Below are 56,525 nucleotides of genomic sequence, written 5' to 3' on the forward strand. Positions count from 1 at the left end.
TGCCCAGGCAGCTTACCGGGGATGGGAAAAGCCAGGCCTGGTATCACTTACGGCTCACCGGGCACGCGCTCAACATGCCCCTAATAGGGTAGTTAGCAAGAAGACTACCATTTACCCGCGCTAACGCGCTGGCTAAATGGTAGTTGGATATCAACAGCGTTGATATTGCTTAACCCAAGCCAGTAACATCTTGATATAGAATAAGTAAGAGTTAAAACCCGCCCTATGCCGGATCAGAAACAGAAAATAGGCCCTCAGCCCACTAATGCTTCAGCTGTCAAGCACCTCACGGTTAGCGGACCGGCGCACCGGCTGGTGGGCGCGGAGGCCGCCCGGCTGGGGCTGACCCGCACGGAGTACGCCGACGCGGCCATCCGCTACTTCGCCGAGCGGAGCCTGAACCCGGTGGAAGCCCAGGCCCGGGAAGGCCAGCTTATCATGACTGAGGTGAAGCGTTTGGGCGACCGGGTGTTTTCATACCTGCAGGAGCAGGAGCGGGGCGTACTGCTAGAAATGCTGCGCTTTCAGCTTCAGCAGCAGGCCGTGCAGCAGCAGACGCTACGGGTGGTAGAGAATTTATTAGCTCCAGAAGGGGGGGAGGTACTGCACAAAATTCAGCAGAAAAATCAGGAGCGTATTGCCGAAGCGACGGCGGCCGGGCTGGCAGCTCTTGATATAAAGGCGCTGAATAAACCGCACAAAAACGGTAACTGACGCGATGCACGCCAAGCTGATTAACCCAAATGTGCACGGCAAAAAGGCCTATAATAACCAGGGCAGCGCCGCGCAGACCCTGAATTACCTGACCCAAGAGGCCCGAAAGAATGGCCTGGAGGCTCGCTTTTTTGACGGGCAGCTAGACGCGCTGGACCGGGATTCCGTGCTGGCAGCCCTGGACAACAACGTGAAAGGGCTGCGGGCCAATGAGGCCAAGTTCTACTCCCTGGTGCTGAGCCCCAGTCCGGAGGAGCTGGCCCACGTCGGGGGCGGCGAGGAAGAGAAGCTGCGCACGTTTACCCGGGAGGTAATGGCCGCCTATGCAGCGGGGTTTCGCCTCAAAGACGGAGGGGCTGTGGGGAAGGATGAGCTGGTGTGGGGCGCCATCATTCACCAGGAGCGCACCCACCGGGGCACCGACGCGGCCGTGAAAGAAGGGGAGGCCCAGGCCGGGCAGCCTCGGCCCGGCTTGCAGGCCCACATCCACGTGGTCGTATCGGCCCGGGACCGAAGCCAGCGCGTCACGCTCAACCCCGGCGGGCGCGTGAGCCGGTTCAGTTTGCGCGACTGGCAGGAGGAGGCCCGGCTCGTATTTGAGCGGCAGTTTCAGTACCAGGGCCCTGCGCCTAAACGAAAGGACGCCCCCGCCATAGCAGCACCGAACCCCAAGCGCAACGCGCGGATTGCCGAACGGGTCGGGCAGCTGAACCGGCAGGCCGCGCCCAGCCAGCGCCTGGATGCCGAGCGGGTGCAGCGCATTGCGCAGGGGCGGGGCTATGACCGCATTTTCTACGACCGGCTGCGACGGGTGGAAGACCGTGCCCGGCAGGGGCGGCCCCTCGACAATGCCTATCACTTGCTGGCCACGGGCCGCGAGGAACCCGCCCGACCCAATACCGGGCACCGGGTACGCCAGGCCCTGCACAGCCTGCAGCAGACCCTGCGAGCTACCAGCGGGCCGGAGCACGTCGCCACCCAGGACATTGGGGAGCAGCGCCGGCGCGGGCAGTGGGAGGCCGAATTGTAATTCCAAGTACTGCACGCTTAAAACAACCCGACTATGAGCATGATGAGTGCCCCCCGGCAGCCGAGCAGCCACCGCCTGACTGGCCTGTACATCGCCCTGGGATTCCTGCTGGCGTTGCTGGCCGGCGGTGAGTATTACCTACTTTCTCACCCCTCCTTCCTGGCCGGGACCGGAACCCCTGCTGCCCCGAATGCAGGCTTGGGGGCTTCCGTTACCACCCGCCTGCTGCTGGGCACGGCCACGTTTTACCAGCGCTTTGGCTTACTCATTCGCGCGGGGATTCTGGTAGCAGGGGGCCTGCTGGCCGTGCTGCTCAAAGCCCCACCCGCGCGGCCCGGGCAGCGGCGCTGGCAGCCCACGCAGCTGCAGCTGCGGCGCGTTCAGCTGGGCGCCGCCGGGGTGGGCCTACTCACCGGGGCGCTGCTGCTGGCCATGGCCACGTTTTCAGCCGGTATGGTAGCCTGGCTATACCCCACCGCGGCCCTGCTGGCGTTGGGCGCGGGCCTGGCAGCCGGCATTGCGCGGGCCCTGCACAAGACCGAGCGGTTCGGGCTGCGCACCGAGCGCCGGCAGCAGCTCACCGAGTACGGGTTTAGTCTGGCCACGACGGACGGGGGCTGGATTAACATTCCCAACCCGTTTCGGGGCACGCTGGTGCTGGGCGGGGCGGGAGCGGGCAAGTCGTATTCGATTGGCGAGCCCCTGATTGAGCAGTTCACTGAGAAGGGGTTTGCGGGCCTTATCTATGACTTTAAGTTTCCGGTGCTGGCCGAAGCCGCGCAGAAGGCCTTTGTGCTGGCTGATGCCAAAGCCCGGGCGGCGGGGGAGGAGCCAGCTCATGTGCAGCTGCACATCATCAACTTTAAAGACCTGGAACGCAGCGAGCGGGTGAACCCGCTGCGGGCCGACAAGATGCCGGTAGTAGCCTACGCCAACGAGTACGCCCGCGCCATCATGGCCAACCTGAACCCGGAGAGCATTAAAAAGATGGACTTCTTCGACACCAGCGCCAACGCCTTTCTGACGGCCATCATCTGGTTTTACAAGAAGAACTTCCCCACGTTTTGCACCCTGCCCCACGTGGTAAACACGGCCTTGCACCCGGACTTCACCCACGTGCTGAGCATGCTCGACACCGACCCCGAGTGCGGCGACATGGTGCGAAGTATCACGACGGCTGTGAAGCAGCGGGCCGAGAAGCAGGTGGCTGGCGTCATCGCCTCGCTGCAGATTGTGCTCACGCGCATCAACTCGCCGGAAATCGCCTGGGTGCTGACGCCCGACGAGGCGAGAGGGGAGGGGTTCAGCCTGGATTTGAATGATAAGCAAGCGCCCAAGGTCTTAGTAGTGGGCAACGACCCCACGCTGAAGGAAACCTTCTCACCGGTTATCAGCTGCATCGTGGCCGTGGCCTTGAAGCTGATGAACCAGCAGCACAAGCACCCGAGCTACGTGTTTCTCGACGAGGCCGCCACCATCTACGTGCCCAACCTGGAGGTGATACCGGCCACGGCCCGCAGCAACAAGGTGGCCATGATTTACATGACCCAGGATTTGAGCCAGATGATTGACGCCTACGGCCGGGAGAAAATGCAGGTGATGGTGAGCAACCTCAACAACCAGTTTTTCGGCAAGGTCAACTCCCTGGAAACGGCCAAGTTCGTCTCGGAGCTGGTGGGCAAAGAGGACCGGGAGATGGTGTCGGCCAGTTTGGGCCGCAGCCAGAGCGGCGGCAGCCGCGGCGCCGGCAGCAGCATCAACCAGAGCGTGAGCTGGCAGGAGCGCAACCTGGTGCGCCTGCAGGATACCATTACCCTCGAAACCGGCGAGTTCATCGGCCAGACCGTAGAAACCGAGCAGCCCTTTTTCCAGGGCAAGGTGGAGCGCCAGGCGGCGCCCGGCACGTACCCGCTGCACCCGCTGGCCACCTTTGAGGGTGGGCCGGCCCCAAAGCTGGCCGAGGCACCGGCAGGGGAGGGGCAGGACCCGGATTGGCTGAGCCAGCGACGGGCAGCCCGGCAGGCGGGGAGTCAGTCCCCCGCGGAGCCGGTCAGTGCGCTACAGGCGGTTATTCAAGCCAACTTTGAGCTGATTCGGGAGGATGTGGCCAGCATTGTCGGGCAGTACGCCAACACCCTCAAGCCCGGCCAGATGCCGGACAATGAACCCATGCTATAAAGGGTGTTTGGGGCACCTTAGCCGCTGGAATGGTGTTTTATAAATGCCCGTCGTTTATCCCTTTTACGTAGTTTGCATGATGGAAACGCCTGCTTATCCTACCCCCCAGTTTGGCCCCCGCGAGCAAACCCGCGAGCAGCGGCAGTTCATCATCAGTCAGTCAGTGGGCATCACCCGCAGCCAGGGCCCGTACGAAGTGCCGGACTGGCAGGCCAAGCTGCACGAACAGTACGTGGAGGGCCTGGTCGACCTGGATTACGTGGGGGCCCGCCACGACGAGTACCGCGCCCAGCTCATTGCCAGCCAGCAGACAGCTGCGGCGGGAGCCAAGTAGTTCGCTTTCGTGACACCCCAGCCTGGCTACCCGCGCCGCGCTGTTTTGCTCCCGCGTTTTTTGGTTACGAACCGCCGGGTACGCTAGGCCCATGACCGACCGCTTCACCAACCCCGAAACCGGCGTTTTCTACAACCAGCTCGGCCTTACCGATGCCGAGGAGCTGGACCGGGAAACCAAGCGCCTGTCCCTGCGCCGGCTCACGGAACTGGCGGCGGGCCGCGGCCCGCAGTGTGAGCGCTTCGACGCCGCGCGGCTGCGGGCTACCCACCGGTACCTGTTTCAGGACGCATTTGAGTGGGCCGGCCAGACCCGCCGCGAAGGCAGTTTCCAGGGCGTCAAAGCCGCTGACCTGCCCGGTATCGAGCGGCCCATGCACTTCGCGCCTTACGAGCGCATTGACGAGCGCCTGAACGCGCTGGGCGAGCAGCTCAAGCTTGAGAATAACCTCAAGGGCCTGCCTACGCCCGAAGCCTTTGCCGAGCGGGCGGCCTACTACTTCGACCACTACAACCACGTGCACGCTTTCCGGGAAGGCAACGGTCGCACCCTGCAGGCCGCGTTCAGCGAGCTGGCCCAGCAGGCCGGTTACCGGATGGACTTTGGACGGGAGCACGAAAAGCTAAATCCCGCCCGCGACCAGGGCATCGTGAGCCTGCACGGCGCGCCGCACAAAAAGCGGGACCTGCAGGCCCTGCGGGACTTATTTGCCCGCAACACCACGGCCCTGCCCGGAGCAGCAGCCGAAGCAGCCCGGCACCCCAGCCAGGCGCGTCCCCTGACGGATGGACCCACGCCCACCGTGCGGCAGATAGAGCAGCTACGAGACCTGGTTGCGGCAGCCCCGGCCATGCAGCAATTGGTAGCCGGTGTGGACTACCGGCGCACGCAACGAGCGGACGCGCTGCTTGCGCAAGTACTCGACATCGACCGCAACCCTCAGCAGGGCCTGCCAAAGCATGGTGCGGGCCTCAGACAGCTGGTGCAGGAGGTGGTGCAGGACAAACGCTTCCAGGACCCTGTTTCTCAGCAAGAGGCCGCCCGGTTTGGGGCCGCACTGGCCGTTTTGCAACCACCCGCACAAGCACGAGCCGTGGATGTAGTGCCGGCAGTAACGCCTCCCCAGTCCCACCCTTCCGCAACAACTGCGTTTGTGCAGGCGGCTAAGCAGCTGGTCGAAGGTTTAAAGGAGCAGGGCTACCCGGGCCCGGCGGATTCCTTATCGCGGGCAGCAAAAGCCGTGGAGAAATCTGCTTACCTGGGCGGCGCCAACCTGCAGGCAGTCACGGAGGCCTTGTCCAGGGCTGAGAAGATACCGGCATTGGCCGACGATGCCGCCGCCCTGCGGGGGGCTGGGCGCAGCTTGCAGGAAGCGCAGCGCAACCTCGCGCCATCGAAGCCGGCCCAGGAGAAGGAAGGCGTAGAACGGTAAGCACCCGGCATCTGCGCACGTAACTTTAAACCAGACCCATGAATTTATACATAGAAGCCGAGTACGAAGCGGCCAGCTGGGAGCTGGAGCAATTGCTGGACCAGTGGCCCCGGAACGCGGAGCGTACGCTCACGCTGCTGGCAGCAATCGAAGAATTCTTTCGTCAGGGCGCTTGCCACTGGCCCGCGCCAGTGCCCCTGCGCCTGCCCGAAGGGCCAATTGAGGAAGCGCGTCGGGCCAGGGCCTGGGCCCACCGCGAAAATCCCGCGCTGGCCCGGCAGTACCTTTTCAACGTAACCCAGGCCAAAGCGGCCTTAGCCGCCCGGGAAAACCAGGTGAAGAATGAGTGAGGCTTCAACTGACTACTGCTAATTGCTACCTTGCCACCGATGAAGGACGATGAATTAGAGTTCCTGCAGGAACAGCTGGAGGCGACGGAGTTGCTGCCCTGTGCCACCTGCCGGCAGGAAACGCTACACGCCCACGAGGAGGTGCTGGAGCGCTATGCGCACGCCACGGAGCTGTTGATGGCGTGCACTGCCTGTGGTACTCGCCGTACCTGGATGCTACTTGAAACGCCTAATTAGCAGTCCCACTACACCCTTAACACCCTTGCTTTTTCGGATGGTAATCGGGTAGTGTTAATCCCATCTCCAGCAGAGTCCCGGTACATGGTGGGTTATTGTCCCGGTTCCTATTTGGTCAATATTTCAATGACCTGAACCGGTCAATACAGGGACAGGCAAGTACTCATTGAGGGCCTGGTGGTGGAAGTGTATTTTAGCGTTTGCTTAAATAAGAAAACATTACCTTTGAAAAAATTTAAGGTATGTCTTCTTCCTCTTGCATCCGGGTTTTCGCTGATACGGCCCACATTGAACAGAGCAGGCACCGCTTGGCCGCCGCCGAGCCGGAGCTGCAGTCACTGGCGGCCGTGTTGGCACTGGCTGGCAACGAGGTGCGCCTGAAAATGCTGTTTCTGCTACTGGACAAGCAGCAGCTGTGCGTGTGCGACCTGGCCGATGTGCTGCAGATGAACGTGTCGGCCATCTCCCAGCACCTGCGCAAGCTCAAGGACGGCGGGGTAATACAGGCCCGCAAAGTCGGACAAACGGTATTTTACTCGCTGTCGGCGGCGCATTTGTCCGTACTGCAGCCGCTGCTGACCCCGGCATCCACCTCTGCTTTCCTCACGCCCGCCCGATGAATACCACGCCCGCTACCCCAACCAAGTCCCTGGCCGGCACGGGCCTGCTGGCCGCCCTGGCCGCTTCCCTGTGCTGCATCACCCCCTTGCTGGCCATTGTCGGCGGGCTGGGGGGCGTGGCCAGCACGTTTGCCTGGCTGGAACCGTTGCGTCCCTATCTGGTAGCCCTGACCGTGGGCGTGCTGGGGTTCGCCTGGTATCAGCAACTGCGACCCGCGCCCGCGGCAGCCGACGACTGCGGCTGCCCCGTGCCGGCCAAGCCCTCGCTGATGCAGTCGCGGGGCTTTCTGGCCACGGTCACCGTGCTGGCCGCGCTGCTGCTGGCCTTTCCCTACTACGGAGCGCGGTTCTACCCGTCGGCGGCTCCCCAGCCCGTGGTAGCCACCAGCGCGGCCCCGGTGCTGCAAACCAGCTCCTACCGCATCGGCGGCATGACCTGCGAGGCCTGCGCCCGCCACGTCGAGCACGACGTGCAGCAGCTGCCGGGGGTGCAAAGCGTGCAGGTGTCCTACGAGCAGGGCACGGCCCAGGTCCGTTTCAATGCCGCCGTCACGCCCGTGGCCCAGGTAGAGGCCGCCATCAACGGCACCGGCTACTCGGTGCTGAACCCTTCTGCTACCCGCTAATTGCCCTGCTATGATTTCCCTCACACCAGATACCCCCACCCCGCCAGTAACGCTGACCTCGGTGCTTACCTGCCCAGTCTGCCAGCACGCGCAGGCCGAGCAGATGCCGACCGATGCCTGCCAGTGGTTTTACGAGTGCACCAGCTGCCACACGGTGCTCAAGCCCCTGGCCGGCGACTGCTGCGTGTACTGCTCGTACGGCACCGTACCCTGCCCGCCTATTCAGGAGCAGGGCAAGGGCGCCTGCGGCTGCTGCTAGTTACTTCTCGTTGACTTTTCCCCTTTTATCTCCCTTATTCATGTAAAGCTATTGCTTTGCTGCTTGCTAATAGAGCTTGCTACTTTTGTCCAACTTTACCCAACATGGCTGACTTAATTGTATACGGTACCTCAAGAGGCGCACCTAAGCACTACACAGAACTTCCACGCACCAAAATGCGCTATCTGGCGATAAGAACTGTGCCTAACAGTTCCAAGCTTCAGGTAATTGTAGGCGCTGAAGACTTAAACAATGTGGCCCGTATCGGATACCAGCAAATTGAGAAAACAGGTGAGGTATTGGTATACGAGAACGTGGTTGAGTTCTTGGAAGACTGGACCAACATTTTTTCAGACCAGTTGTAACTGAGGTGGTCTAGGCAAGACGGACAGAAGAAGGACGTATATTTCTTCTGTGATGACAGCCAAAAAGAACGGGGCGTCGCCCGACAAACGGCGTAAATACGACGAGGCGTTTAAGACCGAGGCCCTGCGCCTGGCCAGCGAGAGCCGCAGCACCCAAGCGGCGGCGCGGCAGTTGGGCATCAGCCCCAAGCTGCTCTACCGCTGGCAGCAGGCGCAGCTCGTGGCCGAAGTGGGCAGTGAGGAAGTGGCGCGCGACCCGGAAGTGCGCGCCCTGCGGGCCCGACTGAAACGGGCCGAGCAGGAGCTCGACATTTTAAAAAAAGCCTTGGTCATCTTCGGCCAGCCGACCCGGTGAGCACCTACCAGCACATCGCCCAACGCCGGGCCCACGTACCCGTGCGCCAGCTTTGCCAGGTGCTGCGCGTGGCCCCGGCCGCCTACTATGCGTGGCAGCGCCGCCGGCAGCAGCCGGTGGTCGAGCCGGCCTGGCAACTGGCCGTGCGCGAGGTATTTGCGCACCACAACCAACGCTACGGCACCCGCCGGCTGCGGGCGGAGGTACAGGCGCAAGGCCACGCGGTGGGCCGCTGGCGCATCCGCCGCGTGCTAAAGGCGCACGGCTTGTGGGCCCAGCAGCCGCGCTCGTTTGTGCCCCGCACCACCGACTCGGACCCGGCCGTGCGCGCGGCGCCTAACCGCTTGCTCGGCCAGCCGGCCCCCACCGCCCCGAACCGGGTCTGGGTGGGCGACATCACCTACCTGCCCCGCCAGGGCGGCGGCTGGCTCTACCTGGCCGTCTGGCTCGACCGCTGCTCGCGCAAAATCGTGGGCTGGGACGTACGCGACACCATGCCGGAGGACCTAGTCAGCGAGGCGCTCCGTCGCGCCCTGGTCGTGCGCCGCCCCCCGGCCGGGCTGGTCGTGCACTCCGACCAGGGCAGCCAGTACACGGCCACCCGCTTCAAGGACTTACTGGCCCGCCACGGGGCCGTGCAAAGCATGAGCCGGCGCGGCAATTGCTACGATAACGCCCACGCCGAGTCCTTTTGGAGCCGCTTCAAAGCCGAACTGCTCGACGGCGGCAGTTTCCCCGGCCTGGCCGAAGCCAAGCTCGAAATCAGCCACCACATCGCCTACTACAACGCCGAACGACGCCATTCCGCCCTCGGCTACCAAGCTCCCAACCATTTCGAACTCCACCTTCAAACAACGTCCCAACTCTGTCCAGCTTAGCTAGACCACCTCAGTCTGGCCTTCCTGCTGCAGCTCGACGGCCGTGGCCAGGCCCAGCGACAGCACCTCGATGGTAAGGGCAATGGCCAGCAGCATCCCTTCCTCGGCACCCGCCGCGAAGCCGATGCCCAGCAGCAGTCCGTCGATGAGAATGTCAATGGCCACGCCCGTGAGCAGGCCCATGGGCAGGGGAGCCCGGCGCTGGTCGGCAGCTTTCTCGGATTCCGACGTCCACATAACGTCCGGGGCGAAGTAGGGAATCGGGTTGGCCTTCTCCTTGTCCGCGGCCTTGCGGGTCAGCGAGCGCAGGGCCAGCATGACCCCTACGCCGAAGGCAAAGCCCAGTCCTACTTCCAGGGGCCGGTGCCGGGCCACGATATCGGGCAGCAGCTCGACGGCCACCACGGAAAACACCACGCCGGCCGCGAAGTGCAGAATGGCGCTGCGAATGGCGGCGCCCGGCGGGCGTAGCACGGCTATTACGGCTCCCACCACCATGATGGCAGCGGGCACCAGGGAATACAGCAGCACTTGCGTCCAAGAGGGGGTTACGTCCGGCGTAACGGCTAGTAATAGGGCTGGTAGCATACTCATTACATGTTCAGCGCCCCGATGCCGGCCGCGTTCAGGCAAGCTTCCTTGAAGGCTTCGGCGTAGGTAGGGTGGGCGTGCGACATCAGGCCCACGTCTTCGGCCGCACCGCGGAAGTGCATGATGCCCACGGCTTCGGCGATGATGTCGGCAATGCGCGCGCCAATCATGTGCACGCCCAGAATCTCGTCGGTTTGCGCGTCGGTGAGCACCTTTACCAGCCCTTCGGTGTCGGCGCCGGCCAGGGCCCGGCCGGAGGCGGAGTAGGGAAAGGAGCCCACCTTGTAGGCCTTGCCCTGCTCTTTGAGTTGCTCTTCGGTGTAGCCCACGCCCGCTACTTCGGGCCAGGTGTATACCACATTGGGAATGAGCAGGTAATTGACTTCCGGGTGCTTGCCGGCAATGAGCTCGGCCACGTACACGCCCTCGTCGGAGGCCTTGTGGGCCAGCATGGCCCCGCGCACCACGTCGCCCAGGGCCCAGATGCCCGGCGCGGTGGTTTGCAGGTCCTCGTTCACCTTCACCCGCCCCTTTTCGTCGAGCTCCACGCCGGCCGCGGCCAGGTTCAGCCCATCGGTATAGGGCCGGCGGCCCACCGACACCAGGCAGTAGTCGCCCTCCAGCTGCAGCTCGGCCGACGGCCCGCCCTGGGCAGTGAGCTTGACCGCGTCGCCGGTGCGCTCCACGGCCGTCACTTTGTGGGAGAGGTAGAACTCCAGGCCCTGCTTCTTGAGCGAGCGCAGCAGCTCCTTGCCCAGGGTACGGTCCATGGTCGGGATGATGGCGTCGGTGTATTCCACCACCGACACCTTGCTGCCCAGACGGGCGTACACCGAGCCCAGCTCCAGGCCGATGACGCCGCCGCCCACAATAATGAGGTGCTTGGGCCGCTCGCGGAGGGCCAGCGCCTCGGTGCTGGTGATGACGCGCTCCTTGTCCAGGGTGATGAAGGGCAGGGTGCTGGGCTTGGAGCCGGTGGCGATGATGATGTTTTTGGCCGTCAGCTGCTGCTCTTCCCCACTGCCCCCGTCGCCGGGCTGCACCCGCACGGTGGTGGCATCCACGAAAGAAGCCACGCCGTGGAGAACGTCCACCTTGTTTTTCTTCATCAGGAACACCACCCCGTCGCACACCTTTTTCACCACCTGGTCTTTGCGGTCCATCATGCGGGGCAGGTCGGCGCGCAGGTTGTCGGCCGCGATGCCGTGCTCGGCAAACTGGTGGGTGGCTTTTTGGTAGAGCTCGGTGGATTCAAGTACGGCCTTGCTGGGGATGCAGCCCACGTTGAGGCAGGTGCCGCCCAGGGTGGGGTACTTTTCGATGATGGCCGTTTTCAGGCCCAGCTGCCCGCAGCGCACGGCGGCGATGTAGCCGCCGGGGCCGGAGCCGATAATGATAACATCGTATTTATTCATGAAAGACGGAGAAGAAAATGAAAGGGTGAGGTGAGGCAGGATAGTAAAAGGCCAGGCTATGCGAGGTTGGGCTCGACGTGCACCAGCACGTTGTACACCGCCGGCCGGGCGCGCTTGATGGCCGCTTTCACGGCGCCGGCAATGGCATGGCCCTCGCGCACGCTAATGCCTCCATCGACCAGCACGTGCAGGTCGACAAAAAATTCCAGGCCCATCTTGCGCACAAAGCATTTCTCGGTGGCTACCACGCCGGGCACGGCTTCGGCCAGGGCGCGCACATCCGCTACCCAGGTGCCCGCCGGGGCCTCGTCCATGATTTCGCCGAAGGCCGGCCGGAAAATGTGGTACGCGTTGTACACGATAAAGGCGCAGGCCACGAGCGCTGCCCAGTCGTCGGCACTTTCGTAGCCGGGGCCCCCCAGCAGGGCAATGCCGATGCCCACAAACGCCGTAGCCGAAGTAATGGCGTCGGCGCGGTGGTGCCAGGCATCGGCTTTCACCGCCGCGCTTTCCACTTCCTGGCCCACGCGCAGCACCCGGCGGTAGAGCGTTTCCTTGATGGCAATAATGACAGCCAGCACCGCCAGCGTGAAACGGGCGGGCAGCTGGTGGGGCGTCTGGATACGCAGGATGCTCTCGTAGGCGATGTAGGCCGCAGCCGCCAGCAGCGCCCCCGCCACCAGCATGGCCGCCAGCGGTTCGGCCTTGCCGTGGCCGTATGGGTGATTATCGTCCGGTTCCCGGGCGGCGGTGCGCAGCCCCAGCCACACAATGCCAGAACTGACGATGTCGGTGGCCGACTCAATGGCATCGGCAATCAGGGCGTAGGAGTTGCCCAGCACCCCGGCCGTGCCCTTGCCCAGCACCAAGGCCACGTTGGCCCCGATGCCCCACAGGGTAGAGGCCTGGCCACGCTCGGCCCGCTGGCGATTCGTAGGGGAGTTAACTGACTCCATGAACGATGGTAAGAGTATCAAGCCTTAGCAATTTGCGGGGGTTGCGTGTCGTGCGCTTACAGGTGCGTTTCGTGCTGGGCGAAGTCGCCGCGTTCCACCTGGATGGTGGCGTGCTGAATGGGGTGCTTGGTCGTGAGGTAGTCGTGGGTGCGGGTGAGCACGTCCTCGTGGCGGGCTTCGTCGGTCAGCACCACGTGGAGGCTCAGCGCGTTGACGCCCGAGGTGAGCACCCAGGCGTGCAGGTCGTGCACGGCCGCCACGCCGGGCACCTGCAGCAGCCCCTGGCGCATGGCTTCCAGGTTCACGTCGGCTGGGGTGCCCTCCAGCAGCACGTTCACCGACTCCTTGAGCAGGGCCCAGGTGCGGGGCAGGATGAACAGCCCAATGCCGGCCGAGAGCAGCGGGTCGGCGTAGTACCACTTCGTGGTGAGCATGATAGCCCCGGCAATGAGCACGCCCACCGATGTGAGAAGGTCAGACAAGACCTCGAAATAGGCGCCCTTCATGTTCAGGCTCTCGCCCGAGCTTTTGCGCAGCAGGTACACGCCGTAGAGGTTGACGAGCATGCCCACGCCGGCCACCCACATCATGGTGTTGCTCTCCACCTTGGGCGGGTTCAGGAAGCGAAAATAGGCCTCGTAAAGGATGTAAATCGAAATCAGAATCAACACCACCGCGTTGGTGAGGGCGGCCAGAATCTCAAACCGGTAGTAGCCGTAGGTGCGCGCGGGCGTGGCCGGCTTCTCGCCGAAGCGGATGGCCAGCAGGGCCAGGCCCACCCCGGCCACGTCGGTGAGCATGTGGCCCGCGTCGGCCAGCAGGGCCAGGCTGCCGGTCCACCAGCCGCCCACCACTTCGGCCACTAGGTAGGCCAGCGTCGTGAAGAAGACGATGGTCAGGGCGCGCTTGTTGCGCGAGGCGGCGCTGCCGCTCATGCCGTGAGCGCCACTCATGCTGATTGAACGTTGTGGTGGTGGGGGCCTTCGCGCAACTCGCGGGGCATGGACTCAACAACCGATAAAGGCGCTTTGGTCGGTGGTACATTGGGGACGGCTGGCGGCGTGCTGCCCGTGCCGGGCGTGGAATAGTCCATGCGCTGGATGCGCACCGCGTTGAGGATGGCGAGCAGGGCGACTCCCACGTCAGCAAACACGGCCTCCCACATGGTGGCCAGGCCCCCGGCGCCCAGGGCCAGCACGATGCCCTTCACGATAAAGGCCAGCCAGATGTTCTGCCATACCACCCGGTGGGTGGCGCGGGCAATGCGGCGGGCGGTGGCAATCTTGCTGGGGTGGTCGGTTTGAATAACAACGTCGGCGGTTTCGATGGTGGCGTCCGAGCCCAGGCCGCCCATGGCAATGCCTACGTCGGCCAGGGCTACTACCGGGGCATCGTTTACCCCATCGCCCACGAAGGCCAGCTTGCGGCCCGCATCCTTGTACTGCTGCACGTGGCGCACCTTGTCCTCGGGCAGCAGCCCACCATAGGCCTCGTCGAGGCCCAGCTCCTTGGCCACGCGCTGAGTGATGCTGTCCTTGTCGCCCGAAAGCATCACGATTTTGGTGATGCCGTCGGCGCGCAGCTCCTGCACGGTGCGGGCCGCGTCCTCCTTGGGCGAGTCGGCCACGGTCAGGTAACCGGCGTACTTTCCGTCCACTGCCGCCACCACAATGCTGTCGAACACCTGGTCAACTTCGGCGGGGTAGGCCACGTTGAACTTGGTGAGCAGCTTGGTGTTGCCGGCCAGCACGTCACGGCCGTCTACTTTGCCGCGCAGGCCGTGGCCGCTGATTTCTTCCACATTATCCACCGAAACGCCCTGCGCGGCTGCGTCTGCGTGCAGCACGACGGCCTTGGCAATGGGGTGGGTAGATTTGGTTTCCAGCGCGCCGACCAGGCGCAGCAGCTGCGGGGCATCGAAACCCGCGGCGGGCTGCACCTGCTGCACGGCGAAGATGCCCTGGGTGAGCGTGCCAGTCTTGTCCATGACCACCGTGTCGAGCTCGCGCATCAAATCCAGGAAATTGGAGCCCTTGAACAGGATGCCGGCCTTGGAGGCCGCGCCAATACCGCCGAAGTAGCCCAGCGGGATGCTGATGACCAGCGCGCAGGGGCAGGAAATGACCAGGAACACCAGCGCCCGGTAGAGCCAGGTGCGAAACACGTAGTCGTCCACCACCACGTAGGGCACCGCCACCAGCAGCACGGCCAGCGCCACCACGATAGGAGTATAGACCTTGGCAAACTTGGTGATGAACTGCTGGGTTTTGGCCTTTCGCCCCACCGCGTCCTGCACCATGGCCAGAATTTTGGCCAGCTTGGTGTCCTGGTAGGTGGCTGTCACCGCCACCTGGATCAGGTTTTCCAGGTTGACCATGCCGGCCAGCACCGGCTCGCCGGTTTGCTTGGTCTGGGGCACCGATTCGCCCGTCAGCGCCGCCGTGTTGAAGGAGGCCGGGCCCTGGGCCAACGTGCCGTCCAGCGCCACCTTCTCGCCCGGTTTTACCTCGATGGTGTCACCCACTACGACTGCTTTGGGGTCGAGCACTACGGTTTGCCCGTTGCGCACCACGGTGACCTCAGTGGCCTGAATTTCGAGCAGGGCCCGGATGCTGCGCTTGGCCCGGTTCACGGCCGCATCTTGGAACAGCTCGCCCACGGTGTAGAACAGCATCACGGCCACGCCTTCCGGGTACTCGCCGATGGCAAAGGCGCCGATGGTGGCGATGCTCATGAGCAGGAACTCGTTGAAGATATTGCCGGAAGGAATGCTGAGCACGGCCGAACGGATGACTTTCCAGCCCACCAGCAGGTAGGAAACGCCGAACCACAGCAGGCGCACGTAGCCGCGGAAGAAACCCACGTCGAAATAGTCCAGGGCAATGCCCGAGAGCAGCAGCACCAAGCTCACGCCGGGCCACAGGTAAGGATTGGCTACCGCCGGGCCGTGGTCGTGGTCCCCGTCGCCGTGGTCGTGGTCGTGGCCGGCGTGCGCGTCGCGCGTCGTATCGGCCGCCGGGGCGTGGTCGTGCCCGGGGACGTCGTGGCCTTGGGGGTTGGCGGCCGCCGCCGGGGTAAGCTGGTCGCGGTTGAGCGCGCCCACGTTGTCGAGGTCCACCTGCTTGGCGGTGTTCAGCTCCTCGTTGGTGTTCTGGGATGAGGGGTCGGGCATGAAAAGGCAGAGTTACGGATGAGGGAAAGCACGGGCGCCTGCGCTACCAGTGCACGAAAAAACCGGCCAGGCCCACCAGCACGAGCACCGCGCCGGTAACGCGGCGCTCGTGGCGGGCCAACCCGCTGAGGTTCAGGCGGCGGATGCCGCTGTACGCGGCGGCCACCAAGGCGGTCATGGCCCCCACCGACACGAGCAGGTACGTGGCCATGACCAGGGCCAGCGCCGGGGTGCCGTGCGACCCGGCGGCCAGAAAAAAGGTTTGGATTTCCAGGCACGGGGCCAAAAACATGGTGGCCGCCAGGCCCAGGACCGCCCGGCGACGGGACCGGATGGCCACCGGTGCCGGGTCGGGATGGGTATGCCCCGGTCCGGAGAAGGCGTAGAGCACGCCGAGGCCGATGAGCAGCAGCGGGGCTACCCAGCCAGCAAACTGCTCGAAGCGAACCGACAGCTTCCACCCCAGCAGCCCCAGGGCCACGCCCAGCAGCAACGTGCTGAGCACGTGCGCCAGCCCGGCCGCTACCGTTACCCCCACCGCCCGGCGCAGCGTCCACCGCTCGGCCCGCGCCACGGCCAGCACCGGGGCCCAGTGGTTGGGAATGGCGGCGTGCAGCAGGCTGAGCAGAAAGCATCCGGTGAGCAGGTTGAACATGAGCAGCGGTACGCAACGGGGGGAGATTCGGGAAGGAATTTTCTATTCTTCTTCTTCCGCGTTCTTGAGTTTGGCCAGCAGCGAGTACGCCCCGTCCGTGACGAAAGTGGTGGTGGCGGGCACGGCCTCGGGCAGGACGACTTCGGTGTAGCCGTCCTCGCTGCGGCCTAGGGTGACGGGCACCATGCGGTAGCGGCCGGCCGCTTCCACGGCAAAGGCATAGTACTGGCCTTCAAAGCGCACCAAGGCCGCGTCGGGCAGGGCCGTGGCGTCGCTGCGGCCGGTTTCGATGGTGGCGCGCACGTAGAGGCCCGGCAGCAGGGCCGGGTCGTTTTCCTCGTCGAGGTGGCCGTGCACGCGCACGGTGCGGTCCTCGCCGATGGCCTTGCCCACGAGGTACACGCGAGCGGTCCGCTCGCGGCGGGAGCCGGTGGAGTCGCTGGCCAGGGTGAAGCGGATCAGCTGACCGTTCTGCACCCGGGCCACGTCCTTCTCGAACACGGTCAGCTCCACGTGCAGGTGTTCGGGGTCCACGATTTCAAACAGCGGCTCGGTGGCCGTCACGCTCTGCCCCACCGTCACGTTGACGGCGCGCACAAAGCCCGCCCGCGGGGCGCGCAGCGTGGCCGTGGGGGTGATGGCCCCGCCCACGGGCAGCCCGGCGATGCGCAGCTGCGCGGCCTGGGCATTGGTCTGTACCTGCAGCGCTTCGGCTTCGGCCTGGGCCCGCTGGTAGTTTTTCAGGGGCGCCACTTCCTGCTGGTAGAGCTCCCGCTGCCGGGCCAGTTCGGCGTTGGCGAACTTGAGGCGGCTGCGCGTTTCCAGGTACGTTTGCTGCAGGGTCACGAACTCGGGGTTGCGCAACACGGCCAGCACCTGGCCCTTGCGCACCCGCGTGCCCTGCAGCAGCTCGGTGTGCTGCACGTAGCCGCCCAGCGGGGCGGTGATGGACACCGAGCTTTCCGGCGGCACGTCCAACGTGCCGTTCACGGCCAGGCCCGCACCCATGGCCTGGGTCGAGAGCCGGCCGGTTTTCAGGCCCCCGGCCTGCTGTTCGGCCGCCGACAGGGTGACCAGATCGGTTGCTTCGTCGGCCTCGCCGCCAGCTTCGGCCGCTTCGGGGTTCGCGCCGGCTTCGGCCGCTTCTTTGGGTTCGGCCGCTTTTTGCTTGTCTGCGCCGCAGCCCGCCGCGGTCAGGGCCAGCAGCAGCGTCAGGAATGCAATGTTCTTCATAATGAGAATGTCGAGAGGAGGAAGTTATTGGGCTGCGGCGCCGAGCAGGTAGTCCAGGTCGATGACGGTCTGGTTGTGCTGCAGCACGGCGTCGAGGTAGGCCGTGCGCACACCCAGGGCGCGCTCCAGGTTGAGCAGCAGTTCGGAGTAGGTGGTTTCGCCGGCTTTGTAGGCCAGTTGGCTCAGGCGCACGATGACGGCCGCCTGGGGCAGGGCGGTTTGCTCGTAGAACTGCACCCGCCGCTGCTGTTCCTGCAGGCGCACGCGCAGCTCGTCGAGCTGGGCGGCGGCTTCGGCCCGGTAGCGCTGGTAAGTGGCCGCGGCCGCCTGCTCCTGCAGCTTGGCGGCCTGTACCCGGGCTTTCTGCGGCCCGCGCAGCAGCGGAATGGCCACGCCGGCCTGCACGCTCTGGAACCGGTCGCCCGTCCCGTAAGTCTGCTGACGACCATCAACTTCGTAGGTGCCCCGCAGGGATTGGTTGGTGTAGCCCAGCGTTACCTGGGGCAGGCCTTGGGCCTGCTCCACCCGGGTTTCCGCCCGCCGCTCGGCAATTTGTTGTTGCAATGCGCGCGCCTGCGGCGTGGTGGCCAGCCGGGCGGTATCAGTCAGCGATGCCGGCGTCGCCAGAGGGCGCAGGCTGCTATCGGCCACGGCGACCGGCTGCGGGGCCTGCAACAGGGCCTGCAATTGCCGCTCGGCAACTACCAGATCGGCCTGGGCCTGGGCCAGCAGGTTCTGCGTTTCGCCCTGTTGGATGATGGCGTTGGCCGGCTCCAGGCGGTTGACTTCCCCGGTCTTGAAGCGCAGCTGGGCCGCGCGCAGGAACTCAGAGTAGATGCTGTCCTGCCCGCGCAGCGTACGCTGCCGGTTGCGGGCGTGCACGGCCTGCTCGTAGCTGCGGCGCACTTGCCGGCGCAACTCGGCCTGCACCTGCGAGAGCTGCTGCTCGCGGGTGGCAATCTGGGATTGGCTCAGGCCGGCTTGCGCTTTGTAGTAGCCCGGCAAGGCCAGCGACTGGCCGATGCTCAGCACGTTGTCGGACAAGGGCGAGTTCACCTGCCCGTACGTACCCAGGATGGTCGTGCGGCCCACGTCAAAAGCGGTGCGGCGCAGCGCCTGCTGGGCTTCCAAGGCGCGTTGCGCCGCCTGCACCGTGCCGTTGGCCTGCAAGGCCTGGCTGACTGCTTGGGCGGAGGTGATGGGCCCCTGCGCGCGCGCCGCCGGGACACCGAGCCAACTGCACAGTCCCAGCACCAGCAGCACGAGCAGGGCCGTGGGCACCGCCGTGCGAGCGGGTTGTTCCGGGTGTTCGTCGGTGTGGGGCTTGGCGTTGCGCTCCGACAGGGCGTAGAGCACCGGCAGCACCAGCAGGGTGAGCAGCGTGGCCGTCACCAAGCCGCCGATGACGACCGTGGCCAGGGGGCGCTGCACTTCCGCGCCGGCCGACTGCGAGAGGGCCATGGGCAGGAAGCCCAGCGAGGCCACCGTCGCCGTCATCAGCACGGGCCGCAGACGCACCTGGGTGCCTTCCAGAATGCGCTGGTAGAGGTCCGTGCGCCCCTCGGTCTTGAGCTGGTTGAAGTAGCCAACGAGCACGATGCCGTTGAGCACCGCCACGCCGAAGAGGGCAATGAAGCCCACGCCGGCCGAGATGCTGAAGGGCATGCCCCGCAGCCAGAGGGCCAATACCCCGCCGATGGCCGAGAGCGGAATGGCCGTGAAAATCATGACCGACTGCTTCAAGGATTTGAACGTGAAGAACAACAGCACGAAAATCAGTGTCAGGGCCACGGGCACGGCGATGCTTAGCCGCTGGGTGGCCTCGCGCAGGTTTTCGAACTGCCCGCCGTAGGTGGTGTAGTAGCCCGGGGCGAACTTGAGTTGTTGCTCCACCTTGCCCTGCAGCTCCTGCACCACGCTCTCCACGTCGCGGCCGCGCACGTTGAAGGCCACCGTGATGCGGCGCTGCGCGTCGTCGCGCTGGATCTGGTTGGGCCCTTCCTGCAGGCTGACCGTGGCCACCTGCTCCAGCGGCACCTGCTCGCCGCTGGGCGTAGCGATGAGCAACTGCCGCACTTGCGTGATGTTCTGGCGCAGCTCGGGCGCCAGGCGCAGCACCACGTCGAAGCGGCGCTCCTGTTCGAAGAGTTGCCCGGCGCTCTGCCCGGCGAAAGCCGTTTGCACCGTGCGGTTCACGTCCTCGGCGTTCAGCCCGAAGCGGGCCAGGCGGTTGCGGTCGAGCTTGACCACGATTTGGGGCAAGCCGGTGACCTGCTCCACGTACACGTCTTCGGCCCCTTCTACTTGCCGTACCAGGCGGGCAGCCTGCTCGGCGTAACGGGCCAGCTGCTGCAGGTCCTCGCCGTAGATTTTGAGCACCACGTCCTGCTTGGCGCCGCTGATGAGCTCGTTGAAGCGCATCTGGATGGGCTGCTGAAAGCCGAAGGTCACCCCAGGAATGACGCTCAAGGCCTCGGCCATTTTCTCGGCCAGCTCTTCCCGGTTACTGGCCGAGGTCCATTTGCTCTGGTCTTTTTCCAGAATCACCATCACGTCGGCCGCTTCCACCGGCATGGGGTCGGTGGGAATTTCGGCGGCCCCGATTTTGGCGACCACCTCTTTCACTTCAGGGAATTGCTTTTTGAGGATGCCGCCGGCCTGCTGGCTTTTGTCCACGGTGTAGCTCAGCGACGAGCCGGTGAGCGTGCGCATCTCAATGGCAAAGTCGCCTTCCGAGAGCTGCGGAATAAATTCCCCGCCCAACGTGCGAAACAGCAGCAGAGACCCGGCAAACAGCGCCACGGCCGTGCCGAGCACCAGCGCTTTGCGGCGCAGGGCCCACTCCAGTACGGGGCGGTAGCGCGCTTCCAGCCAGCTCATCATGCGGTCGGAGATGTTGCGCTTGTGCTTGGTGTTGCGGCTCAGGGCCAGCGCCGACATCATCGGCACGTACGTCAAGCTCAGGATGAAGGCGCCGATGATGGCAAAGGCCACGGTCTGGGCCATGGGCTTGAACATCTTGCCCTCGATGCCGGCCAGCGCCAGCAAGGGCAGGTACACGATGAGGATGATAATTTCGCCAAAGGCGGCCGAAGAGCGAATCTGCGAAGCTGCCTGGTAGGTTTCCTCGTTCATTTCATCTTGGGTCAGCTTGCCGTTCGCGGCGTGGCCCGGCGCGTGCCCGGCGTGCAGGCGGTGCACGATGGCTTCCACGATGATGACGGCCCCGTCCACGACCAGCCCGAAGTCGATGGCCCCGAGCGAGAGCAGGTTGCCTGAGACGCCAAACACCCGCATCAGGCTGATGGCAAAGAGCATGGCCAGCGGAATGACCGAGGCCACGACCAGACCGGCGCGCAGGTTGCCCAAAAACAGCACCAGCACGAAAATGACGATGAGTGCCCCTTCGATGAGGTTCGTCGTGACCGTGTTGATGGCGCGGCCCACCAGGTCGGAGCGCTCCAGGTACACGTCGATGGCCACGCCTTCCGGCAGCGACTTCTCCACCGTGGCCATGCGCGCCTTGACGGCTTTGATGACCTCGTTGGCGTTGGCGCCCTTGAGCATGAGCACGATGCCGCCGGTGACTTCGCCCTCGTCGTTGCGGGTCATGGCCCCGTAGCGCACCGCCGAGCCCAGCCGGACGTCGGCCACGTCGCGCACCAGCACGGGCAGGCCGCCCTGGGTGTTGCGCACCACGATGTTGCCCAGGTCGGCGGCGTTTTCGGCCAAGCCTTCGGTGCGGATGAAGTAAGCCGTGGGCTTCTGGTCGAGGTAAGCCCCGCCGGCGTTCTGGTTGTTGCGTGAAACAGCTTGGTAAACCTGATCCACCGTTACGTTTAGCGAACGCAGGCGCGTGGGGTCGAGGGCAATTTCGTATTGCTTGAGCAGCCCGCCGAAAGAGGTCACGTCGGCCACGCCGGGCGTGCCCAGCAACTGCCGCCGCACAATCCAGTCCTGAATCGTGCGCAGCTCCCGGGCGTCGTACTTTTTCTCGTAGCCGGGCTTGGGGCGTACCAGGTACTGGTAAATCTCGCCCAGGCCGGTGCTCACGGGCGCCAGTTCCGGCTGGCCGATGCCGGCGGGTATTTGGCTCTCCGCCTCGCGCAGGCGCTCGGCTATCTGCTGGCGGGCCCAGTAAATATCGACGTCATCCTCGAAGACGATGGTCACGACCGAGAGGCCAAAGCGGGAAAAGGAGCGCACTTCCTTCCGCTCGGGAATGGTGGCTACGCTCTGTTCGATAGGAAAGGAAACCAGCCGCTCGATGTCGCCGGCGGCCAGCGAAGGGGCCACCGTGTACACCACGACCTGGTTGTTGGTGATGTCGGGCACCGCGTCAATCGGCAGCCGGCTCAACGAGTAGCCGCCCCAGGCAATCAAGGCCAGGGTCAGGATCCCGATGATGAGTTTGTTGTGAATGGAAAAATGAATGAGCCGGTCAAACATGCTGGCTGGGGTAAGACTAGAAATCCTGGAAAGGGGCGCCGGAGACGGGCTCAACGGGGCCGCGGCGGGGACGCGCACGGACGTCACACGTTAGCCGGGCGCGGACACAGCAGCGTGCCCGCGCCCGGCTAACGAGAGCCGGATGGAACAGGAAACTAGGCTTGGGGGGGTTGCCAGATGCTACCCGCCCGCTGCTGCGGGGCCGGGGGCAAAAGCCGGGCAAAGCACTGCGCCGCCGCAACGGGTACGGCCGGCAGCGGCAGGGCCGTTCCCGTGGCCGAGGGCAGGGACGTGCCCGAGCAGCAGTGGCACTGGCACAGGGGCGAGCACCAATCCAATTGCTCGTGGGCCGCCGGTTTGTGCTCCCCGGCGCTGACAAAGCTCCGCGCGCCATCCACCGGCACCGGCGCCGCGTCGGCACAGGGCAGGCAAGCCAGAATGGCTAGGTACAGCGCAAAAAAGACGGAGAAAAAGCGCATCGCTTATGGGCGGGGTGGTGCAAACATACGCAGGCGACGGCGAAAGGATATGCGCAGAACACAATTCTTTGCTGGACCGGTCGGGGTATGGGATGTGGAAGCACCAGTCAGGCGGCGGGCCACGCGGATGCAGGCACGGTACTGGAAAAACAGCTGTGGGCAGGTATTAAGTTTCCCCACTGTTGCAACGGCCCGATACCTAAGGGGGCTCTATTGGATAGGAAACAGCACCCTGCTTCAGAAGCTGGGCTCGCTCGCGAACCGGGGCCGCCCACAGAAAACCGCCGTTCCTGCCCTTTTATTTGGGCCGGGGCTCGGCTTAGAAGTACGAGGAAAATCCCAGCTGCACCGCGGCCGTGCGGGCCGGCGGGTTGCCCAAAAAATCCCGGTCCCACTGCCGGCGGTAGTTGAGGCGGATGACGGTCTGGGCCGTCGGGCGCCAGCTCACGGCGGGCACCACGCACAGCGCTTCCTCGCCGATGCGCCCCCCGGTTTCGGCGAACCGGTCGCGGTTCCAGTCCACGTATTCCAGGCGCAGGGCGGCGTTGAGCACCGCCTTCGCAAAGCCCAGCTGCGTGCCGCGCAATACCGGCTGCACCACATCCACAAAGCCGCCGGCCTGGTGCCGGCCGTACTGGGGCGAGTACGCTTCGGGAATGTTAACCCGCACCCAGGCCCATTCGCCCGTCACCGCGGTGCGGCTCCCGGGCACGGTGGTTGCCAGATCCAGCGCCCATACCTGCACGCCGCGGCGGCTATCCAACCGTAGGCCGTCGTCCTCGAATTTGTTGTAGATCCCGCCCATGTACGAGAGCCCTACTTCGCCCACGCGCCGGTGCCGCAGCGCCGCTTTGGTGGTCAGCAGGGGCACCCCGTTGAAGCTTTCCTCGAAGCGGTCGGGGTTGCGCTTGCTGGCTGGTAAGAAGGTACGGTTTTCCGCGTTGGAGATGATCTGGTCGTCGAAGCCGTTGGTCAGGTACGCCTCGTAGGCGACCACCCAGGTCTCGCCGAACTTCTTGCCGTAGAGGCCCGCGCCCACGTTGCTCCAGGTAGCCGGCAGCAGCTGCGTAGCCGCTACCGGCCGGTCCACGAATTCCCACTTCGGCCCGTCGTGGTTTTGGTTGAAGGCGCCGATGGGGTTCATCACCACCCCGCCGCGCACGTTGAGCAAGGGGCTGAACTCGAAATCGACGGAGGCAAATTCGAGGCTGATTTCCTTGGTGCCGTCTTCGAACTCGATTTCGGTCAGGAACTTGATGCGCTGGGCGATGCTGCTGGAGATGAAGAGCGTGAGCCGCCGCATCTGGAACTGGTGGCCCTCGCTTACCCCGTCCGTGGCGGCGTACTGGTAGTTGGCCTCCACGTAGCCGCCCAGGGCCACGGGCAGGCGCCCGGGCTGCGCGAAGGGGCGGTTGTAGACCGCGTCCATGTTCAGCTGCAGCCGGCTCGTGTCGCGCGGCACGCGGCGCAGCAGCACAGGGTCGATCTGCGCCGCGGCGGGCAGGGCCCCGGCCAGCAGCAAAAGGGCGAAAAGGTGCTTCATGAGGTGGCGCGCAGGTCGATGAAGAGGCGGTGGGCCGCGACCTGCACCGGGAAGCGCCGCAGGTTTTGGTCGGCCGGGCCGTTGGTGACTACCCCGCGGTTGTCGTATTCGCTGCCGTGGGCCGGGCACTGCAGCGCCTGCCCGCTGACCTGCAGCTCGGCCCCGAGGTGGGCGCACTGCATCCACAGGGCCGCGTAGTCCGCGTCGCTGAAGCGGAACACGCAGATGGGGAAGTGCAGCGCTTCGTGGCGCACTACCACGTAGGGGCGCAGCGTGCCGTCCGGGGCCAGAAACTCGCTGGCGTCGAGCAACAGCCCGTCCCGGTGGAGCGTGCCGGTGGCGTAGCGGGTCGCGGCGCAGCCCTGCAACAGCGGGGCGAGCAGGGTGACGCCCGCGCAGGCGGCGCAGCCGCGGCGCACGAATTCACGTCGGTCCATGGGGTAGGGGTTACAGGCTCTGGAGAAAACGCACCAGCTGCCGCTGCTGCTCGGCGGACAGCCCCTCAAACTGCTGGCGGCTGGCTTGTCCTTCCCCGCCGTGCTGGCGAATGGCTTCTTCGAAGCTGCGGGCGCGCCCGTCGTGGAGCAGAAAGTAGCTGCCGCCCTGCGAATTGGGCGACAGCCCCAGGCCCCACAGCGCCGGGGTGCGCCACTCGGCCGGGGCGGCGGTGCCTTCGGTGTAGCCGTCGTTGAGGCCCGGGCCCATGTCGTGCAGCAGCAGGTCCGTGTAGGGGCGCACCGTTTGGTGGGCCAAGGCCGCAACGGGCGACGCGCCTGTGGTTAGCTCCGGGGTGTGGCACTTGCCGCAGCCGATGCGCAGAAACAGCTGCTGGCCGGCCAGCACGTCCGGGTGGCGCGGTTCGCGCTGCACGGGCGTTTTGAGCAGTTTCAGGTAGGCCACCACGTCCAGCACGGTTTGGTTGCTGACTTCGGGATCCGCCAGCTGGCCGCTGTGGGCGTCCCGGGCTTCGTAGCTGGAGACGATGCCCATGTCCTGGTTGTAGGCCGTGGCCGTTTGGTGCAGCAAGTCGTAGGCAGCCGCTTTTTTGCCGAAGCGCCCGAGGTGCCGCCCGCCCCGGGTGCGGGTGACGGGGCGCTCGGTGACGTAGCCCGGGGCCTGAATCCAGTTGGGCCGGCCGCTGATGCCGTCGCCGTCCGCGTCCTGCGGGTCGGCCAGGGCCAGCAGGGTTTGGTCTGGCACCGCGTCCAGAAAGCCCAGGCCCGTGTTGGCCGGGGGGGTAAAGCGGCTGTGCGCCACCCCGGCCGGCAGCTGCTCAGGCTGAAAGCCCGGCAAGGCCCGGTGCTGCAGCTGCGGGCCGCCGCGGGCCAGAAACAAGTTGCCGGTGCTGTCCACCTGTCCGAAACGCGTGAGCGTGGTTGACGGGTGGCCCTTGCCGTCGCCGGCGTGGCAGCTGCCGCAGCTCGCGGCTACGAAGACCGGCCCCAGGCCCGTGCGGGAGGTGAATACCTCGTCGTTGAAGGCTACGTCTCCGCGCAGAAACTGCGCGTGCTGCTCGGGCGTAAGGCCTGCTACGGGGCCGTCCAGCACGGCGTCGTCGGCTGGGGCAGCGGGAAAAATCAGCTCGCACGAGGCTAGCATGAACCCCAGCGCCGCTGCGGCCACCGCGCTGCGGCGCAGTCCCGGTCCTGTTACGTACGTGTGCAGCCGCATAGGAGCAAGGATAAGTTTAGGCAAAAGAACGAAATTTAGACCAATCTAAAAATATTTTTAGTACGCCTTAATACTGATTAGCCTTAAGAGTGTTCACTCAGGCTTTCGGAACTCGTTGGGCCGGTCTTTGGAGGAGCAACAAGACCGGTAGCGTAGGCTCCTTGCTTGGCCAGACGCTAGCAATTCCTCCGTAGAGGGCTTGGCGAGCATATCCGCAAGGGGAAGAATCGGCTGCTACTCCAACAGCATTTGGCAAACCAGCAACATGCAGGGGCCCTTCGTTTCCGCAGCCGATAAGCCGCAGGCACGAAGGGGCCCTTTCCCCACTTAAGTAATATATAGGTTAGCGCAGCCCCTGCATTTTCAAAAACAGGCCGCCCGGGTTCTTGGTGGCCTTGATTTTATCGGTTTTCAGCTTGTAGATGAAGGCAAACAGCGCATCCACGTGCTTGGACGACTGCAGAATGTCCTGCACCAGCTTGGGCTCGGCGATGCCTAAGGTTTCAAGGTGCTTGCGGGCCAGCTGCACCTTGGCGTCGTCGGCTTCCAGCTCGAAGGGGATGGGCAGCTGCTGGGGTACCTGGGTGTTGACGTAGAACTTGATGCTCTGGTAGGAGCGGCCCTTTTTCAGGAGCTCGTACTTGATGCGCAGGTCGGTGTGCTCGTTGATTTGATTCGTGGCCACGTCGAGCACGTACTTCTGCAGGGCCGAAATCTGGGAGTACTGCTCGGGCTCCTTGCCGGCCGGGTCCTTGAGCTTGAGCATGCCCTTGAACTCGTCCAGCGAGTAGGTCTTGGTTTCCCCGATGTCCTTCCACTGCGAGGCCAGCTGGTAGATGCGCTTGGCGTACTTGCTGCTCAAGCTGAAGGCGGCCTGCAAGCGGTAGGACGTGAAGTTGCTTTTCAGGTCAATCAGGAAAGGCCGCATGCGCTCGGATATCTCCAGCTCAATGGTGCCCTCGCCCTTGCGGTACAGCGCCGAGGCCAGCAGACTCACCTGCAACAGGGTCTTGCCGTTCTCGATGTGGTAGACGCGGCTGTTGAGGTTCTCGGTGGATTCGAGCAGCTGCTTGTAGTTCCAGGTGCGGCCGGTCATCTCCATGAGCTCCTGCACCCGGATTTCGTAGATGGTGCCGGCCTTATCCTGCTTGGTGAGCTTGGAGAGCAGCGAAAAGACAATGTCCATCTCGCAGGCGCTCATCTCGTAGCGGGCCGTCGTCAGCGCGTTGTGCTGCCGGATTTCAATCGGAACGGTGGATTCGGGCGCGGCCATACGCAGCTACTGGGGTGATACAAAGCAAACATACGGCTTAAATCGGAAACTAATAGAGCCAAATCCTGAATCTATGAGCAAGGAACTGGCGCAGGGCCAAGGCGGCTTATAAAAGCTATTAGTTAGACTTATGAAAGCTATTAGTTAGCCGGGCGCGAGCTTTCCGCGAGACTTATAAAAGCTATTAGTTCGGCTTATAAAACCTATTAGTTCAGGGCCGTCAGCTTCGGGCTGCTCCTGGGGCCGCACCCGAAGTGACTTATAAAATCTATTAGTTGGGCCCAGACAGCGAATTAATAGCTTATGCAAGGACGCTCTATTAATCAGCTTATGAAAGCTATTAGCTGGACTTATAAAACCTATTAGTCCGCTTATGAGACCTATTACTTGGCTTATAAAACCTATTAGCTCGCTTATAAAACCTATTACTGAAGCGGCTTAAGTTGCTGTGATACAAAAAGTTGTGGCCCCTGCAAATACCTTAAATACTTAAAATACTCACAAGCTTGTTGAAGCTGGGGTACAAAAGCATTTAAAGTGGTGGTTTAGGGCGATACCCGAACGAAAACAACAAAAAAAGGAGTCTAAATAAGCACAAAACGCGATTGCACTTTTTAAAGATTTTTTTACCTTTTTCTACTATTTAGAACACTCTTACCAACCCCAAAGGTACTTAAAAACTACGCTGAAAGCTCACGAAGGGCTCATTAATAGATTTTATAAGTCTCACAGGTTTCCTTCGCCAGCATCTTCAGCGGCAACTGTAGCAGGCCAGCAGGGAGCCCCTAACCAGGAAAATGGTGCCCACAAGGACCCCAAGGCTTATAAAATCTATTTTTTAGCTGGCCCACCAGCCTACAGTCGAGCTATGCATTTTCGTGAACTAATAGGTTTTATAAGCCGGAAAGCGAGGTAGTAGCACCTGGCAGGCGGTTATTCAACGCGATACTAAGGCCTTACTGAGGAGTTAACCCGGCTGACCTAACCATACCAGGTGTAGCGGCAAGTGCTAAAAAAGGGCTCCTACGTACCCGGAAAGGGCATTGAGCCGTAGGTAGCATCGATTTGACCTGTTTCCTTTGCCTTAGAATAGCCCATCTGTCCCTGAGGTGGTCTAGGCAAGACGGACAGAAGAAGGACGTATATTTCTTCTGTGATGACAGCCAAAAAGAACGGGGCGTCGCCCGACAAACGGCGTAAATACGACGAGGCGTTTAAGACCGAGGCCCTGCGCCTGGCCAGCGAGAGCCGCAGCACCCAAGCGGCGGCGCGGCAGTTGGGCATCAGCCCCAAGCTGCTCTACCGCTGGCAGCAGGCGCAGCTCGTGGCCGAAGTGGGCAGTGAGGAAGTGGCGCGCGACCCGGAAGTGCGCGCCCTGCGGGCCCGACTGAAACGGGCCGAGCAGGAGCTCGACATTTTAAAAAAAGCCTTGGTCATCTTCGGCCAGCCGACCCGGTGAGCACCTACCAGCACATCGCCCAACGCCGGGCCCACGTACCCGTGCGCCAGCTTTGCCAGGTGCTGCGCGTGGCCCCGGCCGCCTACTATGCGTGGCAGCGCCGCCGGCAGCAGCCGGTGGTCGAGCCGGCCTGGCAACTGGCCGTGCGCGAGGTATTTGCGCACCACAACCAACGCTACGGCACCCGCCGGCTGCGGGCGGAGGTACAGGCGCAAGGCCACGCGGTGGGCCGCTGGCGCATCCGCCGCGTGCTAAAGGCGCACGGCTTGTGGGCCCAGCAGCCGCGCTCGTTTGTGCCCCGCACCACCGACTCGGACCCGGCCGTGCGCGCGGCGCCTAACCGCTTGCTCGGCCAGCCGGCCCCACCGCCCCGAACCGGGTCTGGGTGGGCGACATCACCTACCTGCCCCGCCAGGGCGGCGGCTGGCTCTACCTGGCCGTCTGGCTCGACCGCTGCTCGCGCAAAATCGTGGGCTGGGACGTACGCGACACCATGCCGGAGGACCTAGTCAGCGAGGCGCTCCGTCGCGCCCTGGTCGTGCGCCGCCCCCCGGCCGGGCTGGTCGTGCACTCCGACCAGGGCAGCCAGTACACGGCCACCCGCTTCAAGGACTTACTGGCCCGCCACGGGGCCGTGCAAAGCATGAGCCGGCGCGGCAATTGCTACGATAACGCCCACGCCGAGTCCTTTTGGAGCCGCTTCAAAGCCGAACTGCTCGACGGCGGCAGTTTCCCCGGCCTGGCCGAAGCCAAGCTCGAAATCAGCCACCACATCGCCTACTAGGGGTCGCACTAGAGTAGGAACGGAAAACAACGCTAAGGAAATTCGACCAGCCGTTCTTCCCAGTTGGCGGGGTTGCGCAACGGGCGCATTTCGCCGGCGGCAATGTCTTCGGGCAGGCTGAAATCGTAGCGGCCCAGCATGTTAACGTGCTCGTGCAGCAAGGGCGAGAGGCGCGCCACGTCGTCCGGGTTCAGCACGCCTTCCGTCTGCTGCCACCGTTCCAGGGCGTGCTGCAGATAGCGGGTGTTCCACAGCACCAGGGCGTTGACCACGAGTCCAAGGGCGCCCAACTGGTCTTCCATGCCCTCGCGGTAGCGCTGGCGCAGCTCCCCTTTCTTGCCGTGAAAGACGGCCCGGGCCACGGCGTGCCGCCCCTCGCCCCGGTTGAGCTGCACCAGGATGCGCCGGCGGTAGGCCTCGTCCTGCACGTAGGCTAATAAATACAATGTTTTTTCGACGCGGCCCAATTCGGCGACCGCCCGCCCCAGCCCCGAGAGCGAGCCCGCTCGCTGCAGGGTGCGCATGACGGCCGTGGCCTTGACTTTGCCGAGTTTCAGAGAGCCGGCCAGGCGCAGCATGTCGTCCCAGTGGGCGTGAATCAGGCGGGCGTTGACCACGTGGCGGCCCAACTCGTTGAGCGGACCGTAGTCGTCCTCTTTTTCCAGCCGCCAGAAGCGCTGGTCCGCCAAGTCGGCCAGGCGGGGGCTGAAGCGGTAGCCCAGCAGCGAAAACAGGCCAAATACCACGTCGCTGTAGCCGTGGGTATCGGCCATGATTTCGCGCGGGTCCAGGCGGGTTTGTTGTTCCAGCAACCCGGCCAGGATGAACAAAGAGTCGCGCAGCGTACCGGGAATGACGATGCCGTGAAAGCCCGTGAACTGGTCGCTGGTGAAGTTATAGTACGTCACCCCGCGCTGGGAGCCGAAGTATTTGCGGTTCCAGCCCGCGTGCAGCGTGCGCACGGGCACCACGAAGCGCATGCCGTCGGCCGAGGCCACCTCCCCGCCGCCCCAGGCCTGGGCCAATGGCAGCCCCGCCTGGGCATCCACCAGGCGGGCATTGGCGGCGGTGAGCGTTTCGGCGCGCAGGTAGTTTTGCTGCACCCACGCCAGGCGCGCCAGCGTCAGGGCCGGCACGTCGGCCCGGGCCACGGTTTTTAGCCCCAGGTTGCACGCCTGGGCCAACAGCACGGCACAGATACTGAGCGGCAGGTCGGCGGCGGCGGGCTGCCCGTCGGCCACGTGGGTAAAGGCGAGGGAAAAGCCGGTAAACGCGTCCACCTCCCGCAACAGGGCCGCTACTTCGACCTGGGGCAGGGCCGCCGCCAGCTGCTCGCGCACGTGCACCAGGTGCTCGGACTCTTCTTGCGCCGGTAAGGCGCTGAGGGTGACGACCGGCTGACCGTCTTGCTCGACCACCTGCAGGGTGGTGTGCTGCGCCAGGTTCTCCCCAACGTCCGCATACGCCGTGCGCAGCAGTTGCCCCAGACGGGCCAGTTCCACTGCCGGGTCCAGGGAGCGGTCCAGGGCCCGGGCCACCGAATCCCGGGCGGCTTCCCAGGCGTCCCCGCGCAACAGTTCGGCCCGTGGGTCGGCGTGGCGCTCGCTGGTCGGCACGAACACGTCGCGGCGGCGCACGGCGTGCTGCAGCCGTTCCAGTACGCAGAGGGTGTACGCCTGGGGATTCACTTCCCCTTTGGCGGGAAACACCCGCCGGGCCCACCCCTTCGGGACGACCGTGCGGGGCGCGGCCGACCACTTCGGGCGGCCCCGACCGCCGGCTTCCTGCTGCTGCAAAAAGGCCCAGGCCTCCAGCAGCGGTTTGGCGGTGGGCGTCCCCTCGAAGGCGACGCCGGCCAGCAAGGCGGGCAGGAACCGGCGCACCGTGGCGTAGCTGCCGCTCAAGGCTTCGGCCAGCGGGTCCTCCGGCGGACTGGCTAGTTCCTGCACGGTGGCCGCCGCAGCGCGCAAGGGCGCCTGGCCCAGGCGGTCGAACACCTGCTGGCGTACCTGCCCGGCCGGTACGGCCTCGTCGAGCAGCAGTTCCACGGCCTGTTGGAGCAGCAACGCGGCCTGGTCCAGGTCCTTGAGCGAGCGCAGGCGTTCGCGCCGGCGCTTGGTTTCGCCCCGCAGGGCCAGCGACGTGAGCAGGCTGTCGAAGAGGTCGAGCACGTCGTCCGTAGCGGTGCGCTCCAGGGTCTGGGCGAAGACCAGCAGCGTGGCCAGCCGGCGTTCCTCGCCCATGCGCACCAGCGTCTGTGCCCAAGCCAGCTGGGCATGGCGGGCCAGGCGCGCCAACCGGGCTTCGGGTAAGTCGGCCACGGGCACGGCGCTCACGCCCAGGGCGCGGATTTCGCCCACCCGGCGCAAAGCGGCCGCCAGCGCCGGGGCGGACACGCGGGTGGGCGGGGTGCGCAGGCGCTCCAGGTGGGTGAGCCGCTCGCCGGCCGGCACGGTCAACAGGGTTTCCAGCGCCGCTTGCTGGGACGGGTTCAGGCGGGTGCGCAGCTGGCGGTAGAGGTGGCGGCCGGTGCGCTCGCGGACCCGCGCAATCAGGCGGGCGAGTAACGAAACGCCGGGCAAGACGACCCGCTGGGCGACCAGGTGGGCCGTGGTCAAATCAAACAGCACGCTGGGCCGGACGGTGCTCGTCAGCACCTGCGCGTAGAGCCAGCGGGTGAGCCGGAACGTCTGCCGCCCGTCAAACGGGGTGTACCCGAGGTGGGCCACAATCCGGGCCTGGTGGTCGTACCACGTGTTCGGCCGGGTCCGGTACGCGGCCAAGGCGTCCGCAGGCAGGTGCAGCTGCTCGGCCAGCGTCTGCACCACCACGGCCGGTACCCGCAGCGGGTCGGTCAGAAAGGTGCCCAAAAAGCGCAGGGTGCAGAGCTGCGGCACACCCGAGTTTGTTGGCGGGGCGTCGGCGCGCGGCCAGGAGGTGGCCATCGGCTGCGCTCAGGTAAAAGAACCGGGCCAGCTGTTCGGGGCTGGGCTCGTCGGCGTAGCAGCCGAAGCGGGCGGCCTGCTCGTCACTGAGGAATTCTACGGGCATGGGCCAGGGAGGCGCGAAAGAATAAGCCAAATGGCGCACGGTGCCGCTATCAAACCCGAACAACCGGCCGGGAAGCGCCGCGCCGCCACGGGGTTAGAAATTCTGGCCGATGCCGAAGTAGAACAGCCGGTCTTCCTTGGACACCCCGTAGTCCGCGTAGAGCATGGTGGACAGGTTCCAGGCAATGCGCGCCCCGGCTCCGTACGAAAACCGGACGTCGCGAAAGCCTAGGTCCTGCCACCGGTCGCGCACCGTGCCGGCGTCCGCGAACGGGGCCACGCCCAGCCCGAAGTTCTGCTTGCCCAGCTTGACATCGGCCAGCCGGATGCGCAGCTCGGCGTTGGCAAAGGCCAGCGAGCGGGCCAGGAAGCGGTTGGCCCGGTAGCCCCGCAGCGACTGCCGCCCGCCCAGGGCGTTGATGCTGCCGTCGGGGCTCCACTGGTCCTGAAACTCAAAAAACGGCGCTTCTTTCCCGAAAATGGTGCCCGCGCCGACCCGCCCGGCCAGCACCGTGCGCGGACCCACGGGCAGCTTGCGGTAGGCCCGGCCCTGGAAAAACAGCTTGTTGAAACTGAACTGCGAACCGATGGCGGGGCTGGAAAACTCGTTGGCGGCTTCAAAGTATACCCCGCGGGTCGGGTCGGGCTCAAAGTCGCGCGTGTCGTGAATCAGCGCCGTCTGGATAATGGACACCCACCCCCCGTCCAGGCCAAAGATGCGCCCCTGCTGGGCATCGCGCTGCAGTAGCGACGTGCCGTTAGGCGCCGTGGTTTCTTCGCCGTTACGGGTGGCCTCGGCCTTGGTGCCCTGGAACGTGTCGTAGGAGAGGTGCTGAATCTCGTAGCCGCCCATCACGCGCCAGCGACCTTTGCCCAGGGCGTAGTCAGCTTTGAGGTTGAGCATGAACTCGGTTTCCCGGAACCGGTTGGACAGCGCATCGGTGACCTCGGCGGCTTCGCCGGCCTGCCCGGGCCGCAGGGTTTTGCGGGCCGCGTCATATTCCGCGTAGGTGGCAAACGTCTCGTCCGGGTTGGAGGGCAGGCGCAGGCGGCCGAGCGTGGTTTCGGACGAGCCGAAGTACAGGTTGGCCGGGTTTTGCTGGGCCTTGAAGTCCACGCGGTAACGCCAGCGCGTGCCTTTGTAGTAGGGCACGTCCAGGGACAGCGTCAGCTCGCGGGCGTTGGTGGTAAAGTACGCCGCGTTGGCGCGCAGGCGTGTGAGGTAGGGCGTGTAGGCAAACAGCGGGTTGTCGCGGGTGCCGTTCCAGATGATGTTGGTTTTAACCCCCACACCGAAGCCCGTCACCGGGTCGGACGAGAGGTCGGGCAAGCCGGTCACGAACAGGCCTTCCCGTTTTTTGGCCAGGTCGGCATCCGACATGCGCTTGGAGCGGATAAAGGAGAGGCTGTCCACTTGTTGGGCGGAGGCAGCGGCGGCGCACAGGCCCAGAGAGGCCGTGAGCCAGGTACGCAACAGGCTTGTTTTTATCTGTTTTTTGCTGGGCAATGGGAGGGACCGTTAGTGAGGAAGCCATGCGCTGGCTCGTTGGCGCAGGTTAGCCCGACAAAGCTCCCGCACGATTCTGAAGGCATTCTGTAGTTTCCTTCTCTTGCCTTACCACGCCATGACGGCGGTGGCCCCGATGGCCCCCTGCTGGTAGCTGGGCACGACCAGCGCCCGGTTGCCCAGCACCTTGCGCAGTGGTTTTGTTACCAGCGGGTACAGCCAGTACGCGGCCTGCGTTGACAGAATGCCCACGCCGGCTCCGGCCAGCACATCGGAAAACCAATGCACGTCTTTGGCCATGCGAATACCTCCCGTGGCCGCTGCTAGCGAGTAGCCGCCCACGCTGTACCAGACGCTACGCCCGCCGTATTCCTTGTGCAGAAACGTAGCCGAGGCGAAGGCCAGGCTGGTGTGCTGGCTGGGAAAGGAATGGAAGTCGGAACCGTCGGGGCGCTGCACCTGCGTGAGCTTCTTCAGGTTGCTGGTCACCGCATCGTTGAGGGTGAAGGCCAGCGCCGCCAGCAGCAGCTGGTCCACGGGTTTGTGACGGCCCGGCACCCCGGCCAGGCCCAGGCCGAGCGTTACGGCCCCTGGTAGGTACCGGAGCTGGTTGTCGAGCGTCGTCGTGGGCCGGCCCATATGCTCGCGGATTTCCTCCCGCAGCTCCTCGTCTGATTCCAGCGCCTCCACCCGATGGGTGGTCAGGGCGCCGGCCGTGAGCAGCAGCGTAGGCACCAGCAGCGCCCGCGCCACCGGCCCCTGCCAGAGCGGCGGGCGGGTGGTGGAGTCACGCAGGGAAGGCGGTACCGAAACAGCAGGCGCCGTCTGGGCCCGGGACGGGAACAGGGGGAGCAGCCAGCACAGCCAGGGGAGCAACACGGAGCGGGGCATACAAAAAAGCAGCAGGTACGCCCCAAACGTAGAGCGCAATTCTGTGCACATTCTGTAGGGGTCAGGGGCGGGGAACCGCTGAAGCGAACCGGACACGCAGCGTATGCCGCGCCGAATCCGGGGCGTAGTCGTATGCCACGGTAAAGCCATAGAAGGTCGTGATGCTTTGCACGATGGACAACCCCAGGCCGGGCGAGTCCGAAGCGGCATTCTGCTTGCGAAACCGCTCGAAAAACTGTGCGGGTTTCTGCTGCGCCGCCAGGGCGGGGCCGGCATTGGTGATGACCAGCTCGGTGGCACGCAGCTGCACCGCAACAGGCCGCCCGGCAAGTTGTGCCGGATGGCGTTGTGCAGCAGGTTACTGAGCAGCGAATCGGCCAGCGCGGGGTGCAGCATAAGCAACGGCGCGGCATTTAATTGCACGTCCAGCTGCAACTCCTTCTGCTGGATGAATTCCTCCAGCTGGCTCAGCTTTTCGCGCAGCAGCTCGGCCAGCGGCACCGGCTGGGCGGCGGCAAACTGCTGGTTCTCAATTTTGCTGAGCAGCGTCAGCCCCTGGTGCAGGCGGGCCAGCCGCTGCACGGCCGCGTACAGGTCGCCCACCAAGGGCCGGCCGGCGCGGGCAAATCCGGCAGCTGGAGCAGCTGTTCCAGCTTGGCCTGCATGATGGCCAGCGGGGTGCGGGTTTCGTGGGCGGCGTTTTCCGTGAACGCTTTGAGCAACATGTAGTCGGCCGCGACCCGCTCGCTCAGGTGGGTGAGCGTGTGGTTGAGCTGGGCGAACTCCTCAATGTGGGCATCAGGCAGGTGCAGCACCTGGTGCTGGCGCACGTCGTAGCCGCGCAGCTGGTGGAGGGTCTGCTCAAACGGGGCCCAGAGGCGGCGGGTCAGCCAGCGGTTGAGCCCCACCACGCCCAGCAGCAGCGTACCCAGCACCCCCACCAGCAACAGCACAATCAGGCGCTGCACGTCATGGGTTTCCAGCAGGGCCTTGCTGAGCGATACCCACTGGGTTTGCCCGTTCAGCGGCAGCCGAAACGTGAGCTGGCGGTAGGGCTCCAACTCGTTTTCCAGGGGCTCCAGCAGCAGGGTATCGCGCAGCCCTTCCGGCTGCGGCTGCGCACTGAGCTGCATGCGGCCCTCAAACGGGGTGCCGGGCAGGTGGCCGGTGCGCTGCACCTGCGCCCGCAAGTAGTCACGCTGCTGAAACAGGCGCTCCTCCACTTCGCTTTGCAGCGTCCAGCGCACGCCGTAGTAGAGGAACACACTGCCGGCCGTGAAGAGCACGGTGGCCAGCAGCAGGTAGTAGCGGTTGGTGGCGGCCAGCAGCTTCATTCTGCGCTAAGCTTGTAGCCCACCCCGTACACGGAGCGGATGTAGTCGCCGGCTCCTTTGTCCTGCAACTTGCGCCGCAGGTTCTTGAGGTGGGTGTAGAGGAAGTCGAAGGAGTCGGCCGCATCGGCCGCGTCGCCCCAGACGTGCTCGGCAATGGACTCCTTCGTCAGCACGCGGCCGGGGTTGGTGAGCAGATACAGCAGCAAGTCAAATTCCTTGCGCGTAAGCGTTACAGGTTCCCCGTTGACCAGTACCCGGGCCTGGTCGGGAAACACGGTCAACTCCTGAAACAGTAGGTGGCGCTGCCCCTGAAACTGCCGCCGCCGGATGATGGCCTTCAGCCGGGCGCTCAGTTCCGAGAGGTGAAACGGCTTGGCCAGGTAGTCGTCGGCCCCCAGTTCCAAGCCCAGCACCTTGTCGTCGAGCGCGCCCCGGGCCGAGACGATGAGCACGCCGGCCGGGGAGCGGTCGGCCTTGAGCGTGCGCACCACGTCCAGCCCGTTGCCGTCGGGCAGGGTCAAATCCAGCAGCACGCAATCGTACTGGTAGAGCTTGATTTTCTCGTGCGCCTGTTCGTAGCTGGCCGCTGCTTCCACCACGTAGCCGTCCTGGCGCAGGTACTCCATCAAGGAGGTGCGCAGGGCCGGCTCGTCTTCTACAATCAGCAGCTTCACGGGAGTGCAAGGTGAGGAACGGCTGAAAGGTAGCTGGCAATTCTGAAGACTTTCTGACGGGGGCACTGAGCTGTCTGGATAGAACGGCCCGAACTACGCCGCTTCCTGCGCTTTTCCGCCGGTTGCTACCCCCAGATAGGCCAGGTAACGGTAAATAGTGGCCCGGCCCACTCCCAGCAGTTGCCCGATTTCTGCTACCGTCTTGTCTTGTTGCAGGTAAAGCGTTTTTGCGGCCTGGGCTTTGGAGAGGGCTTCTTTGGAAAGACCTTTAGGCCGGCCGCCCTGGCGCCCCCGTGCCCGGGCCGCCGTCAGGCCCGCCTTGGTGCGCTCCCGAATGATGTCGCGCTCAAACTCAGCCAGCGAGGCAAACAGGTTAAACATGAGGCGGCCCTGGGCGGTGGTCGTGTCCAGATGGTCCTGCAGGCTGACAAAGTGAATCCCCTGTTGCTGAAAGCCGCTGACCAGTGTGACCAGGTCTTTGAGCGAGCGGCCCAGTCGGTCGAGTTTCCAGACCACGAGCGTATCGCCCGCCCGCAGGCGGGTCAGCAGGTGCTGCAGCGCCGGGCGCTCTTTCACGGACGATACTTTTTCCTGCGCGACCTCCGCGCAGCCGTAGGCCTGCAAGGCATCGGTTTGCAGGTGTAGCTGCTGGTCGGGGGTACTAACACGGGCGTAGCCGAAAATCATAGGCGGTATTCTCAGGAAGTCAGCAGGAGCAAAGATAGCGAGCCATTGATTCGTGAGAACAGCATATGAGACAGTTTTTGCCCGACTCGTAAGGAGGCCAAACGAGCGCGACCAGCGGAGCGGAAAAACGCACGTATTCTGAGACACCCCGACCCGCCAAAATTCGACCAACTGGCCTTAGCGTTGTTTTCCGTTCCTACTCTAGTGCGACCCCTACTACAACGCCGAACGACGCCATTCCGCCCTCGGCTACCAAGCTCCCAACCATTTCGAACTCCACCTTCAAACAACGTCCCAACTCTGTCCAGCTTAGCTAGACCACCTCAATGGATCCCGTATTCTTAAGCACTTTTTTCCAATCCCTCATCGCACCGATAAGCGCCTGCACGTATTCTGCAGGCGTCGCTTCTTGGCCCAATTGATCAGCGTGCCCATAATCCCTCTTCTGCCAATACGGTGGAGAGGTCACAATAAGGTCAACCGACTTAGCAGGAATAACTGATGAAACGCGAGTGGCATCTCCGAGAATCCGTTGAACAAAGGCCGGTTGGGAAGAAGCAGGAGGAGGCATGTCTACCGATGCCTCAACGGGCACAAGCATCACTGCTGGCTTGCCGTCACTCACCTTGGGTTGGTTCAGGCCAATGTCACCTTGTATATATAGTGGAGAGGCTGTAACAGCCTCTTTTTGACGTCGGGTTGGAGCAGTCATTGTTGTCATTTCAGACGAAAGTTAAGCCCATTCTTTTCAGGAATCGTTACGGCGTGCTATTGAATTTAGCAAAGCATTGTGCTATAAATAATAGTTTTTAGAAAATGAAGGCGTTATAAGCCCAGTTTTTGCGCCGCATTGTGTTGCCGCACGTTGTCAAGGCGAGTATAGCGTCGAATCATTTCGCTCGTCTTGTGCTTCGTCTGGTTCATCACTTCGCTGTCATCGGCTCCGTTGAGCTTGGCCACCGTCACAAACGAGGCTCGCAGCGAATGAGCCGTAAACTTCGGGCCCAGGTGTCGCTGCACGATTTTGTTGAGGTGCACATCGGTCAGCCGGCGGTCGGTGAGTCGGCCACCCTTGCGAAACGAAACCAGAATGGGCCCCGACGGGCGCTCCAACAGTCTTAACCAAGCCTGCAGCGTTCGAATGGGACAAAGCGCCGGGTCCGGCGAATAGAAAATGGCCTTTTCTTCCGCTTCCCCCAACTGGTTGGTCTTGCTGCGTTTGAGGTTAATGGTAAGCCCATCCTCGGAAAACGTCAAGTCGTCCAGGTCCAGGGCCGACAGCTCGGACCGGCGGAAGGCCCCAGTAAAGCCCAGCAGCAGGATGACCTTGTCGCGCAAGCCCACCGGCGTGCTGGCATCGAGATGTTTAATGGTGCGCTTGAAGCTGGCCAGTGAAAACGCCGGCGCCTGCTTTTGCCGCACGCCTTTCAACCGGCTGATGCCGTCCATCAGCACCTTAAATTTCTTATCATCTGTGGGCGAAGCCAGGTCACGCAGCGCGTGGGCCTTGCTGATGGCCGCGCAACTGCGCTGAATGGTCGACACCTTCTTACCCGCTTCGGCCAGGTGGGTCACAAAACCCGCGAGCGTATCCACCGACGCCGGCAGCGCCACCTGACCGTGCGTGGTGCACCACTCGGTGAAGCGGCGCCAGTCACCAGCATAAGCCCGGGCCGTGTTTGGTGCTCCTTGCAGGCCGGCTTCGACATACCGAGTCGTGTGTTCGGTCAGGTGCGCCAGACCGGCGGAAGCGGGCGATGAGGGAATGACGGGGACGGAGCTCACGGCAGCCTATATATAAGGAGTGAAAACACGAAAACGGAGCGTTTCCCAAAAGTAGTGAATAGGGTATGATAACTAAGACTTATCATACCTTATCGAAAAAAGAGTTGGCTCAGCGTTGCGCGAGAACTTTGGCATCTTAAGTAACAAGTACGACGTCCCAACTTGCTGCCTACCCATTCATGTAGCCCCATGTGAGAATTAGACACAAAGCGACTTGTCAGTACATTTACCAACCGCTACTCTGTCTTTTCCGCTGGCTTACTCTGTATGGTAAAACTTTACTTTCTGCAGTTCCTACTCCTTATTAGTACTGTTACCGCGCTGGCCCAGCGTCCCAAGCCGGCCTCGGTAACGCTTCCTCCAGCCGATACCGTCTACTTCGACCGGGACTGGGAGCGCACCGAAACGTTGGAGGAAGTGGCCTACGCCCGTATTGCCCGCCACGACGCGGCTGGTAAAACCGTGGGCACGGTGCGCGACTATTTCTACCCTTCCTGGCAAAAGCAGTGGGAAGGCAAGATGGTTAAAGAGCACCCCGACGTGCCTTCAGGGCTGTGCACGGGCTGGCACGAGAACGGAAAGCTGAGCTTTCGGGGCACGTACGTCAACGGCGCCCAGCAATCCGACTTTCGCAGCTGGCACGACGACGGCCGCGAAATCAAATGCACATACGCCGTGGAGGATGCCCTGCCGCTCAGCAGCGCGGAGATTCACTGCAGCAACTGCATGCACCTGAGCCGGAAAGTGTTTGAAATCGACGTACCCGAGGGCACGGTAGGCATCGTGTACAAGCTCGACATCCGTGACGGCCACCAGCCCGCTTCCTGGTCCACGGCCTTGAGCATGGCCGCGGCTTTGAGCAATCCGGCCACCGGTACGGTGGCCCTGTTGTCCATGGCTGCTTCCTCCTTATCGAAGCAGGACACCAAGCCGCCCACGACGTCCACCAAATGTCACTGGTACATCACCACGAATCCGGCAGCGGTGCAGCAGTTTCTGGCCACAAAAGGCTCGATAACCATTCCCAATTCCTGCCTGCGCATGGAAACCAATACCCCTCAGGAAACCCGGCCAATGTCGTTGCCTTCCGGAACGCGCCGCTTCTTCGTGTGCGTGAACAACGACAACTACACGACCGATGCCACGGCCACGCTCAGCGTGACCGCCCTGGTGAAGGCCTGCAATTAACGCTACACCTCCGGGCGATTAATAGTGGAGCGTCAGGCCGGCGCCCCACTTGTAGTCACTGTCGTAGTTGGTGCTCAAGGACACATACTTGCTGACCATGTAGCGGAAGGCGACGTTGTATTCCCGGTCCGTGTTCACCAGCAGGTCGGCGAAGAAGTTGTTGCTTAGGGGCAGGTCCGTGCGCTCCAGCTGCAGGCGCACCTTGCCGTTGCTGTCCAGGCGCAGCTCCGAGCGCACGAGCAGGGGCAGCAGGTAGTACAGGCCCACGTCGAACACCCGCCGGTTGTTTTTGGTGTTCCGCTCGCCCTCTGCGAGCAGCGTGCGGTTGTTACGGTAGTCAAAGCCGACAAAGGCGGCGAGAAACTGCCGATTGTCGAGGTAGCGCAGCAGGTGGGTTTCGGTTTCGAAGTTGCCCTGGTAGTTCACGCGGCCCTCGAATTCGAGCGCGTTGCGGTTGTTGGACAGGGTGCTTTCCAGAAAAGCGCCCTGCGAGTGCGCCATCAGGTCGGCCCAGAGGTAAGGCTGGTTGTCTTCTTTTTTCAGCTCTTTGTAGTCGGTGCGGGCGTACTCATTCTGCGGGGTGCCCTCGTAGCTCACGATGCGGGCCATGCCGGCCATCATGTGGTAGAGGATGTGACAGTGGAAAAACCAGTCCTGTTCCTCGTTGGCGTCGAACTCGATGGTGACCTTGCCCATGGACTGAATGTCGAAGGTGTGCTTCATCGGCGAATAAGCACCCTGGGCATTCACGAGCCGGAAAAAGTGCCCGTGCAGGTGCAGCGGGTGGCGCATCATGGTGGTGTTGGTAAAGGTCATGCGCACGTTCTCGCCCTTGCGGATGGGAATCTTGTCGGCCTGCGAGAGGGTCTTGTTGTCAAACGACCACACGTAGCGCAGCATGTTGCCGGTCAGGGTGAGGTTGATTTCCCGCCACTGCTTGGTCGAATCCAGCGTGGTGGGGTTAAGGGCCCGCAACATGTTGTAGTTGAAGTCGCCGGCGCTGCCGCCCATGCCGCTCATCCCGGCCATACCGCCCATGTCCATGCCCGCCATGCCGCCCATGTCCTGCATGCTGCCCATGCTTTTGCCAGCTTTTTCCTGGGCATTTTCGGGCCGGCTCTGCGGTGAGGGGGCCGTGGCAGCGGGCGCGGCGCCGTGCTGCATGTCCATGCCCGGCATGGGCGAACCAGCAGCCGGACTGGCTGGCTTCGGGCCCTGGTGGCCCGCCATGTCCATGCCTTTCATCTCCCCACTGCCCTGCTCTTTGGTCATGCCGGCGCCGCCCATGTCCATGCCGCTCATGCCTTCCATGCTGTTCATCTCCCGCATCATCTGGAAGTAGTTGATGCGGGGCAGGTCCGGGGCTTTCATCGGCTCGCCCTGCCCGATGAAGGTGGAGGTGTAGCCGGTGATGTCGTTGGCCGTGGCCCGAAACTCGGCCGCGCCCACAGCGGGCACCGTGACCAGCAGGTCGTAGGTTTCGGCCGTGGCTATTTCGAGCTTGTTGACGGGGAAGGGCTCCACGTTGATGCCGTCGGCGGCGATGACCTGCATAGGACCGCCGGCGTACTGCAGGTAAAAGTAGGACGAGGCGCTGCCGTTGATGACGCGCAGGCGCACCACCTCCCCGGGCTTGGCGTCCTTGAAATAGCCCTTTTCCTGCCCGTTCGTGAGGAATTTGTTGTAGTAGATGTCCGTCAAATCCATGGCCGGCATGCGGCCCCACTCCTGCTTGAGCTTGTCCTTGAAGTAGCCGGCGGCCAGGGCCTCGCCGTAGCTCTGCGTAGCCCCTTTCTGCACGGCGAACCACTCGCCGGTGCGCTTGAGGTAGCGCAGCACCTCCTTGGATTTGTGGTCGGTCCAGTCGGAGAGCACCAGCACGTACTCCCTCATCTCGTAGGGAATGCGCTTGGGGTGGATGACGATGGAGCCGTACACGCCGTCCTGCTCCTGCAGCATGGTGTGGGAGTGGTACCAGTAGGTGCCGCTCTGAATCAGGGGAAACGTAAACGTGTGGGTGCCGCCCGGCTCGACCGGGGCCGTGTTGAGGTAGGGCACGCCGTCCTGCTCGTTGGGCAGCAGCAGGCCGTGCCAGTGGATGCTGGTTTCCATGTGCATCTGGTTGTGCACCCGAATCACGGCGGTGTCCCCCTCGTTGAAGGTGAGCGTGGGGGCCGGAATCTGGCCGTTGATGCCGATGGCCCGGCGGGTGCGGCCCGTGAAGTTGACCAGGCGCTCGTCCACGTACAGGTCGTACTCCACCCGCTTGCCCACGTAGCTCGTGCGAGGCGTCACGACCTTGCCCTGCAGCTGAGCAGCCGGGGGCGCAGACTGGGTCAGGTGAGGCTCGGCGCTTTTGCCCATACGCATGCCCGGCGTGTGCTGCGCCCAGGCGGGCATGGCGGCCAGCAGGGCAGCCAGTAGAAAGAGTATTCGCATCGGTCGTTACTTGTCGCGTTTGGGGGTGCTGCGGGCCGGGTTGTTGTCCTCGAACCGGTACTTATCCATGGGGCTGCTGGGCATGGCCATTCCCGGCATGCCCGGCATGGCGCCCGTTCCGGGCTTCTCCATTCCCTTCCTATCGCCCATACCGGGCATAGCCTCGCCCTTTTTCATGCCCGGCATTCCGGACATATCGTCCATCTGCTGGCGCGTTGTCACAGGCTTTTGGCCGCCGGCGGGCTGCATGCCGGGCATGTTTTCCATGCCTTTCATAGTACCTATGGCGGGTTTGCTTGGGGAGGTGTTTTTCGAGCGGGCAGGACCCATGTCCATGCCGGGCATGTTGCCCATGTCCATCGGGGCGGGCGGCGCTTTGCGCGGGCTGCCTTGGCCGGAGGGACGTTGCGTGCTCATCCCGGGCATGTTCATCCCCGGCATATCGGCCATGGCTCCCTGCTGGGCGGCCCGTCCTGCCGGCGCCGGCTGCGGTTGGCCGCCGCGCCGTTGGGTGGGCATGTTCATGCCTTCCATTTGTTCCATGGGTTGACGGCGCTGACCTAGCTGGGCGGCCTGCGGGCCGGGGCCCATGTTCATGCCTTCCATGCTGGCCGGGGAGGTACCTGGCGTAGCCACTGATGGTGGGCGAGTCCCGTCGCTTGGGCCAACCTCCTCGTTGTGGGCGTCCGCTTCGGAAGCCGGCATGTCCATGCCGGGCATGGCATCCTCCCCGCCGTGGCCGTGGCTTTTATCGAGCAGGTTGCCCTTGGGACCCACGCCCTCGACGTACACCAGCTGCGCACCTCGGTGCCCGGCCACGGAAAGCGCGCCGGCCGCCGCCACGGCTGCCACCAGCACCAGCACCTCGTAGGCCCGGCGCTGCACCTTAAAGTAAAACCCGATGCCGGCCAATAGCAGCGTGATGCCCGAGAGCCAGGTGGTGTAGCCGGCGAACTGCTCGTGGGCCGCGTACACGGCCGCTGCCCGGGGCGAAAGGCCAATTGCCGCCGCATGAAACACGGTGCTGGCCGCCACCGCCCCGGCAAAGCCCCCAGCCATCACGGCCAAGGCAATCCAGCGCACCTGGGGCCAGTCCTTGAATACCAGCAGGGCCTGCAATGCCGCAGCCAGCAGTATCAGGACAATGGGCAAGTGCACCACCAGGGGGTGCAGATTGGGAAAATCTGAAAACATAGAGCCGAATGAGCCAAGGCCGGTACACGGAAAAACCCCGGCTGACCGCAAGCAGCAGTGCCGGGGCAAATCCCAATGGGTAATGGAGAGGCCGCGCTGACCACTGGTCCTAGCCAGGCGGTCGTTGCTTTCCCTGTTGGGTACCATACGTAGTCAAACCGCGACAATGTTTACACGCAAACGGCCGCACGGTTGCATAATTTCAAGCAACCTGGTCCTGACTACAGGCCGTCCCAGGAAACGCTAAAACGAAAAACGCCCGACCTACTGGGGCCGGGCGTTTTACACGAGCGTGGGCAGCTTACTTGGCCGCGCAGCAGCTAGGGGCTCCCGCCGTGCAGGCCGGAGTGCCGGCCTGGGCGCAGTTTTGCACCAGCGGGCAATCGGGGGTGCCCTTCAGTGGACAATCCGCCGCGGTCGGGGTTGGGCTGGTGAAGCCAAACAAGGCGCCGCCGGAGAGCAGCGCCGCGGCGCCGAACATCATCATCTTGCGTTTCATCGGTTCTGGTGGTTAAGATGGGCCCGCCGGGTACGGCCGTGGGGTAGTTCAAACAGCCACGGTCCGTACTCCGTGGGTGGCACTCATTAAAATGTCTAAGCCTTTTCAGCCTTGAAGCCGGCATCTTCTACGAGCGCCAGCACCTGCTCCTCGGTCACGTCGCCGGTCACGGTGAGCACCTTGTTGGGGTTGGCCGTGTCGACCTGCCAGGAGGCAATTGCCTTCTCGCCGTTGAGGGTGGGCGTTACGGCTTTGATGCAGCCGCCGCAGTTGATGTTGGTGTTGAATTGGAGCGTTTTCATGGGAGTAAATGCGTGGCGCCCGTGGTGGGCGGGTTCGGAATTAAAACACCCAAAAGTAGCGGCACGTGCCCGGGAAGGGGTACACAATTAGGCTTCAGGCTTGCATGATTTGTAGCAGCTAATCCCCCTTTGCCTGCCTGACACGTCGCACGCTAGCTTTAATGGTGGCCCATGCCCCCGCCGAGCAAGTGTTTGCCGATGACAAAGAGTAGGAGCAGCACCAGCCCGGCGATGAGCAAATAGCGGCCCCAGGGGGTGGGCATAGCAGTTGCGTGGCCCGCGGCCACGGCTTGGGCATGCGCCTGCTTTTGCAGCCGCCACTTACCAATGCGGCCCCAGGGCTTGTACACCGAAATGGCGGTGGCTGCCAGCAGCACGACCAGCGCGGCCGCGGCATCGGCCAGCAGCTGCAGGCGCAACCCGCGCAGGTCAGTTGCCGAGAGGTCGGCTTTGGCGGCTACCTCGGCCAGGTAGGCGATGGGCTGGATGTGCAGCAGCAACAGCAGCGTGGCCGCTACCGTGAGCACCAGCTTGACCAGCACCCAGTAATGCTTAAACAAGCCCCAGGGCGTGCCCAGCGCCTGCACCACGCCGGTGGCCAGCGCGGCCAGGCTGGAGGGCACAATAACAAACCAGCCGCTCAGCCCCATGGCCAGGTAGGCCGTGCGCACCAGCAACGCATCAGAACTGGTCAGGCCGGTGATGGCCAGGGCCAGGAACACGGCCACGGCGCCGAGCCAGCCCACCGAGAACGTGATGTGGGCGGTGAGCATGAACTTGCGCAGGGCGGGAGCCATTGTCATCAGCGAGGCAGTTGGGGCGGGTGAAGGACCCCGCAAAAGTAGGGGTGTCGCCCAGGCCCGGCGTACAGAATTAGGCCGCGAACCAGCATAATTAACACACCGGGGCCCACGAAAAAGCCAGCCCGTACGCGACGAGCTGGCTTCCCATGGTATCGAGGATATTTAAGCAGCAATGCCCTGGCGGCAGGCCTGCTCGCAGCGGCGGCAGGCCTCGGCGCACTGGCGGCAGTGCTCGGAGTGAGCGCCGTGCTTCTCGCACTCGTCGGCGCAGGCCTTGCAGATTTCAGCGCACTCGCGTAGCAGATGGGCGGCGTGCTCCGAGCCGCGGGCAGTGAAGCGGGCGGTGAGGGCGCAGATGTCGGCACAGTCGCGGTCCAACAGCACGCAGCGGGCCATCATCTTCACATTGTCTTCCTGCAGGCAGGCCGTAGCACAATGCTCACAGGCGGCGATACAGGCATTGAGGGCGTCGAGCAGGCTTTGGTTTTGTGTATGCATGGGAAAGGGGTTAGGTGAACAAGTAAGGCAACCCAACCGGGTCGCTGCCTAAGTATACCTTCTCTGTGGCCCAAGGTTTTACATATTAGTCTTCTTCCCTTGCATGATTTGGCGCCTCATCCCCCACAACCGGCGCCATGTCAGCGCGCAGCAGGCGGCGATACGCGGAAGGCGAGCAGTGGGCCAAGCGCCGGAATTGGCCGGAGAAGTGCGCCAGGCTGGTGTAGCCCAGGTGCCGGGCAATTAGGCCCACGCTCAGGGAGGAAGAAAGCAGCAGCTCCTGCGCATAAGCCAGGCGCTGACTCAGGATGTAGGCCGCCAGCGTCTTATCGCCCACCAAGCGGGCAAAGGCCGCGCTCAGCTGCCCGTACGTCAGGTCCAGCTCACGGGCCACCGCCGCCCCGAATGCCCGGTGCCGCAGGCTTTCGCCGGGCTCGCGCAACAGGCGGTTCACGGCCACGCTGACCCGTTCCACCAAGGTCTGGTGAAAGGTTTCGAGCAGCGCAAACCGGGCTGCTTCCAGCGTGGCCCGCAGGCGGGGCCAGTCCAGGTCTTCCGGCTCTCCGGCGACCGTGGCGGCCCCCAGGCGCACGTCGAGCACCTGCAAGCCCAGCCCTTCCAGCTCCTGCCGAACCACCCGGATACCGCGCGCGCACACCATGTGCTTGATGTAAAGCACAGTGGTGGGCGAAGCAGAAGCGGAGCGATTAGGCATCAGCAAGCGAGGTTAAGGCAGGTAAATGCCGCGCTGCCAGCATTCGGTGTAGTCCAGCACCATGTGCAGCAGGAAGCCCACGGCCCAGATGCGCGTGCGGGCGGGTAGCAGCAGTAGCACGTAGCCGCCGATGGCCCAGTAGGTGTGAAAGGTGTGGAAGTTGATGCTGCAGCGGCCCGGGTCGTAGAAGGGGGTGGCCCAGAGGTGGTCCAGGTCGAGCAGCAGGGCACTGGCCAGCACCAGCCACACCCGCCGCCAGTGGGGGCGGTGAAAGGCCAGGGCGTAGAGCCCTGGCACCGTGATATGCAGAAAGGCGTGCAGCATCGCCTAGCGGGTGGGCAGCACCGGATTCATATCCGAAGGCGGGGTGAGCGGCTGCGCGTCGAGTTCCTGCGGGTGGTCATCCAACCCCGTTTCCTGGTGGGAAGCGAAGTACTGCGCCAGCGCTTTTTCGCCCACCAGCCAGAAGACCACGGGCGTCACGATGATGTCGAGGAACGTGGAAGAAAGCAAACCGCCGAGAATGACGGTGGCCACCGGGTAGAGGATTTCTTTGCCCGGCGCGTCCTTGGCCAGGGTAAGCGGCACCAGGGCCAGCGCGGCTACCAGGGCCGTCATCAGCACCGGCACCAAGCGTTCGAGTGAACCGCGGATAATCATGGGGATGCCGAACTTCTCGCCCTCGTGCTCCACGAGGTGGATGTAGTGCGAAATCATCATGATGCCGTTGCGCGAGGCAATGCCGGTAAGCGTGATAAAGCCCACCAGCGAGGCAATGCTGAACGTGCCGCCCGTGAGCAGCACCGCCACCACCGAGCCGATGAGGGCCAAGGGGATGTTGAGCATAATCTGCCCTACCATGTAGCTGGACTTAAAGTGCGAGAACAGCACCAGGAAGATGCCGGCCAGCGAAAACAGGCTCAACCAGAGAATCTTCTGCGAGGCCGACTGCTGGCTTTCAAACTGGCCGCCGTAGGTGAGGTAATACCCGGGGGGCAGCTTCACCTGCGAATTCACCTTCGCTTGAATCTCCTTGACCGTCGAGCCCAAATCACGCTCGGCTACGTTCAGGGAGATGGTGATGCGGCGTTGGGTATTCTCGTGGTTCACGGTGTTGGGGCCCGGCTCGTAGAGCACTTCTGCCACCTGGCTTAGGGGAACCATGGCGCCCGAGGGCGTTTCGACGCGGGTCTGGCCGATGGCGGCGATGTCGTTGCGCTCGGCTTCGGGCAGCTTCACCACCAAGTCAAAGCGCTTCTGCCCGTCGAGCATCTGCGAGACGACGGCGCCCTGGAAGAGCGTTTCCAAATCGCGCACCACCTCGCCGCGCTCCATGCCGTAGGCGCGCAGGGCCTCGTCGCGGGGCCGGATAAGCAGCTGGGGAATCTGCACCTGCTTTTCTACCTGCAAATCGACCACACCGGGCACCGTGCTGGCGGCAGCGCGCACCTCATTGGCGTAGCGGCGCAACTCCAGCAAATCGTTGCCGAAAACCTTGATGGCCACTTGGGCGCGCACCCCGCTCAGCAAGTGGTCGAGGCGGTGGGAGATGGGCTGGCCGATGTTGACGTTCACGCCCGTAATCAGGCTGAGCTTCTCCCGCATGTCGGCCAGAATCTCGTCGCGGCTGCGCATGGTTTTGCCTTCCTTCTCCAACTCCTCTTCCGTTTTGAAGGCCACTTCGATTTCCGAGTTGTTCACCGACTCGGCGTGCTCGTCCAATTCGGCGCGGCCGGTGCGGCGGGCGGTATAGGCCACTTCCGGAATCTTAAGCATCTGCTGCTCGCCCAGCGTGCCCAGGCGGTTCGACTCGGCCAGCGAGGTGCCGGCGGGCGCCGAGAAGTTGACCGTGAGCGAGCCTTCGTTGAAGGGCGGCAGAAACTCGGTGCCGAAGAACGGAATCAGCGCCATGGCCGCCACGAACAGCGCCCCGGTTACCCCAAGGATGGCCTTGGGATGCTGCAGGCCCCAACCCAACAGGCGAGTATCTTTTTTCTTAAGCCAGCGCACCAGGCCCCCGTCGGTTTCGGGGTGGTCCATCTGCTTCATTTTGGGCAGCAGGTAGTAGCAGAGCACCGGCGTGACGGTGAGCGACACGAACAGCGAGGCCACAATGCTGGTGATGTAGGCAATGCCCAGCGGCGCAAAAATGCGGCCTTCCATGCCTTCCAGGGCAAACAGCGGCAGGAACACCAGCACCACGATGATGGTGGCGTACACAATGGAGTTGCGTACTTCGGAGCTGGCCTTGTAAATAACCTTGAGCACCGGCTGCGGGTGCGGCAGCTGCTTGTTTTCGCGCAGGCGCCGGTAGACGTTTTCCACGTCCACGATGGCGTCGTCGACCAATTCGCCGATGGCAATGGCCAGGCCGCCGAGGGTCATGGTGTTGATGCTGATGCCGGCAAAGCGAAACACCAGCGCCGTGACCAGCAGCGAGAGCGGAATGGCCACCAAAGAAATAAACGTGGTGCGTACGTTCAGCAGAAAGGCAAACAGGATGATAACCACCAGAATGGCCCCGTCGCGCAAGGCTTCCTCGACGTTGGTAATCGAGGACTCGATAAACTCCGACTGCTTGAACAAGCGCGTGTTCACCTGCACGTCCTTGGGCAAAGAAGGCTTCAGCTCCACCAGGGCTTTTTCCACGGCTGCTGTCAGGCCCACCGTGGCCGCGCCGGGCTGCTTCTCGATGCTCAGAATCACGGCGGGCCGGCCGTTCACGCTGCCGTCGCCCCGCTTGAAGCGGGCCCCGAACTCCACCTTGGCCACGTCGGCCACCCGGATGGGAGACTGCTCGCGGTAGCCGACAATGATGTTTTCGATGTCGGCCACCGAGCGCAGCCGGCCCAGGTTGCGGATGAGCACCTCCGAGCCGTTGCGGTCAATGAAGTTGCCCGTCGTGTTCAGGTTGGACTGGCGCAGGGCTTCCTCCACCTGGTTTACCGTCAGGCCCGTGGCATTGAGCCGGGGCATATCGAGCAGGACTTGGTACTGCAAATTGTCGCCGCCGATGGGAATGACCTGGGCCACGCCGGGAATGCTGAGCAGGCGCTGCCGCACGGTGTAGTTGGCCAGCGTGCGCAAATCGGCGGCGTTGGTCTGTTTGCCGCCCGACAAGCCCACCAGCATAATCTGGCCCATGACCGAGGAAATGGGGCCCAGCACCGGCGTAATGCCCTGGGGCAGCTGCTCGCCCGTGGTCTGCAGCTTCTCGCTCACAATCTGGCGGGCCGTGAAAATGTCGGTGCCGTAGTCGAACTCCACGAACACCATGCCCAGGCCAATGGCCGAGTTGGAGCGCACGGCCGACACGCCGGTGGCCCCGTTCAGGGCCGTTTCCACGGGCAGCGTCACCAGGGCCTCCACCTCCTCGGGGCCATGCCGGGCGCTTCCAGGAACACGGTCACGCGCGGGCGGTCGAGGTCGGGCAACACGTCCACCGGCAGCTGGCTGGCGGTGTAGGAACCGGCAATGATGAGGCCCATGGCGAAGGCCAGCATCAGCAGCCGGTTCTGCAGGGCAAAGCGAATTATCTTATCAAGCATGGGGTATTAGCGCAAAGTGGAAGGAGCCTCAAGGGCGACTTCGGTGTAGTCCGGCCGGTGGGCCAGTGGGTCGGACAGGGCACGCCCTGTGCGTCTTATTTCTTGACCCGGGGCGTGCGGGCCGAGGTGTGGGTGCTCATGATTTGCCACTGGCCGGCGGCGTTTTTGCGCAGCACCGACGTGGCCACCCCGCGGCGCACGATGGGCGCCTTGGCCTCTTTCTCCTTGGGGTCCTTCTTGAGGTTAATGGTGTAGGTGTAGGTTTCCGTCGCAAAAGCATAAGGACCGTCTACCTGCACGGCGGCTTTGTAGTCGCTGAAGGTGAAGGCGCTAAACTCCTTGAGCTCCGGGGCCAGGTGGTGCTCGGCGTAGTGCCGGTAGGAGCCTTCCACCCCGCCCGACTCGAACACCTGGGAGTTGGCCGTGAAGAGGCGGTGCGTGCCCGTGGTATCGAGCTTTTGCGGCCTGCTGGTACTTGCTCAGCACCGCCCGCGGCCACCTCATCGGCGGAACCAGCCGCGGCAGTTGTCTGGGCTTGCGCCGTGGCGGCGGCAAAGGGAAGCGTGGCAGACAGCACCGCGAGAGCAAAAAGATTTTTCATGGGGAGGGAGAAAGAAGCCACCGCGGAGCGGGACTTATTGGTTGAGGTAAATGGATTTGAGCTGGTAGGTGCCGGTGGTGACCACCCGGTCGTTTTCGTTGATTTCGCCCTGCACCAGCACGGTCTGCTGGCCGTTGACGGCGCCGGGCTGCACGTAGCGAATCTTGAACCGCTCGGGCTCGGTGTGCACAAACACCACGGGCTTGCCATTCAGATCGGTGATGGCCGAGGTGGGCACCACCAGCTGGGGCTTGCCCCGCCGGTCTGGCCCACGACCTGCACGTTCACGGCCTGGCCGGCGCGGTAGGCGCTGCCCTGCTGGGCGTCGAGCTCCAGCACCAGCTGACGGGCTTGGTTGACCGGGTTCACCACGTTGCTGAACACCACCAGGCGGGCGGGCACGCCGGCCTGGCCCTGCAGGCCTTCCACCCGGAACACGGCCCCGGGCGTGACTTTGTCCAGATCCTGGGCAAACACCTGGGCTTCGACGCGCAGCTTGCCGGGGTTGATGACGCGAAACAGCTCGTCGCCCTGGTTGACTTGTTGACCGACAGCGAGATTAAACACGTCCACGGTGCCGCTCACGGGCGAGGTGATGCTCACGCGGCGCTGCTGGGCCTGGCCGTTGTAGATGCTGGCGTTCTGGCGGGCCTGGCGCAGGCGCAGCTCGGCGGCCACCACGTCCTTGCGGGCGGCGATGTCGGCGATGCTCTGCAGGCGGGCGTAGTCCTGCTGGGCGGCGCGCAGCTCGGCCTGGGCGTTGGCCCGCTCGGTGCTGAGCCCGATTTGCTGGGTGGCGTCCAGCGTTTGCTCGATGACGGCCAGGGTCTGCCCGGCCCGCACCGTTTTGCCCACCTGCGCGGCGAGGCTCACGATGCGCCCGGTTTGGGGCACCACGATGCGGCCCTCGCCCCCGGCCGCGGCCGACACCGTGCCGTAGAGCGTGGCCCGGCTGTAGGTGGTGGAAAAGGCGGCCAGGTTGGTGCGCACCTGAAACAGGAACTGGCTTTCCTTGGGCAGCAGTACCTCGTCGGAAAGGGCCACGCCGGTGCTGGCTTTGGCCGTGCCACCGTGGTCTTCGCCACCGTGGGCCTGCACCAAACCCGGTGGAGGGAGCAGCACCGTCAGGACCAGTCCCGCGGCGGCCGTAGCGGCCAGGATTTTATGCTTGGTTTTCATATCGGGGTAGCATTAAGGGAAGGGGGTGCGGCGGCTGGCGGTCAACGCCTGCTCGGAAGTCTGGGGCACGGGCTCGGGACGGCGGCGGCGCATGAGCAGGGCCGTGAGTACGATGCCGAGCACAAAGGCCCCGGCCAAGGCCAGGATGGTTTTCCAGGAGGAAAAAAGCCCGGTTGCCTCCGCGTGGGGAGCCGCGGCGACGGGCAGCTTCTCTCCTACTTTGATGCCTTCGAGCAAGAGCAAATCGGCTTTCTCACCCGCCACGATGTTGAGGGCGAAGCTGTAAGCCTTGTTGGCCGGAAACTGGCCTTCGACGAGGTACACGCCCGGCTCCTGCTCTTTCACGGCCCATTTCAGGTTGGCATCTTCCGGGTTGGTGAGCGTGAGCTTGGCGCCCTTGATCGGGGCGTTGGTGGCGTAGTCGGAGAGGAACAGGCGCAAATCGGCGGGCTTACCCCCTTCCAGGGGCTCGTAGCGCAGCAAGGCCTCGAACTGTTCCGAGAGCGCGGCCACGGAAAAGGACGTGGCGCCCGCCGTGCCGGCCTTGGGCCCGTCGCCGTGGTCCTCGCCCCCGTGGGCGTAGGCCGTGCCGCTCAGCACAAGCAGGCCCAGGAGCAAAATCAGGAGTTGTTTCATGTTATTCACCCCGCAGGTAGTTAAGTTCGATGAGGGCCTGGCGGTAGTCCCGAATGGTCGTCAGGTAGGTATTCTGGATGGCAAAGGCCTGGTTCAGGCTCAGGATGAGCTGCAGGTAGCTTACTTCGCCGGCCCGAAACAGGCGCTGCGACTGGCTGATGATGGCCCGCGACTGCGGCAGCCCGGTTTGCTCGTAGTAGCCCAGCGAGGCCGAGAACTTGCGCGTGTCGGCCAGGGCCTGCTGGTACTGACTACTCAACTCCAGGCGCTGGGCCTGCAGCTGGTAGCCGGCGGCCTGGGAGCGGGCCGTGGCCGCCTGCAGCTGGGAGCGGTAGGTCCAGAACCAGATGGGCACCGACAGGCCGAATTGAAAGCGGTATTTCAAGGCTGAATTCTCAAATGCCTGGTTCTGGTAGCCCACCGTGAGGGCCGGGGTGCGCCGGGCCCGGACCAGGCTGATGCCTGACTGGCTCAGGGCTACGTTTTGGGCAGCGGCGGCCAGCGTGGGGCTGCGCACCAGGGCCGTGCTGTCCTCGGTGGGCAGGCCCGCGAGCAGCGCAGTGCCCGTTTGGGCCAGCTCCGCGCCGGTGCGGCCCAGGTCGGTGCTGGTGGCCAAGGCTTCGCTGGGGCGGCCCAGCAGCAAGGCCAGGCGGCGCTGGGCGGCCTGCCGGTCGGCGGTGGCTTGCTGCAGCAGCACGGTCACCTGCCGGGCTTCGGCGTCGGTGCTGATGCGCTGCAGCGAGGTGACTTCGCCGGCCGTAAACAGGCGCTCGGTGGCCAGGCGCAGCACTCGAAACAAGCTGTCCTGGTAGGTGAGCTGCCGCACCTGGGCCTCAGCAAATTGCAGGGTCAGGTACGCCAGGCGGGTGTCGCGCAGCACGCTGGCCCGGCTCACGTCGCGGTTGCGCTCGGCCAGGGTAATGCCGGCCTGCGCCACGCGCCGCTGCTGGCGGTAGACGTTGGGCAGGTCGATGGTTTGCACCACGCCCGGGGCCCACATCTCGCCGGTAGGGGCCGAGAACAGAAAGTCCGGGTTGGCGGGCGCAAACGAGCCCCGCTTGAGGGCGCGCTGCTCCTCAATTTCCTGGGTTGACTGCCGCAGCCGGGGTGCCGGCGCAGGGTCTGGGCTTCGGCGCTGTCCAGGCTGATGATGGTTTGGGCGCGCGCAGCTTCGAAACCTAATCCCAGCAAAAGGGCCAGAACCAGCAGGAAACGCACGCCACTTCTCAATTTCAGATACTTCATATAATCAGGTTAGAGCGAGCCAGCGGGCCGCCTACCGTTGCAGCGGCAGACGACCCGGACGAAGCGGGTCCGGACGCCCGGCGTCCGAAAAGCAGGCGACGTCTATGACTTTTTCACCAGGGCCATGCCGCACTTCGGGCAGCTGCCGGGCTTGTCGCTGGCCGAGCCTTCGCAGTTCATGGGGCAGGTGTAGGCGGCGGCCGTGGCCTTGCTGGCTTTGGCCGCCGCGTCGAGCTTTTCAAAGCGGGCGCTGAGCGAGCTGCCGTTGGCTTTCAGGCTCACGATGGCCGTGCGCAGGGTAGTGCCGGCGGGCACGGCGGCCACGAAATGGTCGCCGGTGGGCGTCAGCTTCACGCTGGTGGTTTTGCCCGCCGTGCTCAGCAGCATGGCCGTGCCGGTGGAACGGTCCAGGGGCATGGTTTTCTCGTTGGCGTCGAGCAGGTACACGTGCACCTCCCCGGCTTGCTGCACCAGTTCGAGGTGGTACTTGCCGGCCGTGCGGACCGTTCCGCCGTGGGGGATTTGTGGGCGTGGGTTTCGCCGGCGGCTTTGTGGCCGTGGGCAGCGGTGCCGGGCTTGTGGCTGTGCTGGGCGGCAACGTTGAGCGGGGCGGCGAGCAACAGGGCGGCGGCGAGAATTTGCGAAATCTTCATGGGGAGGGGGATGTGAGTGGTTGGAATGGGGTAGCCGGTGGGCTACATTTTGTCGGCGTTCTTATTGTGCCAGTCCTTGAAGGCAGCTATTTCCTTCTCCTGGGCGTCGATTATCTGCTGAGCCATTTGCTTGAGCTTGGTGTCCTTGCCGTGGGCCAGCTCGGCCTTGGCCATGTCCACGGCGCTCTGGTGGTGCATGGTCATGAGCATGTTGAAGTTCATGTCCGGGTCTGCCACGCTTTTTGGCATCGGCATCATGGCGTCCATCGAGGCCTTCATCTTGCTGGTGAAGGGGTCGGTGGGGTCGTTGGGCTTGTAATTGGTCGGGGCATTGTCGAGGCGGGTGGCCGCGGCTTCCAGCTCGGCGATTTCCTTTTGCTGGTCGGCTTTGATTTTCTCGGCCATCTGGCGCATGGTGGCGTCTTTGCCGTCGCGCAGCTGAATGTCGGCCATGACAACCGCGCCCTTGTGGTGCTCCAGCATGTGGTGGGCGAAGTCGTGGTCGGTGTTGCCCTTGGGCTTGCTGGCGTGCATCTTCTGCATCATCTCGTTCATGGCCACCAGTTGGGGCGAGTCGCCGGCCGCGGCGCTGCCCGTAGCCCCGGCGGAGTGGTCCATGCCGGCCATGTCACCGGAGGCGGTGCCCTCGGCGGTGGTCGTTTCGGTGGTGGTAGCCGTCGAATCGGCGGCCTTGTCGCTGTTGCAGCTGGCAACCAGCAGGGAGCCCGAGCAGAGGGCTGCGAGGAAAAAAGCGGACTTTTTCATGGGTGTGGTTGGGTTAGTTGAAGAAAGAGAGGCAAGCCGGAAGGGAGCCAGCCCCCACGCTAGGCCTTCACGTTGATGGTGAAGTCACCGGTGTGAATCTTACCGGCGTGGTTAAACTGGAGGAACACGCGGTAGAGGCCGGGCTTTTCGAAGTTGGTGTTGAAGCCGATGTTCGGGCCCTTGTCGGCCTGGTCGTTGGGATGCACGTGCAGGTACTGCTCGGTGTCCTCGCTGATGACCACCACGTGGCCCAGCGCGCCGAGGTAGTTGGCGAGGTCCATCACCGGCTGGCCGTCCTTGCTGATGTTGATTTTCATACCCAGCAGCTGGCCCACTTTCAGGTCTTTGTCGAAGGCGAGGGTGGCCTTATAGCCGTCCTTCTCCCACTGCATGTCGTCGTTCTTGAACTTGACCGGCGCATACGCCGTGCCCTTCACGGTGAGGGGCTGGCGGCCGAGCTGGTGGCCTGAGCCGGTAGGCGTATAGTCCTGAAACAGCACGTAGTCGCCGCCCTTGGGGAAGGTGTACTTCACCTTGTAGTCGCCCTCAGCCGTGTACTCGGGGTGCTCGTGGTAGAACTGGCCCAGGTCCTTGCTGACGATGATGAGGTGAATCTTCTTCTCGTGCACCACGTCCAGGGGCACGGGAGCCGAGCCCTTGCCCGTTTCCACCGGCGTGAAGGCCAGCGTGGTGGGCTGCCCGGCCGTCACCTGCGTGGGCGTGGGCACCAGCTTCATTTCGTAAGTTTTGCCGTTGGCCACCTTGTCGTTGTGCTCCAGGTTCATGCCGCACTTGGGGCACTTGTCGCCCTCTTTGGTGCTGGTCACCTCGGGGTGCATGGGGCAGGCGTAGGTGTGGCCCCCGCCGTGCTCGGCGGTGCCTTCGGCCGGGCCGTTGGTGGGCGTGGTGACGGTGTCGGTGGTTTTGCTGGACTCGGTTTCGGACGAGCAGCTGCTGGCGGTGAGCAGGCCAGCCAAAGCCAGCAGGGAAAGCGGTATGCGGTACATAAAAGGGGAATGGGGTTAAACTGATGGGGAGACTATATCCAGTAGTCCGGGGCGCTGCTGCCGGACGGCTAGGCCTGCCACTGCTGCCAGAGCACGAAGCCCAGCCCGGCAGCTACCGCGGCGTAGAGCAGGTAGGACAGCAGGCGGCGAACCGGGCCTTGGGGGGCGGGTGCGCCGGCTTCTTCGCAACAACTTTTCATTGTCAGGCGAGGGTAAAACCAGGAAGATGAAGGAGGGAGGGGGCAGCTAAGCGCCGGGCGGACACGA

At 64.0% G+C, this 56,525-nt stretch carries 54 protein-coding genes and 2 pseudogenes; 17 read left to right on the plus strand and 39 right to left on the minus strand.

Annotation, left to right across the window (positions count from 1 at the left end; all coding sequences use genetic code 11):
* The first annotated feature begins 225 nt into the window (after nt 1-225).
* The 13 genes from ACN19L_RS24930 to ACN19L_RS24990 all read left to right on the plus strand — a co-directional run bounded on the left by ACN19L_RS24930 (nt 226) and on the right by ACN19L_RS24990 (nt 9,378).
* Nucleotides 226-714 carry a hypothetical protein gene (locus ACN19L_RS24930; protein ID WP_247977153.1) on the plus strand — a complete coding sequence of 163 codons (489 nt, stop codon included), beginning with the start codon at nt 226-228 and terminating at the stop codon, nt 712-714.
* Between the two features lie 4 nt (nt 715-718).
* Nucleotides 719-1,744, plus strand: coding sequence for a DUF5712 family protein (locus ACN19L_RS24935; protein WP_426491500.1), 1,026 nt, complete (start codon nt 719-721; stop codon nt 1,742-1,744).
* A 39-nt stretch (nt 1,745-1,783) separates the two neighbouring features.
* Nucleotides 1,784-3,922: a TraM recognition domain-containing protein gene (locus tag ACN19L_RS24940; RefSeq protein ID WP_426491501.1), complete on the plus strand. Its 2,139-nt coding sequence runs from the start codon at nt 1,784-1,786 to the stop codon at nt 3,920-3,922.
* A gap of 76 nt (nt 3,923-3,998) precedes the next feature.
* The gene (locus tag ACN19L_RS24945) at nt 3,999-4,256 is read left to right on the plus strand and encodes a hypothetical protein (protein ID WP_247977150.1); all 258 of its coding nucleotides are present in this window, start codon (nt 3,999-4,001) and stop codon (nt 4,254-4,256) included.
* A 91-nt stretch (nt 4,257-4,347) separates the two neighbouring features.
* Nucleotides 4,348-5,688, plus strand: coding sequence for a Fic/DOC family protein (locus ACN19L_RS24950; RefSeq protein WP_426491502.1), 1,341 nt, complete (start codon nt 4,348-4,350; stop codon nt 5,686-5,688).
* A 38-nt stretch (nt 5,689-5,726) separates the two neighbouring features.
* Nucleotides 5,727-6,038 (plus strand): hypothetical protein, encoded by a 312-nt coding sequence (locus ACN19L_RS24955; protein ID WP_426491503.1) that lies wholly within the window; start codon nt 5,727-5,729, stop codon nt 6,036-6,038.
* 39 nt (nt 6,039-6,077) lie between these two features.
* Entirely contained in the window at nt 6,078-6,275 is a 198-nt protein-coding gene (locus ACN19L_RS24960) for a hypothetical protein (protein ID WP_190786113.1), read from the plus strand.
* A 242-nt stretch (nt 6,276-6,517) separates the two neighbouring features.
* Complete coding sequence (locus ACN19L_RS24965) at nt 6,518-6,895, plus strand: ArsR/SmtB family transcription factor (protein ID WP_190786114.1); 378 nt, start codon at nt 6,518-6,520, stop codon at nt 6,893-6,895.
* Nucleotides 6,892-7,521, plus strand: a complete 630-nt coding sequence (merTP, locus tag ACN19L_RS24970) for a mercuric transport protein MerTP (RefSeq protein WP_190786115.1) — start codon at nt 6,892-6,894, stop codon at nt 7,519-7,521. Before ACN19L_RS24965 ends, merTP begins: the two co-directional genes overlap by 4 nt.
* Before the next feature lie 10 nt (nt 7,522-7,531).
* Nucleotides 7,532-7,780 (plus strand): GDCCVxC domain-containing (seleno)protein, encoded by a 249-nt coding sequence (locus tag ACN19L_RS24975; RefSeq protein ID WP_190786116.1) that lies wholly within the window; start codon nt 7,532-7,534, stop codon nt 7,778-7,780.
* 104 nt (nt 7,781-7,884) lie between these two features.
* On the plus strand, nt 7,885-8,145 hold the full coding sequence (locus ACN19L_RS24980; protein ID WP_190786117.1) for a hypothetical protein: 261 nt from the start codon (nt 7,885-7,887) through the stop codon (nt 8,143-8,145).
* A gap of 52 nt (nt 8,146-8,197) precedes the next feature.
* Entirely contained in the window at nt 8,198-8,500 is a 303-nt protein-coding gene (locus ACN19L_RS24985; protein WP_223831499.1) for a transposase, read from the plus strand.
* Nucleotides 8,497-9,378 carry an IS3 family transposase gene (locus tag ACN19L_RS24990; RefSeq protein ID WP_426491298.1) on the plus strand — a complete coding sequence of 294 codons (882 nt, stop codon included), beginning with the start codon at nt 8,497-8,499 and terminating at the stop codon, nt 9,376-9,378. Before ACN19L_RS24985 ends, ACN19L_RS24990 begins: the two co-directional genes overlap by 4 nt.
* Here ACN19L_RS24990 and ACN19L_RS24995 read toward each other — a convergent pair whose 3' ends face one another.
* The 13 genes from ACN19L_RS24995 to ACN19L_RS25055 all read right to left on the minus strand — a co-directional run bounded on the left by ACN19L_RS24995 (nt 9,379) and on the right by ACN19L_RS25055 (nt 26,815).
* The gene (locus ACN19L_RS24995) at nt 9,379-9,966 is read right to left on the minus strand and encodes a ZIP family metal transporter (protein ID WP_426491504.1); all 588 of its coding nucleotides are present in this window, start codon (nt 9,964-9,966) and stop codon (nt 9,379-9,381) included.
* A gap of 5 nt (nt 9,967-9,971) precedes the next feature.
* The gene (gene lpdA, locus ACN19L_RS25000; protein WP_426491505.1) at nt 9,972-11,384 is read right to left on the minus strand and encodes a dihydrolipoyl dehydrogenase; all 1,413 of its coding nucleotides are present in this window, start codon (nt 11,382-11,384) and stop codon (nt 9,972-9,974) included.
* Between the two features lie 56 nt (nt 11,385-11,440).
* Nucleotides 11,441-12,340, minus strand: a complete 900-nt coding sequence (locus tag ACN19L_RS25005) for a cation diffusion facilitator family transporter (RefSeq protein ID WP_196956747.1) — start codon at nt 12,338-12,340, stop codon at nt 11,441-11,443.
* Nucleotides 12,341-12,396: 56 nt separating this feature from the next.
* Nucleotides 12,397-13,293, minus strand: a complete 897-nt coding sequence (locus tag ACN19L_RS25010; RefSeq protein ID WP_426491506.1) for a cation diffusion facilitator family transporter — start codon at nt 13,291-13,293, stop codon at nt 12,397-12,399.
* Nucleotides 13,290-15,512 (minus strand): heavy metal translocating P-type ATPase, encoded by a 2,223-nt coding sequence (locus tag ACN19L_RS25015; protein WP_426491507.1) that lies wholly within the window; start codon nt 15,510-15,512, stop codon nt 13,290-13,292. The genes ACN19L_RS25010 and ACN19L_RS25015 overlap by 4 nt, the downstream gene beginning before the upstream one ends.
* A 43-nt stretch (nt 15,513-15,555) precedes the next feature.
* The gene (locus ACN19L_RS25020) at nt 15,556-16,167 is read right to left on the minus strand and encodes a hypothetical protein (RefSeq protein ID WP_426491508.1); all 612 of its coding nucleotides are present in this window, start codon (nt 16,165-16,167) and stop codon (nt 15,556-15,558) included.
* Nucleotides 16,168-16,209: 42 nt separating this feature from the next.
* Entirely contained in the window at nt 16,210-17,400 is a 1,191-nt protein-coding gene (locus tag ACN19L_RS25025) for an efflux RND transporter periplasmic adaptor subunit (protein ID WP_426491509.1), read from the minus strand.
* Nucleotides 17,401-17,424: 24 nt separating this feature from the next.
* On the minus strand, nt 17,425-21,849 hold the full coding sequence (locus ACN19L_RS25030) for a CusA/CzcA family heavy metal efflux RND transporter (protein ID WP_426491510.1): 4,425 nt from the start codon (nt 21,847-21,849) through the stop codon (nt 17,425-17,427).
* Between the two features lie 155 nt (nt 21,850-22,004).
* Nucleotides 22,005-22,328 carry a DUF6660 family protein gene (locus ACN19L_RS25035; RefSeq protein ID WP_190786128.1) on the minus strand — a complete coding sequence of 108 codons (324 nt, stop codon included), beginning with the start codon at nt 22,326-22,328 and terminating at the stop codon, nt 22,005-22,007.
* A 319-nt stretch (nt 22,329-22,647) separates the two neighbouring features.
* The gene (locus ACN19L_RS25040; protein ID WP_190786129.1) at nt 22,648-23,871 is read right to left on the minus strand and encodes a hypothetical protein; all 1,224 of its coding nucleotides are present in this window, start codon (nt 23,869-23,871) and stop codon (nt 22,648-22,650) included.
* A complete protein-coding gene (locus ACN19L_RS25045; protein WP_426491511.1) occupies nt 23,868-24,308 on the minus strand; it encodes a Rieske 2Fe-2S domain-containing protein in 441 nt (146 codons plus the stop codon). The genes ACN19L_RS25040 and ACN19L_RS25045 overlap by 4 nt, the downstream gene beginning before the upstream one ends.
* Nucleotides 24,309-24,318: 10 nt before the next feature.
* On the minus strand, nt 24,319-25,470 hold the full coding sequence (locus tag ACN19L_RS25050) for a di-heme oxidoredictase family protein (RefSeq protein WP_190786170.1): 1,152 nt from the start codon (nt 25,468-25,470) through the stop codon (nt 24,319-24,321).
* Between the two features lie 415 nt (nt 25,471-25,885).
* Complete coding sequence (locus ACN19L_RS25055) at nt 25,886-26,815, minus strand: replication initiation protein (RefSeq protein WP_190786131.1); 930 nt, start codon at nt 26,813-26,815, stop codon at nt 25,886-25,888.
* Between the two features lie 1,156 nt (nt 26,816-27,971).
* Between ACN19L_RS25055 and ACN19L_RS25060 the strand changes: the two genes are divergently transcribed.
* Genes ACN19L_RS25060 through ACN19L_RS25070 form a run of 3 tightly spaced genes read left to right on the plus strand, consistent with a single transcriptional unit; the run spans nt 27,972 to nt 29,058 of the window.
* Entirely contained in the window at nt 27,972-28,274 is a 303-nt protein-coding gene (locus tag ACN19L_RS25060; RefSeq protein ID WP_223831499.1) for a transposase, read from the plus strand.
* Nucleotides 28,271-28,783 (plus strand): IS3 family transposase, encoded by a 513-nt coding sequence (locus ACN19L_RS25065; RefSeq protein ID WP_426491321.1) that lies wholly within the window; start codon nt 28,271-28,273, stop codon nt 28,781-28,783. The genes ACN19L_RS25060 and ACN19L_RS25065 overlap by 4 nt, the downstream gene beginning before the upstream one ends.
* The gene (locus ACN19L_RS25070; RefSeq protein ID WP_426493619.1) at nt 28,678-29,058 is read left to right on the plus strand and encodes a DDE-type integrase/transposase/recombinase; all 381 of its coding nucleotides are present in this window, start codon (nt 28,678-28,680) and stop codon (nt 29,056-29,058) included. The genes ACN19L_RS25065 and ACN19L_RS25070 overlap by 106 nt, the downstream gene beginning before the upstream one ends.
* Before the next feature lie 32 nt (nt 29,059-29,090).
* Here ACN19L_RS25070 and ACN19L_RS25075 read toward each other — a convergent pair.
* The 8 genes and pseudogenes from ACN19L_RS25075 to ACN19L_RS25110 form a co-directional block, all read right to left on the minus strand.
* Nucleotides 29,091-32,109: pseudogene (locus ACN19L_RS25075) on the minus strand (Tn3 family transposase).
* A 93-nt stretch (nt 32,110-32,202) separates the two neighbouring features.
* On the minus strand, nt 32,203-33,615 hold the full coding sequence (gene omp85, locus ACN19L_RS25080) for an Omp85 family outer membrane protein (protein ID WP_426491380.1): 1,413 nt from the start codon (nt 33,613-33,615) through the stop codon (nt 32,203-32,205).
* 108 nt (nt 33,616-33,723) lie between these two features.
* On the minus strand, nt 33,724-35,109 hold the full coding sequence (locus ACN19L_RS25085; RefSeq protein WP_426491512.1) for a phosphatase PAP2 family protein: 1,386 nt from the start codon (nt 35,107-35,109) through the stop codon (nt 33,724-33,726).
* On the minus strand, nt 35,055-35,840 hold the full coding sequence (locus tag ACN19L_RS25090) for a hypothetical protein (RefSeq protein WP_426491377.1): 786 nt from the start codon (nt 35,838-35,840) through the stop codon (nt 35,055-35,057). Before ACN19L_RS25090 ends, ACN19L_RS25085 begins: the two co-directional genes overlap by 55 nt.
* Nucleotides 35,837-36,514, minus strand: coding sequence for a response regulator transcription factor (locus tag ACN19L_RS25095; protein WP_426491376.1), 678 nt, complete (start codon nt 36,512-36,514; stop codon nt 35,837-35,839). The genes ACN19L_RS25090 and ACN19L_RS25095 overlap by 4 nt, the downstream gene beginning before the upstream one ends.
* A gap of 93 nt (nt 36,515-36,607) precedes the next feature.
* Nucleotides 36,608-37,201 carry a recombinase family protein gene (locus ACN19L_RS25100; RefSeq protein WP_426491513.1) on the minus strand — a complete coding sequence of 198 codons (594 nt, stop codon included), beginning with the start codon at nt 37,199-37,201 and terminating at the stop codon, nt 36,608-36,610.
* Nucleotides 37,202-37,514: 313 nt separating this feature from the next.
* Nucleotides 37,515-37,922 carry a DNA methyltransferase gene (locus ACN19L_RS25105; protein ID WP_426491476.1) on the minus strand — a complete coding sequence of 136 codons (408 nt, stop codon included), beginning with the start codon at nt 37,920-37,922 and terminating at the stop codon, nt 37,515-37,517.
* 104 nt (nt 37,923-38,026) lie between these two features.
* Nucleotides 38,027-38,986: a site-specific integrase gene (locus tag ACN19L_RS25110; protein WP_426491514.1), complete on the minus strand. Its 960-nt coding sequence runs from the start codon at nt 38,984-38,986 to the stop codon at nt 38,027-38,029.
* Between the two features lie 267 nt (nt 38,987-39,253).
* On the opposite strand from ACN19L_RS25110, the gene ACN19L_RS25115 reads away from it, so the two are divergent.
* The gene (locus ACN19L_RS25115; protein ID WP_426491515.1) at nt 39,254-40,174 is read left to right on the plus strand and encodes a toxin-antitoxin system YwqK family antitoxin; all 921 of its coding nucleotides are present in this window, start codon (nt 39,254-39,256) and stop codon (nt 40,172-40,174) included.
* A gap of 18 nt (nt 40,175-40,192) precedes the next feature.
* Here the strand turns inward: ACN19L_RS25115 and ACN19L_RS25120 are convergent, their stop codons facing one another.
* From ACN19L_RS25120 to ACN19L_RS25205, 18 genes and pseudogenes are all read right to left on the minus strand, one after another.
* Nucleotides 40,193-42,613, minus strand: a complete 2,421-nt coding sequence (locus ACN19L_RS25120) for a multicopper oxidase domain-containing protein (protein WP_190786135.1) — start codon at nt 42,611-42,613, stop codon at nt 40,193-40,195.
* A 6-nt stretch (nt 42,614-42,619) separates the two neighbouring features.
* A complete protein-coding gene (locus ACN19L_RS25125; RefSeq protein WP_190786136.1) occupies nt 42,620-43,807 on the minus strand; it encodes a DUF2231 domain-containing protein in 1,188 nt (395 codons plus the stop codon).
* Between the two features lie 301 nt (nt 43,808-44,108).
* Nucleotides 44,109-44,306, minus strand: a complete 198-nt coding sequence (locus ACN19L_RS25130) for a hypothetical protein (protein ID WP_073289192.1) — start codon at nt 44,304-44,306, stop codon at nt 44,109-44,111.
* Nucleotides 44,307-44,401: 95 nt separating this feature from the next.
* Nucleotides 44,402-44,608, minus strand: coding sequence for a heavy-metal-associated domain-containing protein (locus ACN19L_RS25135; protein WP_111480615.1), 207 nt, complete (start codon nt 44,606-44,608; stop codon nt 44,402-44,404).
* Nucleotides 44,609-44,766: 158 nt separating this feature from the next.
* Complete coding sequence (locus tag ACN19L_RS25140) at nt 44,767-45,411, minus strand: hypothetical protein (protein ID WP_426491482.1); 645 nt, start codon at nt 45,409-45,411, stop codon at nt 44,767-44,769.
* Between the two features lie 162 nt (nt 45,412-45,573).
* Nucleotides 45,574-45,909 (minus strand): four-helix bundle copper-binding protein, encoded by a 336-nt coding sequence (locus ACN19L_RS25145; protein ID WP_111480614.1) that lies wholly within the window; start codon nt 45,907-45,909, stop codon nt 45,574-45,576.
* A gap of 85 nt (nt 45,910-45,994) precedes the next feature.
* Nucleotides 45,995-46,624, minus strand: a complete 630-nt coding sequence (locus ACN19L_RS25150; protein ID WP_426491484.1) for a helix-turn-helix domain-containing protein — start codon at nt 46,622-46,624, stop codon at nt 45,995-45,997.
* A 12-nt stretch (nt 46,625-46,636) separates the two neighbouring features.
* Nucleotides 46,637-46,948: a DUF6122 family protein gene (locus tag ACN19L_RS25155; protein ID WP_111480612.1), complete on the minus strand. Its 312-nt coding sequence runs from the start codon at nt 46,946-46,948 to the stop codon at nt 46,637-46,639.
* A 3-nt stretch (nt 46,949-46,951) separates the two neighbouring features.
* Nucleotides 46,952-50,172 (minus strand): annotated as a pseudogene (locus tag ACN19L_RS25160) (efflux RND transporter permease subunit).
* 95 nt (nt 50,173-50,267) lie between these two features.
* A complete protein-coding gene (locus ACN19L_RS25165) occupies nt 50,268-50,582 on the minus strand; it encodes a hypothetical protein (RefSeq protein ID WP_426491516.1) in 315 nt (104 codons plus the stop codon).
* Between the two features lie 225 nt (nt 50,583-50,807).
* Entirely contained in the window at nt 50,808-51,011 is a 204-nt protein-coding gene (locus ACN19L_RS25170) for a hypothetical protein (protein WP_426491517.1), read from the minus strand.
* Complete coding sequence (locus ACN19L_RS25175; protein WP_426491518.1) at nt 50,984-51,952, minus strand: efflux RND transporter periplasmic adaptor subunit; 969 nt, start codon at nt 51,950-51,952, stop codon at nt 50,984-50,986. The genes ACN19L_RS25170 and ACN19L_RS25175 overlap by 28 nt, the downstream gene beginning before the upstream one ends.
* Before the next feature lie 12 nt (nt 51,953-51,964).
* Nucleotides 51,965-52,588, minus strand: a complete 624-nt coding sequence (locus tag ACN19L_RS25180) for a hypothetical protein (RefSeq protein ID WP_426491519.1) — start codon at nt 52,586-52,588, stop codon at nt 51,965-51,967.
* 1 nt (nt 52,589) lies between these two features.
* Nucleotides 52,590-53,819: a TolC family protein gene (locus ACN19L_RS25185; protein ID WP_426493620.1), complete on the minus strand. Its 1,230-nt coding sequence runs from the start codon at nt 53,817-53,819 to the stop codon at nt 52,590-52,592.
* A gap of 116 nt (nt 53,820-53,935) precedes the next feature.
* Nucleotides 53,936-54,304, minus strand: a complete 369-nt coding sequence (locus tag ACN19L_RS25190) for a heavy metal-binding domain-containing protein (RefSeq protein ID WP_426491520.1) — start codon at nt 54,302-54,304, stop codon at nt 53,936-53,938.
* A 224-nt stretch (nt 54,305-54,528) separates the two neighbouring features.
* A complete protein-coding gene (locus ACN19L_RS25195) occupies nt 54,529-55,251 on the minus strand; it encodes a DUF305 domain-containing protein (RefSeq protein ID WP_215139133.1) in 723 nt (240 codons plus the stop codon).
* A 59-nt stretch (nt 55,252-55,310) separates the two neighbouring features.
* Complete coding sequence (locus ACN19L_RS25200) at nt 55,311-56,258, minus strand: heavy metal-binding domain-containing protein (RefSeq protein WP_426491490.1); 948 nt, start codon at nt 56,256-56,258, stop codon at nt 55,311-55,313.
* 68 nt (nt 56,259-56,326) lie between these two features.
* Complete coding sequence (locus ACN19L_RS25205) at nt 56,327-56,458, minus strand: hypothetical protein (RefSeq protein ID WP_262898883.1); 132 nt, start codon at nt 56,456-56,458, stop codon at nt 56,327-56,329.
* Nucleotides 56,459-56,525 lie beyond the last annotated feature (67 nt).

Origin of the sequence: Hymenobacter sp. 102, from assembly GCF_049949205.1 — a bacterium.
GTDB lineage: Bacteria > Bacteroidota > Bacteroidia > Cytophagales > Hymenobacteraceae > Hymenobacter.

Coding starts and splice junctions, on each gene's coding strand:
- ACN19L_RS25175 (WP_426491518.1), bottom strand. CDS start 51,952: ATGAAAACCAAGCATAAAATCCTGGCCGCTACGGCCGCCGCGGGACTG.
- ACN19L_RS25040 (WP_190786129.1), bottom strand. CDS start 23,871: ATGAAGCACCTTTTCGCCCTTTTGCTGCTGGCCGGGGCCCTGCCCGCC.
- ACN19L_RS24965 (WP_190786114.1), top strand. CDS start 6,518: ATGTCTTCTTCCTCTTGCATCCGGGTTTTCGCTGATACGGCCCACATT.
- ACN19L_RS25180 (WP_426491519.1), bottom strand. CDS start 52,588: ATGAAACAACTCCTGATTTTGCTCCTGGGCCTGCTTGTGCTGAGCGGC.
- ACN19L_RS25105 (WP_426491476.1), bottom strand. CDS start 37,922: ATGACAACAATGACTGCTCCAACCCGACGTCAAAAAGAGGCTGTTACA.
- ACN19L_RS25090 (WP_426491377.1), bottom strand. CDS start 35,840: ATGAAGCTGCTGGCCGCCACCAACCGCTACTACCTGCTGCTGGCCACC.
- ACN19L_RS25035 (WP_190786128.1), bottom strand. CDS start 22,328: ATGCGCTTTTTCTCCGTCTTTTTTGCGCTGTACCTAGCCATTCTGGCT.
- ACN19L_RS25060 (WP_223831499.1), top strand. CDS start 27,972: ATGACAGCCAAAAAGAACGGGGCGTCGCCCGACAAACGGCGTAAATAC.
- ACN19L_RS25015 (WP_426491507.1), bottom strand. CDS start 15,512: ATGCCCGACCCCTCATCCCAGAACACCAACGAGGAGCTGAACACCGCC.
- ACN19L_RS25050 (WP_190786170.1), bottom strand. CDS start 25,470: ATGCTAGCCTCGTGCGAGCTGATTTTTCCCGCTGCCCCAGCCGACGAC.
- ACN19L_RS25195 (WP_215139133.1), bottom strand. CDS start 55,251: ATGAAAAAGTCCGCTTTTTTCCTCGCAGCCCTCTGCTCGGGCTCCCTG.
- ACN19L_RS24945 (WP_247977150.1), top strand. CDS start 3,999: ATGATGGAAACGCCTGCTTATCCTACCCCCCAGTTTGGCCCCCGCGAG.
- ACN19L_RS24960 (WP_190786113.1), top strand. CDS start 6,078: ATGAAGGACGATGAATTAGAGTTCCTGCAGGAACAGCTGGAGGCGACG.
- ACN19L_RS24995 (WP_426491504.1), bottom strand. CDS start 9,966: ATGCTACCAGCCCTATTACTAGCCGTTACGCCGGACGTAACCCCCTCT.
- ACN19L_RS25030 (WP_426491510.1), bottom strand. CDS start 21,849: ATGTTTGACCGGCTCATTCATTTTTCCATTCACAACAAACTCATCATC.
- ACN19L_RS24985 (WP_223831499.1), top strand. CDS start 8,198: ATGACAGCCAAAAAGAACGGGGCGTCGCCCGACAAACGGCGTAAATAC.
- ACN19L_RS25025 (WP_426491509.1), bottom strand. CDS start 17,400: ATGAAGAACATTGCATTCCTGACGCTGCTGCTGGCCCTGACCGCGGCG.
- ACN19L_RS25125 (WP_190786136.1), bottom strand. CDS start 43,807: ATGTTTTCAGATTTTCCCAATCTGCACCCCCTGGTGGTGCACTTGCCC.
- ACN19L_RS25150 (WP_426491484.1), bottom strand. CDS start 46,624: ATGCCTAATCGCTCCGCTTCTGCTTCGCCCACCACTGTGCTTTACATC.
- ACN19L_RS25020 (WP_426491508.1), bottom strand. CDS start 16,167: ATGTTCAACCTGCTCACCGGATGCTTTCTGCTCAGCCTGCTGCACGCC.
- ACN19L_RS24930 (WP_247977153.1), top strand. CDS start 226: ATGCCGGATCAGAAACAGAAAATAGGCCCTCAGCCCACTAATGCTTCA.
- ACN19L_RS25200 (WP_426491490.1), bottom strand. CDS start 56,258: ATGTACCGCATACCGCTTTCCCTGCTGGCTTTGGCTGGCCTGCTCACC.
- ACN19L_RS24950 (WP_426491502.1), top strand. CDS start 4,348: ATGACCGACCGCTTCACCAACCCCGAAACCGGCGTTTTCTACAACCAG.
- ACN19L_RS25010 (WP_426491506.1), bottom strand. CDS start 13,293: ATGAGTGGCGCTCACGGCATGAGCGGCAGCGCCGCCTCGCGCAACAAG.
- merTP (WP_190786115.1), top strand. CDS start 6,892: ATGAATACCACGCCCGCTACCCCAACCAAGTCCCTGGCCGGCACGGGC.
- ACN19L_RS25055 (WP_190786131.1), bottom strand. CDS start 26,815: ATGGCCGCGCCCGAATCCACCGTTCCGATTGAAATCCGGCAGCACAAC.
- ACN19L_RS25205 (WP_262898883.1), bottom strand. CDS start 56,458: ATGAAAAGTTGTTGCGAAGAAGCCGGCGCACCCGCCCCCCAAGGCCCG.
- ACN19L_RS25005 (WP_196956747.1), bottom strand. CDS start 12,340: ATGGAGTCAGTTAACTCCCCTACGAATCGCCAGCGGGCCGAGCGTGGC.
- lpdA (WP_426491505.1), bottom strand. CDS start 11,384: ATGAATAAATACGATGTTATCATTATCGGCTCCGGCCCCGGCGGCTAC.
- ACN19L_RS25100 (WP_426491513.1), bottom strand. CDS start 37,201: ATGATTTTCGGCTACGCCCGTGTTAGTACCCCCGACCAGCAGCTACAC.
- ACN19L_RS25115 (WP_426491515.1), top strand. CDS start 39,254: ATGGTAAAACTTTACTTTCTGCAGTTCCTACTCCTTATTAGTACTGTT.
- ACN19L_RS24935 (WP_426491500.1), top strand. CDS start 719: ATGCACGCCAAGCTGATTAACCCAAATGTGCACGGCAAAAAGGCCTAT.
- ACN19L_RS24975 (WP_190786116.1), top strand. CDS start 7,532: ATGATTTCCCTCACACCAGATACCCCCACCCCGCCAGTAACGCTGACC.
- ACN19L_RS25135 (WP_111480615.1), bottom strand. CDS start 44,608: ATGAAAACGCTCCAATTCAACACCAACATCAACTGCGGCGGCTGCATC.
- ACN19L_RS25145 (WP_111480614.1), bottom strand. CDS start 45,909: ATGCATACACAAAACCAAAGCCTGCTCGACGCCCTCAATGCCTGTATC.
- ACN19L_RS25155 (WP_111480612.1), bottom strand. CDS start 46,948: ATGCTGCACGCCTTTCTGCATATCACGGTGCCAGGGCTCTACGCCCTG.
- ACN19L_RS25140 (WP_426491482.1), bottom strand. CDS start 45,411: ATGACAATGGCTCCCGCCCTGCGCAAGTTCATGCTCACCGCCCACATC.
- ACN19L_RS24980 (WP_190786117.1), top strand. CDS start 7,885: ATGGCTGACTTAATTGTATACGGTACCTCAAGAGGCGCACCTAAGCAC.
- ACN19L_RS25120 (WP_190786135.1), bottom strand. CDS start 42,613: ATGCGAATACTCTTTCTACTGGCTGCCCTGCTGGCCGCCATGCCCGCC.
- ACN19L_RS25045 (WP_426491511.1), bottom strand. CDS start 24,308: ATGGACCGACGTGAATTCGTGCGCCGCGGCTGCGCCGCCTGCGCGGGC.
- ACN19L_RS24940 (WP_426491501.1), top strand. CDS start 1,784: ATGATGAGTGCCCCCCGGCAGCCGAGCAGCCACCGCCTGACTGGCCTG.
- ACN19L_RS24955 (WP_426491503.1), top strand. CDS start 5,727: ATGAATTTATACATAGAAGCCGAGTACGAAGCGGCCAGCTGGGAGCTG.
- ACN19L_RS25130 (WP_073289192.1), bottom strand. CDS start 44,306: ATGAAACGCAAGATGATGATGTTCGGCGCCGCGGCGCTGCTCTCCGGC.